This window comes from Enterovibrio norvegicus (assembly GCF_002876705.1).
Classification (GTDB): domain Bacteria; phylum Pseudomonadota; class Gammaproteobacteria; order Enterobacterales; family Vibrionaceae; genus Enterovibrio; species Enterovibrio norvegicus_B.
The window spans coordinates 866-58,536 of the sequence record NZ_MDAG01000021.1 but is presented as its reverse complement, the minus strand read 5'-3'; the positions used below and the strand labels follow the sequence as shown (position 1 = coordinate 58,536).

43 protein-coding genes, 1 other RNA gene and 1 pseudogene (1 of these 45 cut by a window edge) are annotated in these 57,671 nt (G+C 48.1%); 17 read left to right on the top strand and 28 right to left on the bottom strand.

Annotation, left to right across the window (positions count from 1 at the left end; genetic code table 11):
• From BCT27_RS12910 to deoD, 5 genes are all read left to right on the top strand, one after another.
• Positions 1 to 1,208, top strand: partial view of a NupC/NupG family nucleoside CNT transporter gene (locus BCT27_RS12910; RefSeq protein ID WP_102317476.1) — the 3' portion only. It extends 34 nt beyond the left edge of the window; the window shows 1,208 of its 1,242 coding nt (coding positions 35–1,242); its start codon lies off the left edge, out of view; it ends in the stop codon at positions 1,206 to 1,208.
• Positions 1,209 to 1,773: 565 nt separating this feature from the next.
• A complete protein-coding gene (gene deoC / locus BCT27_RS12905) occupies positions 1,774 to 2,547 on the top strand; it encodes a deoxyribose-phosphate aldolase (RefSeq protein WP_102395981.1) in 774 nt (257 codons plus the stop codon).
• 86 nt (positions 2,548 to 2,633) lie between these two features.
• Positions 2,634 to 3,965, top strand: a complete 1,332-nt coding sequence (gene deoA, locus BCT27_RS12900) for a thymidine phosphorylase (RefSeq protein WP_102395980.1) — start codon at positions 2,634 to 2,636, stop codon at positions 3,963 to 3,965.
• An 11-nt stretch (positions 3,966 to 3,976) separates the two neighbouring features.
• Complete coding sequence (locus tag BCT27_RS12895) at positions 3,977 to 5,197, top strand: phosphopentomutase (RefSeq protein ID WP_102395979.1); 1,221 nt, start codon at positions 3,977 to 3,979, stop codon at positions 5,195 to 5,197.
• Between the two features lie 32 nt (positions 5,198 to 5,229).
• Complete coding sequence (gene deoD, locus BCT27_RS12890; RefSeq protein ID WP_017012557.1) at positions 5,230 to 5,955, top strand: purine-nucleoside phosphorylase; 726 nt, start codon at positions 5,230 to 5,232, stop codon at positions 5,953 to 5,955.
• A gap of 136 nt (positions 5,956 to 6,091) precedes the next feature.
• On the opposite strand, the gene BCT27_RS12885 is transcribed toward deoD, so the two are convergent.
• A complete protein-coding gene (locus BCT27_RS12885) occupies positions 6,092 to 6,700 on the bottom strand; it encodes a YtjB family periplasmic protein (RefSeq protein WP_102317481.1) in 609 nt (202 codons plus the stop codon).
• 178 nt (positions 6,701 to 6,878) lie between these two features.
• Between BCT27_RS12885 and serB the strand changes: the two genes are divergently transcribed.
• Positions 6,879 to 7,850: a phosphoserine phosphatase gene (serB, locus tag BCT27_RS12880; RefSeq protein WP_102395978.1), complete on the top strand. Its 972-nt coding sequence runs from the start codon at positions 6,879 to 6,881 to the stop codon at positions 7,848 to 7,850.
• Positions 7,851 to 7,947: 97 nt separating this feature from the next.
• Here serB and BCT27_RS12875 read toward each other — a convergent pair whose 3' ends face one another.
• On the bottom strand, positions 7,948 to 10,281 hold the full coding sequence (locus BCT27_RS12875; RefSeq protein ID WP_102395977.1) for a PilZ domain-containing protein: 2,334 nt from the start codon (positions 10,279 to 10,281) through the stop codon (positions 7,948 to 7,950).
• Between the two features lie 196 nt (positions 10,282 to 10,477).
• Between BCT27_RS12875 and radA the strand changes: the two genes are divergently transcribed.
• Entirely contained in the window at positions 10,478 to 11,857 is a 1,380-nt protein-coding gene (gene radA, locus BCT27_RS12870) for a DNA repair protein RadA (RefSeq protein ID WP_017012558.1), read from the top strand.
• Between the two features lie 80 nt (positions 11,858 to 11,937).
• On the opposite strand, the gene BCT27_RS12865 is transcribed toward radA, so the two are convergent.
• The 3 genes from BCT27_RS12865 to ettA form a co-directional block, all read right to left on the bottom strand.
• Positions 11,938 to 12,969, bottom strand: a complete 1,032-nt coding sequence (locus BCT27_RS12865) for a M23 family metallopeptidase (protein WP_102317484.1) — start codon at positions 12,967 to 12,969, stop codon at positions 11,938 to 11,940.
• Positions 12,970 to 13,014: 45 nt separating this feature from the next.
• Positions 13,015 to 13,386, bottom strand: coding sequence for a PilZ domain-containing protein (locus BCT27_RS12860; RefSeq protein WP_102317485.1), 372 nt, complete (start codon positions 13,384 to 13,386; stop codon positions 13,015 to 13,017).
• 240 nt (positions 13,387 to 13,626) lie between these two features.
• Positions 13,627 to 15,294, bottom strand: coding sequence for an energy-dependent translational throttle protein EttA (ettA, locus tag BCT27_RS12855; RefSeq protein ID WP_017012559.1), 1,668 nt, complete (start codon positions 15,292 to 15,294; stop codon positions 13,627 to 13,629).
• Between the two features lie 480 nt (positions 15,295 to 15,774).
• On the opposite strand from ettA, the gene sltY reads away from it, so the two are divergent.
• Positions 15,775 to 17,760 (top strand): murein transglycosylase, encoded by a 1,986-nt coding sequence (sltY, locus tag BCT27_RS12850; protein ID WP_102395976.1) that lies wholly within the window; start codon positions 15,775 to 15,777, stop codon positions 17,758 to 17,760.
• Between the two features lie 280 nt (positions 17,761 to 18,040).
• Entirely contained in the window at positions 18,041 to 18,334 is a 294-nt protein-coding gene (gene trpR / locus BCT27_RS12845; RefSeq protein ID WP_017007852.1) for a trp operon repressor, read from the top strand.
• 146 nt (positions 18,335 to 18,480) lie between these two features.
• Here the strand turns inward: trpR and yjjX are convergent, their stop codons facing one another.
• From yjjX to BCT27_RS12805, 8 genes are all read right to left on the bottom strand, one after another.
• Entirely contained in the window at positions 18,481 to 19,017 is a 537-nt protein-coding gene (yjjX, locus tag BCT27_RS12840; protein ID WP_102395975.1) for an inosine/xanthosine triphosphatase, read from the bottom strand.
• A gap of 32 nt (positions 19,018 to 19,049) precedes the next feature.
• Complete coding sequence (locus tag BCT27_RS12835) at positions 19,050 to 19,904, bottom strand: sterol desaturase family protein (protein ID WP_102396000.1); 855 nt, start codon at positions 19,902 to 19,904, stop codon at positions 19,050 to 19,052.
• A gap of 372 nt (positions 19,905 to 20,276) precedes the next feature.
• The gene (locus BCT27_RS12830; RefSeq protein WP_102395974.1) at positions 20,277 to 20,939 is read right to left on the bottom strand and encodes a spondin domain-containing protein; all 663 of its coding nucleotides are present in this window, start codon (positions 20,937 to 20,939) and stop codon (positions 20,277 to 20,279) included.
• Between the two features lie 13 nt (positions 20,940 to 20,952).
• Positions 20,953 to 21,621 carry a spondin domain-containing protein gene (locus BCT27_RS12825; protein ID WP_102317489.1) on the bottom strand — a complete coding sequence of 223 codons (669 nt, stop codon included), beginning with the start codon at positions 21,619 to 21,621 and terminating at the stop codon, positions 20,953 to 20,955.
• Positions 21,622 to 21,726: 105 nt separating this feature from the next.
• Positions 21,727 to 23,382, bottom strand: coding sequence for a GGDEF domain-containing protein (locus BCT27_RS12820; RefSeq protein ID WP_102395973.1), 1,656 nt, complete (start codon positions 23,380 to 23,382; stop codon positions 21,727 to 21,729).
• Positions 23,383 to 23,385: 3 nt separating this feature from the next.
• Complete coding sequence (locus BCT27_RS12815; RefSeq protein ID WP_102389607.1) at positions 23,386 to 23,763, bottom strand: response regulator; 378 nt, start codon at positions 23,761 to 23,763, stop codon at positions 23,386 to 23,388.
• On the bottom strand, positions 23,756 to 26,200 hold the full coding sequence (locus BCT27_RS12810; protein WP_102395972.1) for an ATP-binding protein: 2,445 nt from the start codon (positions 26,198 to 26,200) through the stop codon (positions 23,756 to 23,758). Before BCT27_RS12810 ends, BCT27_RS12815 begins: the two co-directional genes overlap by 8 nt.
• Complete coding sequence (locus tag BCT27_RS12805) at positions 26,200 to 28,368, bottom strand: DctP family TRAP transporter solute-binding subunit (protein ID WP_102395971.1); 2,169 nt, start codon at positions 28,366 to 28,368, stop codon at positions 26,200 to 26,202. Before BCT27_RS12805 ends, BCT27_RS12810 begins: the two co-directional genes overlap by 1 nt.
• A gap of 715 nt (positions 28,369 to 29,083) precedes the next feature.
• Between BCT27_RS12805 and BCT27_RS12800 the strand changes: the two genes are divergently transcribed.
• A complete protein-coding gene (locus tag BCT27_RS12800) occupies positions 29,084 to 29,617 on the top strand; it encodes an SRPBCC family protein (protein WP_102317494.1) in 534 nt (177 codons plus the stop codon).
• Positions 29,618 to 29,707: 90 nt separating this feature from the next.
• On the opposite strand, the gene hdhA is transcribed toward BCT27_RS12800, so the two are convergent.
• The 7 genes from hdhA to BCT27_RS12765 all read right to left on the bottom strand — a co-directional run bounded on the left by hdhA (position 29,708) and on the right by BCT27_RS12765 (position 38,417).
• Positions 29,708 to 30,475, bottom strand: coding sequence for a 7-alpha-hydroxysteroid dehydrogenase (gene hdhA / locus BCT27_RS12795; RefSeq protein ID WP_102317495.1), 768 nt, complete (start codon positions 30,473 to 30,475; stop codon positions 29,708 to 29,710).
• A 211-nt stretch (positions 30,476 to 30,686) separates the two neighbouring features.
• A complete protein-coding gene (locus tag BCT27_RS12790; protein WP_102317496.1) occupies positions 30,687 to 31,304 on the bottom strand; it encodes a bifunctional 4-hydroxy-2-oxoglutarate aldolase/2-dehydro-3-deoxy-phosphogluconate aldolase in 618 nt (205 codons plus the stop codon).
• Between the two features lie 215 nt (positions 31,305 to 31,519).
• Positions 31,520 to 31,828 (bottom strand): hypothetical protein, encoded by a 309-nt coding sequence (locus BCT27_RS12785; RefSeq protein WP_241908569.1) that lies wholly within the window; start codon positions 31,826 to 31,828, stop codon positions 31,520 to 31,522.
• Between the two features lie 47 nt (positions 31,829 to 31,875).
• Positions 31,876 to 32,943, bottom strand: coding sequence for a hypothetical protein (locus BCT27_RS25665; RefSeq protein WP_198597558.1), 1,068 nt, complete (start codon positions 32,941 to 32,943; stop codon positions 31,876 to 31,878).
• Positions 32,936 to 35,623 (bottom strand): DUF2235 domain-containing protein, encoded by a 2,688-nt coding sequence (locus BCT27_RS25850; protein WP_241908568.1) that lies wholly within the window; start codon positions 35,621 to 35,623, stop codon positions 32,936 to 32,938. Before BCT27_RS25850 ends, BCT27_RS25665 begins: the two co-directional genes overlap by 8 nt.
• A 182-nt stretch (positions 35,624 to 35,805) precedes the next feature.
• Positions 35,806 to 36,567: a DUF2927 domain-containing protein gene (locus BCT27_RS12770; protein ID WP_102395969.1), complete on the bottom strand. Its 762-nt coding sequence runs from the start codon at positions 36,565 to 36,567 to the stop codon at positions 35,806 to 35,808.
• A 131-nt stretch (positions 36,568 to 36,698) separates the two neighbouring features.
• Positions 36,699 to 38,417, bottom strand: coding sequence for a WG repeat-containing protein (locus BCT27_RS12765; RefSeq protein WP_102395968.1), 1,719 nt, complete (start codon positions 38,415 to 38,417; stop codon positions 36,699 to 36,701).
• A gap of 343 nt (positions 38,418 to 38,760) precedes the next feature.
• Between BCT27_RS12765 and BCT27_RS12760 the strand changes: the two genes are divergently transcribed.
• The gene (locus BCT27_RS12760) at positions 38,761 to 41,892 is read left to right on the top strand and encodes a DUF3427 domain-containing protein (RefSeq protein ID WP_102395967.1); all 3,132 of its coding nucleotides are present in this window, start codon (positions 38,761 to 38,763) and stop codon (positions 41,890 to 41,892) included.
• Positions 41,893 to 42,148: 256 nt separating this feature from the next.
• Here BCT27_RS12760 and BCT27_RS12755 read toward each other — a convergent pair whose 3' ends face one another.
• From BCT27_RS12755 to smpB, 6 genes and pseudogenes are all read right to left on the bottom strand, one after another.
• A complete protein-coding gene (locus BCT27_RS12755; RefSeq protein WP_102395966.1) occupies positions 42,149 to 43,003 on the bottom strand; it encodes a hypothetical protein in 855 nt (284 codons plus the stop codon).
• A 90-nt stretch (positions 43,004 to 43,093) separates the two neighbouring features.
• A pseudogene (locus tag BCT27_RS26045) lies at positions 43,094 to 43,356 on the bottom strand (integrase); the annotation flags it as partial.
• Positions 43,357 to 43,743: 387 nt separating this feature from the next.
• Complete coding sequence (locus tag BCT27_RS12740; RefSeq protein WP_102395999.1) at positions 43,744 to 45,057, bottom strand: type II toxin-antitoxin system HipA family toxin; 1,314 nt, start codon at positions 45,055 to 45,057, stop codon at positions 43,744 to 43,746.
• The gene (gene hipB / locus BCT27_RS12735) at positions 45,057 to 45,302 is read right to left on the bottom strand and encodes a type II toxin-antitoxin system antitoxin HipB (protein WP_028023751.1); all 246 of its coding nucleotides are present in this window, start codon (positions 45,300 to 45,302) and stop codon (positions 45,057 to 45,059) included. Before hipB ends, BCT27_RS12740 begins: the two co-directional genes overlap by 1 nt.
• Positions 45,303 to 45,532: 230 nt before the next feature.
• Positions 45,533 to 45,900, bottom strand: a transfer-messenger RNA (tmRNA) gene (gene ssrA / locus BCT27_RS12730).
• Between the two features lie 46 nt (positions 45,901 to 45,946).
• On the bottom strand, positions 45,947 to 46,432 hold the full coding sequence (gene smpB, locus BCT27_RS12725) for an SsrA-binding protein SmpB (protein ID WP_017007693.1): 486 nt from the start codon (positions 46,430 to 46,432) through the stop codon (positions 45,947 to 45,949).
• A gap of 193 nt (positions 46,433 to 46,625) precedes the next feature.
• Between smpB and BCT27_RS12720 the strand changes: the two genes are divergently transcribed.
• Entirely contained in the window at positions 46,626 to 47,057 is a 432-nt protein-coding gene (locus tag BCT27_RS12720; RefSeq protein ID WP_017007694.1) for an SRPBCC family protein, read from the top strand.
• Entirely contained in the window at positions 47,050 to 47,397 is a 348-nt protein-coding gene (locus BCT27_RS12715) for an RnfH family protein (protein WP_102395964.1), read from the top strand. Before BCT27_RS12720 ends, BCT27_RS12715 begins: the two co-directional genes overlap by 8 nt.
• 135 nt (positions 47,398 to 47,532) lie before the next feature.
• Here the strand turns inward: BCT27_RS12715 and BCT27_RS12710 are convergent, their stop codons facing one another.
• Positions 47,533 to 50,619, bottom strand: coding sequence for a M66 family metalloprotease (locus tag BCT27_RS12710; RefSeq protein ID WP_102395963.1), 3,087 nt, complete (start codon positions 50,617 to 50,619; stop codon positions 47,533 to 47,535).
• A 250-nt stretch (positions 50,620 to 50,869) separates the two neighbouring features.
• Between BCT27_RS12710 and BCT27_RS12705 the strand changes: the two genes are divergently transcribed.
• Positions 50,870 to 51,607, top strand: a complete 738-nt coding sequence (locus BCT27_RS12705; protein WP_102395962.1) for a copper homeostasis protein CutC — start codon at positions 50,870 to 50,872, stop codon at positions 51,605 to 51,607.
• A 423-nt stretch (positions 51,608 to 52,030) separates the two neighbouring features.
• On the opposite strand, the gene BCT27_RS12700 is transcribed toward BCT27_RS12705, so the two are convergent.
• Positions 52,031 to 52,633, bottom strand: coding sequence for a peroxiredoxin C (locus BCT27_RS12700; RefSeq protein ID WP_017007698.1), 603 nt, complete (start codon positions 52,631 to 52,633; stop codon positions 52,031 to 52,033).
• Between the two features lie 130 nt (positions 52,634 to 52,763).
• On the opposite strand from BCT27_RS12700, the gene BCT27_RS12695 reads away from it, so the two are divergent.
• The 3 genes from BCT27_RS12695 to aceA all read left to right on the top strand — a co-directional run bounded on the left by BCT27_RS12695 (position 52,764) and on the right by aceA (position 57,387).
• The gene (locus BCT27_RS12695; protein ID WP_102395961.1) at positions 52,764 to 53,660 is read left to right on the top strand and encodes a hydrogen peroxide-inducible genes activator; all 897 of its coding nucleotides are present in this window, start codon (positions 52,764 to 52,766) and stop codon (positions 53,658 to 53,660) included.
• 737 nt (positions 53,661 to 54,397) lie between these two features.
• On the top strand, positions 54,398 to 55,996 hold the full coding sequence (gene aceB, locus BCT27_RS12690) for a malate synthase A (protein ID WP_102395960.1): 1,599 nt from the start codon (positions 54,398 to 54,400) through the stop codon (positions 55,994 to 55,996).
• Between the two features lie 86 nt (positions 55,997 to 56,082).
• The gene (aceA, locus tag BCT27_RS12685) at positions 56,083 to 57,387 is read left to right on the top strand and encodes an isocitrate lyase (protein ID WP_102317522.1); all 1,305 of its coding nucleotides are present in this window, start codon (positions 56,083 to 56,085) and stop codon (positions 57,385 to 57,387) included.
• Positions 57,388 to 57,671: the final 284 nt, after the last annotated feature.

Below are 57,671 nucleotides of genomic sequence, written 5' to 3'. Positions count from 1 at the left end.
TACTGCTAGCTATCGCAGTGCTTCTATCTGATAACCGCAAAGCAATTAACATTCGTACCGTTGGTGGTGCGTTTGCTATCCAGTTTATCCTGGGTGGTTTTATCCTGTTCGTTCCGTGGGGCCAAACCCTGCTGAATGGTATGGCTAACGCAGTACAGAACGTGATTAACTACGGTAAAGATGGTATTGGCTTCCTGTTTGGTAGCCTGGTTAACTTCTCTGTAGATGGCATTGGTTTTATCTTTGCTTTCCAAGTGTTGCCAACCGTTGTTTTCTTCTCTGCGCTGATCAGCGTACTTTACTACCTAGGTATCATGCAGTTTGTTATCCGCATTCTGGGTGGCGCGCTACGTAAAGTACTGGGTACTTCACATGCAGAATCCATGTCTGCAACTGCGAACATTTTCGTAGGTCAAACTGAAGCACCTTTGGTTGTTCGTCCTTACGTACCAAAAATGACCCAATCAGAGCTGTTCGCAGTAATGTGTGGTGGTATGGCATCTGTTGCAGGTGGTGTACTAGCAGGTTACGCAGCGATGGGTGTTCCTCTTTCTTACCTGATTGCCGCTTCATTCATGGCAGCACCGGGTGGTCTTCTGTTCGCGAAAATCATCAAGCCTGAAACTGATCAGCCTATTGATCAGTTCGGTAAAGATTCTGACGATGAAGAAGAAGACAAGCCTGCAAACCTTATCGATGCAGCTGCTGGCGGCGCGTCTTCTGGTATGCAACTTGCGCTGAACATCGGTGCAATGCTGTTGGCATTCATCGGTCTTATCGCATTGGTTAACGGCATGTTGAGCGGCGTTGGCGGTTGGTTTGGTATCGAAGGTCTAACCCTTGAGTGGTTGCTAGGTAAGGTGTTCGCACCGCTTGCATTCCTTATCGGTGTGCCTTGGTCTGAAGCTGACCTAGCAGGTTCTTTCATCGGTCAGAAGATCGTTGTGAACGAATTCGTTGCTTACCTGAACTTCACGCCAATGATTGCAGAACTGTCTGACAAGACCGTAGCGATTATCTCGTTTGCGTTGTGTGGTTTCGCTAACCTGTCTTCTGTTGCTATCCTTCTGGGTGGCCTAGGCAGCATCGCACCAACACGTCGTCACGACATTGCACGCTTTGGTATGAAAGCTGTTGCAGCAGGTACACTGTCTAACTTGATGAGTGCAACCATTGCTGGCTTCTTCTTGACGCTAGCGGCACTGTAATTTAGCCGTAAACAAGACATTGAAACCGCCTCCTAGTGAGGCGGTTTTTTTATGCCTGTTACGGCAAAAATGTCAGCGTTTAAGCCCGTTTTAAGGAGTCGTAATTATTCCCCATGAATAAGACACAGACATCCTAGATGGCGGCGTATATTTTTAAGTGCTGTTGATAAGAGAAAACACTGTGTTGATGAAGCAAATAATCAACACAGTGTTTTTCAACAGAAACAGGTAACACCTAGTGCTTGCTGAAGAACATTGGTAAAATTGGTGAGCGCTGTCAAAGATTCAGAGGTGGTATTTCACTAAATTTCATCTCAGTTTCACACGGTCAGCGGAGCAGTGAAACATAAACGCCAGAGTGAACCGGAATCTGCATCGGCACTTGGGTAGGCATCCCGGCAACGGGGTGCGCGGCAACAAGGATTGTTGGTTGGTTTGATGTTTATTTGTATATGTACAATAAGCACACCAAACTTCATGGAGCCAAGTCCGCTCATCAAATTGAACGTCATTTTTTGATGTTGAGTTTGTCACTTGGTTTTGAACATTTAGACTGGAGAAAGTCATGAGCGAATTAAAAGCAGCAGCACTACGTGCCCTTAAACTGATGGATCTTACTACCCTGAACGATGACGACACCGACGCGAAAGTTATCGAACTGTGTAAGAGTGCGAAAAGCCCTGTAGGCAACACTGCTGCTATCTGCATCTACCCACGCTTCATCCCTGTGGCGAAAAAACAACTTCGCGAGCAAGGCACGCCTGAGATTAAAATCGCGACCGTGACTAACTTCCCACATGGCAACGACGACATTGAGATCGCGGTTGCTGAAACCAAAGCGGCTGTGGCTTACGGTGCTGATGAAGTCGACGTTGTATTCCCTTACCGCACCTTGATTGCTGGCGACGAGACCACAGGTTTTGAGTTGGTTAAGCAATGTAAAGCAGCGTGTGGTGATATCACGTTGAAAGTGATCATTGAAACCGGTGAGCTAAAAGAAGCGGCTCTGATCAAACGTGCATCTGAAATCTCTATCGAAGCGGGCGCTGATTTTATCAAAACCTCTACGGGCAAAGTGCCTGTTAACGCGACACCAGAATCTGCTGAAATCATGCTGACCGTGATCAAAGACATGGGTGTTGCGGCGAAAGTAGGTTTCAAACCTGCTGGCGGCGTTCGCACAGCGGAAGACGCAGCAGAATACCTTGCAATGGCAGATCGCATTCTTGGTGGTGAGTGGGCGGACAACACGCACTACCGTTTTGGTGCATCAAGCCTACTGGCTAGCCTACTTCACACATTGGGTGAAGGCGAGAAAGCGGCGGAAGGCGGCTACTAATCCCTTCGATTACGTAGTGTTTGGGGAGTGCGATGTATTCCCCATCTCAAAGACCTTCGTCTGTTTCCTTGTTTGTGAGGTGTTTTATGTACCTTCCCCAAGAAATCATCAGAAAGAAGCGCGACAACATCGCGTTAACCTCTGAAGAAATTAACTTTTTTATCAAAGGCGTGGCGAACGATACTGTCTCTGAAGGACAAATAGCCGCGTTTGCAATGGCTGTGTATTTCAATGACATGACCATGGATGAGCGCGTCGCACTGACCTGTGCAATGCGTGATTCAGGCATGGTGATTGATTGGTCACACATGCATTTTGATGGCCCTATCGTCGATAAACACAGCACCGGCGGTGTGGGTGATGTCACCTCGTTAATGCTAGGCCCAATGGTGGCAGCCTGTGGTGGCTATGTACCGATGATCTCAGGCCGTGGTTTGGGTCATACTGGCGGTACGCTGGATAAATTAGAGTCTATTCCAGGCTACAACATTACGCCGACCAATGACGTGTTTGGTCAGGTAACGCGTGACGCGGGCGTCGCCATCATCGGCCAAACGGGCGATTTAGCCCCCGCTGATAAGCGTGTATACGCAACGCGTGATGTGACCGCAACTGTCGACAATATTTCGCTTATCACCGCGTCGATTTTGTCGAAGAAGCTCGCTGCAGGTCTGGAATCACTCGTGATGGACGTGAAAGTAGGGTCAGGCGCCTTCATGCCGACGTACGCACAGTCCGAAGAGTTAGCGAAATCGATTGTCGCTGTCGCTAATGGTGCGGGAACACGCACTAGTGCGTTGCTGACTGACATGAACCAAGTACTGGCGTCGAGTGCAGGTAATGCACTCGAAGTGAAAGAAGCCGTACAGTTCCTCACTGGCGAATACCGTAACCCGCGTTTGTATTCGGTCACGATGGCGCTATGTGCAGAAATGTTGGTGATCAGTGGCTTGGCAGCAAACGATGCTGAAGCAAAACAGAAACTGCAAGCTGTGCTGGATAACGGCAAAGCGGCAGAATGTTTCGGTAAAATGGTGGCTGGTCTAGGCGGACCGCTCGATTTCGTAGAAAATTACGGTAAATACTTGGCGACCGCCAATGTGATTAAACCTGTTTTTGCACCCAATGCAGGGTTCATCTCTGCGATGGATACACGAGCGATTGGTATGGCTGTGGTTGGGCTCGGCGGCGGACGCCGTGTTGCCAGTGACACCATTGACTACTCAGTGGGCTTTAGCGATGTGATCCGTTTAGGAACGCAGGCTGATAGCTCAACACCGCTGGCGGTTGTGCATGCGAAGGACGAAGCGCAATGGCAACAAGCTGCGGAACAACTTCAGGCCGCGATGGTTATCGCTGACGACGCACCTCAGGCAACGCCAGATGTGTATCGTCAAATTGGCCCACAAGACGTCTAACGGAGGCGACCATGAAACGCGCTATTATTTTGGTTCTTGATTCATTCGGGATCGGGGCATCTGAAGACGCCGTCAAATTTGGCGACGTAGGTGCAGATACGCTAGGTTCAATCGCGAAAGCGTGTGCAGCAGGCGAAGCAAATAATGATGACCGCCAAGGTCCTCTTAACTTGCCGAATCTGACACGTCTAGGTCTGGGTAAAGCTGGCGAAGAATCGTCAGGCACTTTCCCTGCAGGTCTTGATCCAAACGCTGACATTATCGGTGCTTATGGCCATGCGAAAGAATTGTCGTCGGGCAAAGATACGCCGTCTGGTCACTGGGAAATTGCAGGTGTGCCTGTGCTGTTTGATTGGGGGTATTTCACCGACAAAGAAAACAGCTTCCCGAAAGAACTGACAGACCGTATTCTAGCGCGCGCTGGTCTCTCCGACTTTTTGGGTAACTGCCATGCATCAGGCACAGAAGTGTTAGATGCATTGGGTGAAGAGCACATGAAGACAGGTCTTCCTATCTTCTATACCTCTGCAGACTCGGTATTCCAAATTGCGTGTCACGAAGAAACCTTTGGACTGGATCGCCTGCTCGATCTTTGCCAAATTGCACGTGAAGAGTTGGAAAACTACAACATTGGCCGCGTTATCGCGCGTCCATTCGTTGGTCCGGGTAAAGGCCACTTTGAGCGTACTGGCAACCGTCGTGACTTGTCAGTCGAGCCGCCAGCAACAACCGTGCTTCAAAAGCTGGTTGAAGAAAAGTCTGGCGAGGTTATCTCAATCGGTAAAATTGCAGATATCTATGCCCACGTTGGCATTACCCAGAAAGTGAAAGCAACGGGTTTAGCAGCCTTGTTTGATGCCACCAAAGACGCAATTACTGCGGCGGGCGACAACAGCTTGGTCTTCACTAACTTCGTTGATTTTGATTCACACTACGGCCACCGCCGTAATGTAGCGGGTTATGCCGCTGCACTTGAGTATTTTGATAAGCGTCTGCCTGAAATTATCGAGATGCTTGATGAAAACGATCTTCTGATCCTGACCGCTGACCACGGTTGCGATCCAACCTGGCCGGGCTCTGATCACACGCGTGAACACATCCCTGTTTTGGTTTATGGCAAGAAAGTGCCAGCGGGCTCATTGGGCCGTCGCGAAACCTTTGCTGATATTGGCCAAACTTTGGCTCAGTACTTTGGTACTTCAGATATGGAATACGGTAAATCATTCCTGTAATCCGACCTACTTTGATCAAAAGGAACTAACACATGGCAACTCCACATATCAATGCCGAAATGGGTGATTTTGCAGACGTCGTACTGATGCCGGGCGACCCGCTTCGTGCTAAGTACATTGCAGAAACTTTCCTTGCTGACGTTAAGCAAGTTTGTGATGTTCGCAACATGTACGGTTACACCGGTACGTACAAAGGTCGTAAGATCTCTGTCATGGGCCACGGTATGGGTATCCCATCATGCTCAATCTACGCGACTGAGCTGATCAAAGACTTCGGCGTGAAGAAAATCATTCGTGTAGGTAGCTGTGGTGCCGTGCGTGAAGACGTGAAATTGCGTGATGTTGTTATCGGTGTTGGCGCGTCAACAGATGCGAAAATCAACCGTACGCGTTTCAACGGCCATGACTTCGCAGCGATTGCAGATTTCGACATGACCCGCAATGCGGTAGATGCAGCGAAAGCAAAAGGCATCAACGTACGTGTTGGTAACATCTTCTCTGCAGACCTGTTCTACTCACCAGAGCCAGCATTCTTCGACACCATGGCGAAGTACGGCATCTTAGGTGTAGAAATGGAAGCAGCAGGCATCTACGGTGTGGCAGCAGAATTTGGCGCGAAAGCACTGACCATCTGTACCGTATCTGACCACATCAAGACCGGCGAGCAAACAACATCAGAAGAGCGTCAAACCACGTTCAATGAAATGATTGAAATCGCACTGGAATCTGTACTGTTAGGCGACGCTGAAGAAGCGTAATCGACACAGTTCAGAAAGACAAAAGGATGGCCTAGGCCATCCTTTTTTATGTGTAAGGGAAGGAGAATCGTTTCCTAGGACCTAAGACCTAAGACCTAAGACCTAAGACCTAAGACCTAGAACCGCTCTCGCTCTTTCAATCATTACTCTTCAACAAAAACGTCGAGCGCCATAAGTCCTTCCGACTTGCGAAAGTGAAAATCAGCAATGCGCCTGTCACGATGGCGACGAGGATCATGGCACGCACTAAGTTGATGCTCTGCTCTAAACGGTTTGATGCCGCTTTGATCACTTCTGCGTGTTCAAGCGTGATACGCACAAAACCTGCCATATGGCCGTCATGTGAAATAGGTTCAACCAATTGCTGACGACCAATGCTCGCGACTGACAATGGGGTATTGATGCCAGTAAGTTGCTCAAGGGGCATCGCGCCTACAGAGCTTGCCAGCAAATTACCGCGCTGGTCATAGACAGCCGCATCAAGGATCAGTTTCTCTTCTTGCAGGCGTGCAACCAACCCATCAAGGACGTCAATTTGATCGTTAGTCACAGCTGGGTATGCCGTGGCCGCCGCTTGACGTAGGATCACACGGGAAAGAGATTCTGTTTGCTCATACAACATTTTGTAGTTGCGATTGTTCAGCTGGTTGCTGTACATAAAGAGCATCATGATGGTCGAGAAACCCGCGACAACCACGAAAAATTGCCAAAGTCGGCGTAGTCGTTTTTTATTTATTTGTAGCATAAGCTGTCCAAAGCCAAGAGCGGGCAGAGGCTCCGCAAAAATTCAGCGCGACCTCAGTTTGCTGCCCAAGTTGAAAAAATGCAAGTAACCCCTTGGCTTAACACGTCGCTATGGCTAATGTGATCACTCGCACTCTTTGATATAGTAAAGCGAGTTTTCGATAAGGATATTTTTTGCAATGGATGCAACGTCAGTTTTCGCAATTAAGAAGCACACTAAACTCTTAACACGCTTTCCCTCTATCCGCCATTTTCGTCCATCAGATTGCCGACAAGCAGGCTGGATGCTTTATGGTTTTCATATTAGCCCTTCCTACCTTGATGATTTTGCCTTTTTAACCGGCGAAGCTGTTAAACCGCTGGCAGGCTGGACGGTTGGCCCTTATGAAGTGCTATTAATGCGTGGTGAGTTGACCCCTGAAATTATGGCTCTCGCTGACGCACTGTCACTTGATTGTGCGCTGCTCGACAATATTCCTAACTTGTTCGAACCCGGCCTTGCGCTGTTCGACATGGACTCCACAGCCATTCAAATCGAATGCATCGATGAAATCGCCAAGCTGGCGGGCGTGGGCGAGCAAGTTGCCGCGGTAACCGAACGTGCCATGCAAGGCGAGCTCGATTTTGAGCAAAGCCTCCGTGAGCGAGTGGGTACATTGAAGGGCACGGATGTGTCTGTGCTTGAGCAAGTGCGAGACAGTCTGCCCTTGATGCCTGGCATGCGCCAATTAACGGCATCACTGCAAGCGCGTGGCTGGAAAGTGGCGATCGCATCGGGCGGCTTTACGTGGTTTTCTGATTCACTGCGTGACCAGCTTTCTCTGGCTCATGCTGAGTCTAACCAACTTGTCATTGAAAACGGCAAGCTCACCGGCGAAGTGGCAGGGCAGGTGGTCGATGCACAGCGCAAAGCAGACATTCTCGATGATTTGACCTATCGCTATGAATTAACGCCGACCAATACGATTGCTGTCGGTGATGGCGCAAATGACCTGAAAATGATGTCAGCCGCGGGCTTGGGCATTGCGTACCACGCGAAGCCGAAAGTGCAGAAAGAAGCGCAAGTGGCGATCCGCCATGCCGATCTTGGTGGCGTACTGTGCGTGTTGTCGGCATCGTTACTGCCACAACGTTTGAGCTGGAAAGGTTAACGCTCCTCAGCGTTATCTTGCTGTAACCCGAATATGAGAAAGGCCACGTGTTTCCATGTGGCCTTTTTAGTGTCTGAAATATATGAGGTGACGGTTGTTATAACCTGAGTAGGACTTCATCGGTCACGTCAGTCATCTCTCCATAGACACATAGGTCAATGAACTCGCCTTCAAGTTGCCTGGCTTTCAGGGATGATTGCATCATGATTTCTTCAACCACCGCCGAGTTGAGATATTGACCGCCTTCATTAATGGGCTGCAGCCAGTTTCTCACCGCGAAGAACTTCCCTTTCTTACGGGCTTGCGACACGAAAAAGCGGCGCTCTTCCGGCGAAGCAAAGCTTTCTAGGATGCGGGCTTTGATGTCAATGACAGCATTGTTCTCGAACTGCACCGCCACATAGAACTCATGCTTGATTTGGGTGAGTCGATTGCGCTGACGAAGAATGCTCGCGCTCAGTTTGGCGATATGCTCCCCCAACACAGGCGATAGCGAAACGAGCCCTTGCTGAGAGGGGCTTTCTAACAAGCGACTTAGCTCGTTACCTGGGTAGTTAATGCCAACGGTTGCCAACTGTAAGTTATCCCCTTTTCGACAAAGAAAATACGGCGTGGCCGACAGACGCGTAAGCAGCATTTGATGCATGGCTTCAACCAAAGGTGGATCGGGCATTTTCTCGCTATCGAGCGTCAAACGGTGCTGATTGTGGTCAATCAGCCGTTGAAGGTATTCGCTACGGTGTCTGCTGTGTCTGTCTTTGATCAACACCAAGGTGACATTGGTGCGGTCTTCGCTAATACGCACGACTTTATAGGGCACATTGCCAAGTGGGGCTTTGGGGTCGATGCGCCTAAAGTCATTGAAGGTGATCGCCACTTCTTGTGCTTTGGTACCACTGAATGGACGCGTGAGTTTTAAGTTCAATCCACTCGATGAAAAGTCGACAGTTTGTGCTTGGATCTCACCGCTGACATGATGGATCAACGTGGCGCCCGTTCTATGTTTGTAGCGCGGTTCTTTGCGCTGAGGAGCGAGAAGTGATGGCACCGCTTCAATGGGAGAAATGCCAGTGCGCGGGTGCAAGTATTGATTCAAGCTCTTTGCTGGAATCTTGGGTTTTACTGGGTATCTGAAATCGGCGTTTGAATGCTCCAAGGTGAGATCTTGGATGGTGGCGATGTGCGTCAACTCGTCAATCTGGTGGATGTAAGCGGGCGAGACTTCTTGCAGACGGATAGCGTCTTCTTCGCTTATTTTTGTCATCGTCACGCGCAACACGCGCCAAGACGGGCGGGCACTGCCAATGTGCCAAAACAAATGGCGAAGCTCCGTGCTCATCTCCGTCGGAAAGGCCGAGAAGAAATAGGTTTTATCGGTATGTTCGTGGCTGAAGCAATACACCAAGGTTTCGCTGCAGTTTAACCCTTCCAGTGCCAGGTTTTGTAGCCGTCCTGGGGAGAACAATCTGTCGATGACAGGTTGATTTCTTTCATCATGCCAGTAATCCCAAAGTTCGCGATTTTGCTCGGTGAGCAGGCAATAGCGAAGCGCACTGCCACAGAAAAACAGGGGAAGTGATGGCGTTTTTTCTAGGTAGATCTTTTCGTAGCTGCGCGTGCGTGTCGAAATCAGCTTGTCTTTGTTTTCCGTGATGGTATTGATATCAACGGACTTGGACTTCACATCAATGGCTTCTTTAATGGCCTCGGTGCTGGTGATCAAACGAAGACGCAATCGGCGGAAGTTATCTTTAACAAGGTTAATTTCAATACCGACGAGACGGTAATCTAACCCTGTGAACAGTTCGGGGATTTGGCACTCATCGCCAAGTTGCGGGAAATAGACAGTAAGCACCGTGCCCACGTCGTATTGAAATGCCGCAGGCAGCTTTATGCGCATCCCTGAATTTGAAATGTCTAGCGTGGTGCCATTGACTTCCGTGCCATCGGGTAGAAAAACCTGCACCTGACTGTTAAGTTGAATACGGTGTTCGCTGCGCAAAAGGTAGTGACCAAAGCGAAGGGCGTCAGCGTCTAATGAAACAAAATTTTCTTGCGGTGAGGCTTGCGCGTTTCCAGTGCGTTGGAGAACACGGTGGCTGTTTGGGGTGTTATGAAGCTCATCCCACAGGCCTTGCGTCAACTGACCTTGGTAGGTGTCGAGACGACGGTGGTAGAGATTAAGGGCGACATCGTCCATCCAGTGTGTCAGTCCGGATAGGGTATAAGATCGACATTCTCCCTGCACTTTGCCGCGCAAATCGATGGGCCTAAGAAATGGGCTCATTAGGCGACGAATTTCCATCTTAATCAGCAAACGTTCCGAATTGGAAAGGTTGGGGGTTAGAAGGGTTAATTGCGCATCAAAGTCCGCTTTTTCATAAAGCGGAAGAAGCTGGTCGTATAGGGTCCTGTCTTGGTCCTGCATCATTCTAAATTCTGGTAGAATCCTTGTATTCATAGCGGCCACATGACAGAAAAGTTTACCTTTTTTTCGTACGGCGCGCGGTAAGGAACGCAGAAGTTAGTCTTCCGTCGCACTTGTTTCTTGTGCTTGGCGGTTTTACATACATTGTGTGAATTGAATCTACTAACGCATTGATAAAAAATATCAATCGGGAGAAACCATGGCGAAAACAAAGCGAGCCTATGTCTGTAACGACTGCGGCGCAGATTATCCGCGTTGGCAAGGTCAATGCACCGCTTGTGGCGCGTGGAATACCATCACAGAGGTGAGGCTTGCTGCATCGCCGCAAGTCGCACGTACAGAGAAATACGCAGGCTATGCGGGCGCGGCTGAAGCCAAAGTGCAAACGCTAGAAAGCATTGATCTGCAAGAAGTGCCCCGTTTTTCCAGCGGCTTTAAAGAACTCGACCGCGTCTTGGGTGGCGGAATTGTGCCAGGCGCTGCCATTTTGATTGGCGGTAGCCCCGGTGCCGGTAAAAGTACCTTGTTGCTGCAAACCATGTGTCGATTAGCGAGCCAAATGCCGACGCTTTATGTCACGGGTGAAGAATCACTTCAACAAGTCGCGATGCGTGCAGAACGTTTAGGTTTGCCGAAAGATAATTTGAAAATGCTTTCGGAAACCAATGTCGAAAACATCTGTAATATTGCGCACCAAGAACGCCCGAAACTGATGGTGATTGACTCCATCCAGGTGATGCATTGCGCGGATATTGCGTCTGCGCCGGGCAGTGTGGCGCAAGTGCGTGAATCCGCCGCGGCGCTCACGCGTTACGCAAAGCAAAACAACGTCGCCATCTTCATGGTGGGTCATGTCACGAAAGACGGCACACTGGCGGGCCCCAAGGTGCTTGAGCACTGTATCGACTGTTCAGTGATGCTGGATGGTTCAAGTGATAGCCGTTTCCGCACATTGCGTAGCCACAAAAACCGTTTTGGTGCGGTCAACGAATTGGGCGTGTTCGCCATGACAGGGCAGGGGCTTCGCGAAGTCAGCAACCCTTCTGCGATTTTCTTGAGTCGAGGTGAAGATCCAACATCAGGCAGTTCCGTCATGGTGCTTTGGGAAGGCACGCGTCCATTGCTTGTCGAACTTCAAGCGCTGGTGGATTACAGCCAAATGGCTAACCCTCGTCGTGTGGCTGTTGGTTTGGAGCAAAACCGGGTCGCGCTCTTGTTGGCTGTGCTACACAAACATGGCGGCCTACAAATGTCTGACCAAGATGTGTTTGTGAACGTTGTGGGTGGCGTGAAAGTGACAGAAACCAGCGCGGATCTGGCCTTGCTGCTGGCGTTGATCTCTAGCTTTCGCGATCGTCCATTGCCAAAAGATTTGGTGGTGTTTGGCGAAGTGGGTTTGGCGGGCGAAATTCGCCCCGTACCGAGCGGACAAGAACGCCTGATGGAAGCGGCAAAACACGGATTTAAACGCGCGGTTGTTCCTGCCGCCAATGCACCAAAAAACGATATTCCGGGCATGAAGGTGTATGGCGTGACCAAACTTTCTGATGCACTGTCAGTGCTGGAAGAGTTCGAGTAATTCCGCTTCGTTGCCTGTTATCCGTTAACGTAAAAAGGCATCCCGTGGGATGCCTTTTCTGATCTTATCGCCGATAACCGTTATTTAGATGCCGTCACTAAGTTTTCTTTCTCATCAAGTTGGTCTTTTTGCGGCTCGAATTGTGGTGACACCTCAGAGGCGAGTTGAACCTGTGTTGCCACCATGTTTTCCATGATCTTCACCAAGCTTGCCCAGTTCACCTTCTTCTCTTCCTCGAACAGTGATTCAAAGTTATCAGGTGTCCATGCAATAAAACGCTTAGGGTTCAACGCGCGGCCAAGGAAGCGCACTTCATAGTGAAGGTGAGGGCCCGTTGATAAACCTGTGTTGCCAGACCAACCAATCAAGTCGCCTTTTTTCACAAAATTCCCGGTGTTCACATTGAATTTATCAAGGTGAGCGTACAGCGTCATAAAGCCAAAAGCATGGTCAATTTTCAGCATGTTACCGTAACCTTTCTTACGGCTTGGGCGTTTATATTCCACCACGCCGTCTGCAGGTGCGTAAACCGGGGTGCCGATGTCCGCAGTGAGATCGAGCCCAAGGTGGAATTTCTTATTGCCCGTCACGGGGTGAGTCCGAGAACCATAGCCGGAAGAGCGACGATAACTTTCAATCGGCTGACCGCTTGGTATGAGCTGCAACATGGTGGAGCGAACCGCCGAGTTTATCGCTGCGACATCCAAACGCTGTGCCAGCGGTGCATCGTTGTCGGTTTCTTTTTCAAGGCCAAGCACTTCTTCAACCGTTGATACGCGCTTGGTCAGGTAATCCAGTTGGTTATCTTTGTCTTCGATGGTTTGCGCGTACTCTTCTTCTTTATTGCTGATCAATTGCTCAAGTTGTTGGCGCTTTTGTTTTAGCGTTTCAAGTTGGCCTACCAGTTCCGAGCTTTGTTCCGTCATGTTCTGAAGGGTCAGCTCGGCGGTTTCTGAACGATGGCTCAGGTAATAGATCGCCGCAATGCTGGCGGCAATGCCTGTCACCAGAATGACCAAAAAGATGAGAAGGGCTTTTTTAAGCCAAGGGGACATCACATAGTGACGCGACCCATTGGCATGAGAGACAGCAATTCGAATGTTGTGTGGCATGTGACTACTACTTTATGTACGTATGCGCAGCGAGCAAAAAAAGGATTATACGATATCTTTCATATCGGTGAGTTGTGCTAATTCTCGATGAAGCAAATCATCATTGCCAACGTTTAATTCAACGAGGCGTTTTAGGTGGCTGGCACTGTCGATATCGATGTGCACGATTTTACAGCAAAGCAAGCCATCGACCTCTTGAACCACATCAACATCCATATCAATGCTGATCTCAGATTCATGAAGTTGGAAGTGAACATTGTATTCCTGTGCGCTTTCCATTTGCCAGTGTGTGGGAGCTTCTAGCAGTGCGCCTTTTAGTGATAAATCTAAAATCTTTGTCTGCCACACGCTATCGCCTTGCGTCATGGTGGCGGGCGCTCGGTATACAACGCGAGAAAATTGTCGACGTTCTGCCATAACTTATGTCCTCGGAGGCGTTGTTTTGCCTCAGATTTGTTACACCGTACTATTAAACTCTTTACACCAGTGTAGGTGAGACGCACCTATAACTCTACTCTTGCTTGTCTCGAGCGTGATGCACGGCGCGTGTTAGTGATAATACGCTCAATGATGTTGTGCAGATCTGTTATATCCGACTGTGAAACAAAAAGAAAAAGGGCCACCGAAGTGACCCTTTTACGTACATCATGCCCAATATTACTTGGTTACACGCTTGTACTTCATGCGGTGCGGTTGGGCTGCTTGTGCGCCCAACGTTTGCTTCAACCACTCGCTGTATTCGTTGTAGTTACCTTCGAAGAAGTTCACTTTACCTTCGTCGCGGTAATCAAGAATGTGGGTAGCGATACGGTCAAGGAACCAACGGTCGTGCGAGATAACCATGGCACAGCCTGGGAATTCCAGCAGTGCTTCTTCCAATGCACGTAGGGTTTCTACGTCCAAGTCATTGGTTGGTTCATCCAGCAGCAATACGTTACCGCCTGACTTAAGCAGTTTCGCCAAGTGAACACGGTTACGCTCACCACCTGACAAATCACCGATGCGTTTTTGTTGATCGCTGCCTTTGAAGTTGAAGCGCGAGCAGTACGCACGTGCTGGAAGCTCAAAGTTGTGGATACGGATAATTTCCGCACCTTCAGAGATCTCTTGGTACACGGTGTTTGAATCCGTCATGCTGTCACGGAACTGTTCAACCGATGCCAGTTGCACGGTTTCACCCAGCTCGATGGTGCCGCTGTCGGGTTGCTCAGTGCCACTCAACATCTTGAACAGGGTTGATTTACCCGCACCGTTCGCACCGATGATGCCGACGATTGCACCTTTTGGCACGCTGAATGACAAGTCATCAATCAACACGCGATCACCAAATGATTTGGTCAGATTGTTGATTTCGATAACTTTATCACCAAGACGTAGGCCAGGCGGAATGAACAGCTCATTGGTTTCGTTACGGCGTTGGTGTTCGCTGTTGTTCAGCTCTTCAAAGCGCGCCATACGTGCTTTAGATTTTGACTGACGACCTTTAGGATTCTGACGAACCCACTCAAGTTCTTTCTCGATGGTCTTCTGGCGAGCACTTTCTTGCGACGATTCTTGTTGTAGACGCGCATCTTTTTGCTCAAGCCATGAGGTGTAGTTACCTTCCCATGGAATACCTTCACCACGGTCAAGTTCTAGGATCCAGCCAGCAGCGTTGTCCAAGAAGTAACGGTCGTGCGTGATAGCCACAACGGTGCCGTTGTAATCCACCAAGAAACGCTCCAACCAACCCACAGATTCTGCATCCAAGTGGTTCGTTGGTTCGTCAAGAAGCAACATATCAGGTTTTTCTAGCAGCAGACGACAGATAGCAACACGACGACGCTCACCACCAGATAGATGCTTAATTTTCGCATCCCACTCTGGCAAACGCAGTGCGTCAGCAGCACGCTCAAGGGCGTTATCTAGGTTGTGGCCGTCTTTTGCTTGGATCAGCGCTTCGAGTTCGCCTTGCTCTTTTGCGAGGGCATCGAAATCTGCATCAGGTTCTGCGTACGCCGCGTAAACTGCGTCTAGACGAGAAAGTGCACCTGCAACATCCGCCACCGCTTCTTCTACGGTTTCACGAACGGTTTTTTCTTCATCCAGTTTTGGTTCCTGAGGCAGGTAACCCACTTTGATGCCAGGTTGTGCACGTGCTTCACCTTCGATATCGGTATCGATACCCGCCATGATGCGAAGAAGGGTGGATTTACCTGCACCGTTTAGACCCAATACGCCGATTTTGGCGCCAGGGAAAAAGCACAGGGAGATGTCTTTCAGGATCTGACGCTTCGGTGGCACAATTTTGCCAACGCGCGACATGGTATAAACGTACTCAGCCATTTCTGCTCGCGTTCTCTTGTCACATAAAAGGCTTATTCTATCCCAATCCACCTGAAGTTGCAGGTATCAAAGACGTAAATCGAACTTGAAACCGCCTGAGGAATGTCGATGAAAAGGGAACCATTTTTGCATTGAGATTACCAACTAGCAGGGTGCGGCAAAAAATGCGGGACATTTGAGGCACGAAGCCTGCGCGCTTCTTTCTGTTAACCGCTTCACTTTGACGCATTCAGCAACAGTTAAATAGAGGCATTTGTGCCGACAGTTTGGTATATACCCAAGTAACCTGACATCGAGCATCTTCAGGCTTCTTGGGTATATCCCCTCAAACGACCGCGGAATGAAGGTGTCTGACTTTGTGGCATGACACTGCCAGAAAGGGCATGGATCACAGATACAATTAAACTCAGTGAAACCTGAATCTTTGCGCGGTTTAGGTATAAGCTAAATGAACAGGTGCGCCTTGGAGAAGCATACGGAATGCTATCAACAAAAAAATCAATAATTACAAACGCCTATTTTAAATCGCTTAGCGCGATGTCTCGTTCAATTTCAACCAAAATGCTGCCTGCCAGTTTGATGGCGTTGACGATGGTTTCGACGTCGTCTTATGCCTTAACGCTAGATGAAAAACGTGCTCGCTATGAGTCAGCGATATCTGCCATAGAAGGCAATAACCTGGCGGAGTTTACACGCCTCAAAAACAGTATTTCAGATTATCCGCTTTATCCGTATTTGGACTATCGCAGCTTTTCACGGTCGTTGAACTCGGCGTCGATGAATGACGTTCAGCAGTTTGAAAAAACCTATGCTGACTTGCCTTTTACACGCTCAATTCGCGCGAGGTATTTGAGTACATTGGCAGCGAAAGGACAGTGGAAAACCTTGCTGACGTATCAAAAGACGTTGCCGCGTGGCGAGAGCTACCAATGCCAATACTATTTTGCCCATAGCCAAGCGGGTGACAAAGCCCTTGCGCTGTCTGGCGCTAAATCGCTTTACCTCTCAGGATCGTCGGTTGATAACGCCTGTGACCCGCTATTCAGCTTCCTTGAAGACAATGGGAAATTGAACAACGACCTGATCTTAGAACGCATGTTGTTGGTGTTTGATAAGCGCAATGTTGCCTTAATGCGCTACCTCAATAAGCAATTGACCGGATCAGCAAAAGCACGCGGCGAACAAATTCAAGATTTGTACGATAAGCCTCAAGGCGTGTCAGACTTTTCGAAGAAAAACAAAGTAACACCGTTCAATCAGCGTCTTACGCGTTTGGCGTTTGAGCGCCTTGCTCGCATTGATTCCAAAGAAGCCGTAGCGCAGTTTACGCGCACCGTGGAAGGGCAACATTACACGCGTCATGTTCGCCAAGAAATGGCTGATTTTGTGGCAAGTCGCTTGATGAGTACCGATGACGAAACACTGGCGACGTGGCGTGATAGCAAGCTTAAGACCACGCAAAACCCGTCGCTGCTCGATCGCCGTATTCGTGTGTCATTGCTGAGCGCGGATTGGAAAGACGTTAACCTTTGGTTAGGTAAGCTTTCAGCGGAAGAAGCGAAAAACCTCAAATGGCAATACTGGAAAGCCCGTGTTGCGTTAGAGCTTGGCAATAAAGCGGCAGCAGAAAAAGGGTTTGCTGCCATGCTGGGTGAGCGCAATTTCTACAGCGTGGCTGCCGCTTCACACCTGAATGCGGCAATCACTATTCCTCAGCAACACACACCGCTTGATAGCGCAAAGATAGTGCCGTTCCAATCGACATTGGATCGCGTTGATGAGCTTCTCGCGTTAGACAAGCTCACCGCGGCGCGTCGTGAATGGCGTCATCTGTTGAATGGCGCGACCCAAGAGCAAAAAGCCATGCTGGCAGCCTATGCGTCTCAGCATAAGTGGTATCACCTGTCTGTGCAGGCCACGATTGCGGGCAAGCTCTGGGGACATTTGGAATACCGTTTCCCGTTGGCCCATCGTTGGTGGTTTGAGTTTTTCAGCAAAGAGCGCCAAGTCCCCCTAACGACATTGCTGGCGCTATCTCGTCAGGAAAGTGCGTTTTACACCAATGCGGTATCACCCGTGGGGGCGCGCGGCTTGATGCAACTTATGCCTGCGACAGCGCGAGAAACCTCGAAGAAACTGGGTTTCAATTATCGCGGTACGAAAAGCTTGAGTGATCCGGGGGTGAACATTCGACTAGGTAGTGGTTACCTAAGCATGATGCTCGATCGCTTTGACGAAAACCGTATCTTGGCGTTTGCAGCCTACAACGCTGGCCCGCACCGCGTGACGCGTTGGTTGGAACGATCTGATGGAAACCTGGATGCCATTTCGTTTATTGAAGCGATTCCTTTCAGAGAAACCCGTGGTTATGTTCAGAATGTGCTGATGTATGACATTTACTACAGCAAATTGCTTGGACAACCGATGCAATTTTTAACCACTGGTGAGCAAGGCTACCAGTATTAACATCAATGCCTGCCCCTTTGATTCGTGACCTGCTTAACCGATTAGTGGGTACTCAATGAGAGGGGCGGGCGTTTTATTTTTATCGCTCAACACTGTTGTTCACCTTCTTATCCCCGTGTGTTTTCAAGGAAATATCATTCCTTAAACATTTAGGGGGTGAATGCGTTTTAGCGATATTGAATGTTTGAGTGGCACACGCGCTGTGCGTACAATGTTTGTGTGAAAGCCATTATGCTCATGATTTGGGTATAAGTAACGGGCATCAATGCATGAGGTAGCAATGGAAAACACACCTGAGTATTCAGACTGGCAAGAAGTTCTCACTCTTATCCACCGTGCGATCGACGCGGGCCACGAAGAAAAACTGTTGAAAATGCTGCTTACCCAAGACGAGCGAGACACGCTTGTTACCCGCGTAAACATCGTTAACGAGTTATTGAAAGGCGAGATCAGCCAGCGCCAGCTTAGCCAAATGCTGGGTGTGGGCGTCGCAACCATCACTCGCGGATCGAACGAATTGAAGCAATTTGATGAGTCGGAAAAAGCATGGCTGGTGGAGTTGTTGAAGAAGTAGCCATCGCCAGATGAGAGAAAGAGCAGACTCGAGATAAGAGAAAAAGCGTAAGGGCAGAGCAAACAGTTTGACGCTGAAGCGACTTACCCCACTATCTTCGAATCTCGAATCTCGAATCTCGAATCTCGAATCTCGAATCTCGAATCTTATTCTTCCGGAAATAACGCCGGATGGATAAACGGGATCAGCGCCAACACCAAGGCTTGATGGTAGACCGAGCTTCGAGTGAGCAGGTGTTCGGTAAGCATGCCAATAGCCCCGCCTTTTTGCTTTACGTTTTCCTCGTTAAACATCTCATCCATCACATCGCCCAGTTCTTTGCCTGCTTCAATGCCTTTAATGGCGGCAGGTGGCAAGGGGAGAGAGGCTGAGCGGGCTTCGCCGGTTCGGTGTTTTCCGTCGATGTTTGCGCTTTCAATCACCATCCATGCAAACGTGAAAGGGTCGTCTAGACCTGCTTCCACGCCCACATAAAAATCCCCTTCAACGATTGCTTTTGCGTTTCTTACGCGATTACGGGCGCCCGCCAAGGTTTCTTCGCTGGTCATGGGTTGATCGGGCACATCGCTGGACACGGATACACCTTGAAAGGTCATGTCTTGTTCTGGAAAAACGGCGCGAAACGCGGTGTCTACCGCTGCAATTTTGGCAGGGTTAAGCGAGGTAACAATAACGGTGCTCATGGGCGGTGCTTTCCTAACGGTTGTGAAGGTGGCTAAAGTGACGAGTTGTTTTGCTCGTTTGATGGCTCAGAAGATGATGCTTTATTGCGAGTAAAAGGCATGCGTAATAGACCAAACAACCAGACCACATGTTTTTCCTCTCGCACGTAGGACAAGCCAATGGTCATGCCATAGTGCCCCTCGTCAGGTTGAGCGCGATACGTGTTAAACAGACGATCCCAAATAGCCAGATTAAATCCAAAGTTTGAGTCCGACTCATGGCGATGAATGGAGTGATGAACGCGGTGCATGTCGGGCGTCACAACAAACCATCGCACCACTTTGTCGATCGAATGTGGCAAGGCAACGTTGCTGTGATTAAACAACGCCATGCCGCTAAGAATGATTTCAAACAGGATCACGGCAACCACTGGCGCGCCGAGTAACGCAATGGCTACTAACTTGATCAACATGGAAAGCAAAATTTCAATGGTATGGAATCGTGCGCCAGAGGTGACGTCTAAATCTCGGTCAGCATGATGCACGGCATGCAGTCGCCATAAAAGAGGGACGGTGTGGAAAAGGCGGTGTTGGAACCAAATGATGCCATCTAACGCGACAATGCTAAGTAGCACGGCAATGCCATGAGAGATCTCAAAAAAGTGAAATAAGCCGATGCCGTTGGCTTGGCACCAAGCGGCAAAACCCGCCGCTGCAACGGGGAAGATGATGCGTAATGCGACCGTGTTAAACACCATCAACGCAATGTTGTTCAGCCAGCGTTTTGCTTTACTGACGGAAAGAAGACGTTTAGGAAAGAGCCACTCGAATGCCGCCATCACGATGAAGATGGAGAAAAAAGAAAACAAACGAAATACCGTTTCATGAGATTCGATATAGCTCAGCACACTCTCTCCTTGGTATGGCTTCGGGCCGTATTTGTGGCGATTTTCTTCTGCGTTATCGGCTTCTGATGTAAGCGACGACACTTCGGAGCCCTTGCTTTGAATAAAGCCCCCACAGACCATTGTAAAAATCATCATCAAAGGTCTGTAGACCCAACAGCAGATTATCACATTTCAATGCGTAACATTACGGGATGGTTTCGCATTCAGTTTACTGGGTACAGATCGGTAACATCAGGATAAGAAAAAACGCTCTCACCCGGTCAAGGGGGAGAGCGTTTGGAACATCAAGTTCGGCTAGATGAAAACCTGATGTTACCGCTCAGATACGTCGATTGGAGGCTAGGACGTATCTGGCGTTCACTGTTACCCGAACTACCACACTCGAGTAATCGTGACTTTCGCGCCTGGGTTGAGGAAGCGATGACGGTATGACAGTGCTGAATCACTCAAACCATCATCCACAGACAACACGCCGGGATGAATACGAATGCGATCGACATCATCACGTTCCGTATTAAAGCCTTCTCCGCCGCCTGCTGGTCCTGGAATGGCAGATGCAGCTTCGTCATTGGCTTCTGTTCCTGCATCCCAAACAGGGATGTTGAATGACATGCTCTGCCCTGGCTTGATTTTCCTCAGGTTGATGCCTGTTTCAGCCACGATGGCGTCATTGGTGTTCACAAACATGGAAGCCACAGACAAGTATTGGGTGTTCTTACGCGTGACGTACACCGTGAACTCTTCTGATGCGCCTGGTGGCAATGCGCCTTCTCCAGAGAAGGTTTCTCCGACTTTTCGATTGTTTTCGTAAGCCAGTACGCCGCTGTTATCACCGCCTTCGGCCAATTTCTCCAACGCGACGGAAACAGGTTGGCCTGTTTCGAACAAGGTGAATTGCTTCTTGTGTGTAATCAGGGTAACGGGAGACATAGGCTGCGCGTCAGTGAGGTTTTCTACCGTCACTTTGTACTCTTTTTGCAGCGGACAGCCCGCAAGGATCAGTGCCGTTAGGCCAACAAGGGATAAGCGAAACATAGTCAGCCCTCCCTTAATACACAGTGACAGTGATCAGCGCGACAGGGTTTAACCAACGATGTGCTGTGCTGTCAAAGTCACTGATGCCACCTTGTGGATCGGTATCGCCAAGATTACCTGGGTGGATGTGAACTTTGTCATTAGCAACGCTAGTGTCGACGCCCGTGCCGTTCGCACCGAAGGTGATAAACGGTGGCGTTGGCACGCTGCCAGCCAGCTCGTCATTGGCTTCTGTTCCTGCATCATAGCCGTTCGCTTTGATGACATAGGTGCCTTTTTTCTTAGGAATCTTCCAGCTATCAACGCCGATGAATGCATCGTTAGAAGGGAGTAACATGGCAGTAATAGACAACACATCGCCGTGCTCAGCATACAATGTGGTGCTGGTGGAATCCCCCGGATTCAAAATGCCTTCAGCAGGGTTTGCACTGACTGATGCCCCCGCATTGGCAGCAACGCTTTCAAGGCCTGAAATGTCACCACCTTCCGCCATGGCTTCAAGCTCTGACGATGCAGATTCGCCTGAGCGGAACAGGTAAGCGTCTTTACTGTGCGTGGCGACGAGGAGAGGCGTGAAGTAGATGCCATCAGTGGCATTCGTGATATTGACTTCAATATTGGCGGCGTGGGCGGAGGCAGAGAGAGACGCGCCAATCGCTAAGCCAAGGAGTAATTTGTTCATGTTGAGCTCCATGCAGATGAGGTACACCCTCAGCATGGCGCGTAAAAATGGCGAGAGGGTTGCGAAATTCTTGCAAAACCCTCACAGCTTTCTCTTAGTGATCTCTCAGGCGCTTTTCTCGTCGTCCTTCCCTGTATCAAGCTCTACGTGGGTAACAACGCGGTTTCGGCCTTTTTCTTTTGCGAGATATAACGCGGAATCGGCCGCTTCAATGATGGTTTCAATTGATTGAAACTCAGGAAAAGTCGCGAGTCCTGCACTAAGGGTAGAATAAAACGTCTCCGGGCCATTGGAAAACGGCGTTTTAGAAAACGTCAGTCGAAACTCATCTATCAATCGAAGCGCAATGTCTGCAGGGGTGTCGGGCAAGATGAGTGCAAACTCTTCGCCGCCATACCGTGCGCAGGTATCGGTTTTACGGAAACGGTAATTCAGTAGCCTCGCCACGCCTTTGATGACTTTGTCGCCTACAGGGTGGCCATATTTGTCGTTCACCGATTTAAAGTGGTCAATATCAATCATGACAAAGCTGACTTGCGAATGATGACGTCGAGCGCGAGACAGCTCCCTGTCGAGTGCCACTTTCAGGTTGGAGTGATTGAGCAAGCCTGTCAGGCTGTCTCTGTCCATCAAGGCGCTGAGTTGACGGAAACGCTTCGCACGAATCGAGACGGCTTGAGTGAGGTGTAAATCATTAATCGGCTTCGTTAGGAAGTCATCCGCCCCGACTTGAAGTGCTTGCATCTGGGTTTTTAAGTCCGTCTCACCGGAAAGGTACACGATAGGCAAATTGGTGTGAGACTTATGTTGGCGAATCACGCTGGCCGCTTCCACGCCCGAGCAGTTTGGCATGTACAAATCCATCAGCACCAAATCAGGGCTGAACTCGCCGATTTCGTCTAACAGGTGTTCAGTATTTTCCAAAATGAGCGTTTTCATGCCTGCACCTTGCAGGATGATGGAGTAATGTTCGGCAAGCATGCGTTCATCTTCCACGATCAACACGCGATATTGCGCGTTGCTGCTTTCCCAAAGGTTATCCAACACTTCGAGAATATCATCGTATTCAATGGGCTTTTGGAAGAAGGCAAATGCACCGGCTTGTGCGGCGTTCAAACGGCTGTCCCAACTTTCAGAGGAACTCAGAACCACCAAAGGGATCCCACTGGCTTTTCGCCACACTTTGGTGACTTCATCAAGCAGATCAAATTCACGCAAATCGACGATAAGTACCGAAGGGGCCTCTTTATCAAGGGCTAGCTTCAGCGTGTCTGCAGAATCAAACGACACAACTTCATAATCAATAAACTGAAGCTGTTCGACCATGTCTTTAGTGTCTTCGGCGTGTTCTGCTACGACGTAAACCAATTGCTTGGTGCGTCCTTGCTCATGCAGCAGTGTCACTTCCCCGTAGGTCATGTCTTCAGGGCGTTTAGGTTCTATCGTACTTACATAACTTAGCGATTGGATGATGGATTCTAGATCCGCATCGCCTTTGGGTAGCGCCTGCTTTTCTAAATACGGTCGCGTTAGGATCTCAATGTCTCGCCCTCGCTCCCCCAAGTCGACGAAGCCTAAGGTTGTCGCTGTTCCTGCGAGTTTATGCGCTTCTAAGATCAAGTCTTCCAGTTCTGTGAAATGGTTGTCGGCCGCAGATTGAATGGCAACCCAAAGCGCGGTGATCCTATCAATACGTGTGGCAACACCTTTAGAGAACTTGTTTTGTTGTTCTTGGAATTTTTTTATCTGCGACGGCTTCATAAACTACGCCTGTGTCATGAGTTGTTTGATTTCATCGGCAAGACCCATAGGGTCAAAGGGCTTGCTGATGACGCCAATGGCGCCATAACTGCGATACGCATTGATTTCCGCGGGCTGCACTTTTGCAGTCATAAAGATCACGGGCGTGGATGCAAGGTGAGGAAGCTTTCGCAAGTTAGCGAGGGTGGTCGGCCCATCCATGTCCGGCATCATCACATCAAGTAGCAAAAGATCGGGTTCTGACAACGCGGCCTTTTCCAATGCATCGGCCCCTGACTCACAGGGTAAGATCGTAAAGCCATCGTCTTCGAGTGCCATCTCCGCAACATCTCGAATGTCCTCGTCGTCTTCAACATAAAGCACGGTAACATTGTTATGCATTTAGTTGCCTTTCCTTGTGACTTCTATTGAGTATAAGACGGACTTCATTTTTCAGCCTCTTGATACTCGATGGAGACTTATGAAATGTCGCTTTTACCTGATCAGGAAGCACTTTTTCATTATCTTCCTGCATGACAACGATAATCGCTGTGCCGTTTAATAATGGGGACTGGAGCAATTTTTCGCCGCAGCCGTCAGCGATATCAACATTCAAAATGACAAGATCAAAAAATTGCTGATTGAGAGCGAGTTTGGCGCTGTCGAATGAAAATGCATGGGAAATATCAGCGTAAGTTGTGAGCATATCCCGCAGGGTTTCGATGCAGTGATCATCGTCGTCGATACACAAAACCTGTTGGCGCATGTCGCTGGTGTTGAGTGCCGAGTGGCGAATAAGCCGCGTTTGGTCACAAGGCTCTGCCGGCAGGGTGAAATAAAAGGTTGCACCTTCCCCTGGCACGGAATAGAAATTCAGTTCGCCGTGATGGCGTTCAACGATGGCCTGAGAAATACTCAAACCAAGCCCTGTTCCACCGACCCTTCGTGTGTCTGTGCTGTCTGCTTGTGAAAAGCGTTCAAAGATATGAGCATGAAATTCTGTGGGAATGCCGGGGCCGTGATCCGTCACGTCGATGCGGTAATCATCGGAATGTTCATGCAGGCTTATAGACACGGTTCCTGCTGAGGGAGAGTATTTAATTGCGTTGGACAAGAGGTTTGCCATGACTTGTTGAAGTCGCATGGCGTCAGCATTGACGAAGGCATTGTCGCAATGAGATTCAAAATGCATATTCACCAGATGCTGTTTTGCAAAGCCTTCGTTGTCTTCAATGGCGCGACGTATTAAGGCATTCAGATTGATGCGTGAATAGTTGAATGTCATTTGCCCGGATTCGAACTTCTCGATGTCGAGGATATCGTTGATGAGCAAGGTGAGACGTTCGCAGTTTCTCAAAGCCATCGTCAGCATGCGATGGCTTTTTTCAGGGATTTGATCGGCAAATTTACCCAGCACCAAGCCAATCGCACCCCGAATAGAAGTGAGTGGTGTACGCAATTCATGGCTAACGGTGGCGATAAACTCACTTTTTATCTGGTCGTGACGTTTACGTTCTGTGATGTCACGAATTACCCCAGTAAATCGCTTCTCTCCTGATACAAACATTTCGCTAATTGAAAGGTCGGCGTTGAACTCAGAGCCATCTTTGCGCTTCGCGATGACTTCGCGTCCCATTCCAATGATTTTAGCGGGGTTTCCTTGGAGGTAGTTCTCGAGGTATTGATCGTGCTCTGATGCTTCTTTTTGTGGCATCAAAATGTTCACGTTCTGGCCAATGACATCGCTGGCACGATAACCAAAGAGACTTTCTGCCGCAGGGTTAAAACTGGCTATTTTTCCTTTAATGTCGATGGTGATGATGCAATCGACCACGGTATCGACAATCGCTAATAACTGGCTTTGCCCTGAGATGCGTTCCGCTTGAAGATCGAGCTTATTTGATGTGTCGAGTTTTTCCGTGGCATCATTGAACGCGTCTGCCAGCATGGCGATTTCATCGCCTTCTTGTGAGGCAGAAATAGGGTATTTCCCTGATTTCACCTCTGTGACGAGGTGAGAAATGGGATCGGCCATACGGCGTCCAAGGTTTCGCGCGATAACGATGGAAGGTACCAGTGCCAACAATCCTAAAAGACTTAGGCTGGTGAGCCAGGGGGTGATTTCATTGAGTAGAAAGAGGTAGGACTCTGAGTAAGTGAGCGATACGTTAAAGTCAGCCAGAACCTGTTCTTTTTTGGCCTCCTTGGTGATGGTGAACTTAAAACCTTGTCGTTCACTGTTGATGTATTTCCAGGTATCGCCAATGTTGATGATAAAGGCATGTCGCGTATCTTGCAGTACACGCTGAATCAGGAGGTTTGCAGGAATACGCGTGATGATTCCGCCTTGAACCGTATCGAAATACACAATGGGTTCAACGATATAAAAAAAGCCGTTACTGAACTTAACACCCCCCTCTGATGTGGTTAGGGTGTCATTCACTAATGACGGTGTCAGCCAATCGGCATCATGATGATGATGTCGAAATAGTGTGTTCCCCGCATAATCGAACACCAAGGCATCTTGAACGGTATTAAAGAGTGTGAGGTCATCAAGTGCGTGGTGAAAGTAGGCTCTACCCCCATCAATGTCTATCAAGCTATTGATCGATAGCTTACTGGATGCGGTACGTGCAACGGCCCTTTGCTGAACGTTTAATTCTGCATTGAGGGCATTCAAACCACTTTGAGCAAGGTCTTCAAGGTGCGACTTGAACTGGCGTTCGATACGCATAACTTCGATAACTGTGGTCGCGCTTACTACGAAGACAAAGAACGCGACCAACAGTTTTAAAATGGAACGGGAAAAGCGTTGTGCAATGCTGTTTTTCGCCAACATTAAGGCGTGTTCTCCATAGGCCGCATTTTCTCACTGTTCGCTGTGTTTTTTGGGGCATTTTTACTGCCTACTGGATGCAGGGCCCCATCTTGATAGCGTGCGAATATGTAGTCAGAGCGCTCTAGGGCATCCTGATTGCCGTTTGCAAACGGTTCGATGTAGTGTTTCATGAGTCCAGAATGTTTATCGATTTTTTGCATCTCGTTTCGAATGCGTGTCATGTCCACCTTGCCTGCACGCGTTGTCGCTGTGGCAAGCATGTTCATGAGATCGTAAGCATGGGCTGTGCCGGATGGCGCAACGATTTCAGTAGGTTCTGATGTGCTATAGCGAAGGTGATAACGCTTCGCAAGGTCAGAAACCTCAGCATTGTTGTTGTCGATAAAGCTGAAGGTTTGAAGCACACGAAGATCAACGCGTTCTAACGCGACAGAGGCCTTTTGTGCAAAGTCTGATCCTGTGATCCCCCAGTGCGAAATGACGCTCGGCGGAGACACTCGTTGCGCTAGCTCAGACACAAATTTCTCGCCTTCTACAGGATTCCCCACGTAGATCACTACGTCCGCTCCCTTCTTGATGAGGCGGTCGACTTTGGAGGAGAAATCACGTTCACCCCAATTAAACCATTCAATATGAGACGCCGATAAATTGCGCTTATCCAGCGCTTCGGTGAGCCCTTTATAGTTGCTGCGCCCCCACCCATTGTTGACCAACAACAACCCCACATTGTCTGAAATTTCTAACGCACCATTGAGCAAGAATTCGGCGGCATATTCATCGCGTACCGACACTCGGAACACGTAGTTAGGTGATTTCGTGTTGTCGATGATTGGCGTCGCAGCAGCCCAAGGGGCGAGCATCAACACTTTTTTGTGGTGAATGTAATCAATCTGGGCGAGTACAACGGGGCTGCTGATGCCACTGAAGACACCAATAAGATTGGGCAGCTCGGCAAAGGTCTCAAGGTTATCGAGGCCACGAGAAGGGATCATGGAATTATCACGTGCCACCAGCGCCACTTCTTTTCCTAACAAGCCCCCTTGTGCGTTGATCTCATCAATGGCGAGCTCAATACCGCGACGAATGGAGAGGCCAGAATTGGCCGAGTTGCCGCTAAGATCTGCATCTAATGCGACCAAGATTTTTTCAGGATGTGGCTCAGCCCAGTTTTCGCGAGCTTGTAAGATCTGTTCAACCATCGCCGTACCGAGGCGTTGACGATAGCGCTCCAATAGGGGGGCGGATTCATCGTTAAGCCAGCGGGTGAGTGTTGGTGAAACGTTTGTCACCGTCGCTTTGCTTTTCAATGTTTCGAGGGCCTGTGCATTTTGCTGATTCGCCAGTTCGTATTGGTAGGCTGTTGCTTCTTTGGCGGCGGCCCTCACGGCTTTTCTGTTGGTCGGAGAGAGCGCGTTGTGTGATTTTAGCGACATCGCCACAACGAAAGACACATAGCCGTGGTTCGTTATGAGCACGTTGGCATTTTCGACATTAATACCCGCCATGTTTGCGATGGTGTCTTCTTGCCCATCAATGGCTTCTTTTTGGAACGCGTTCTCTGTGTGCCTTGCTGCGATGGGGACGGTTGCGCCACCCCAGAGTTTGAATTGTTCGCGAAGCAATGGGCTTTCCATGATTTTAAAGCGTCGTTGCTGGAAGTCTTCTGGGGCCTCGATCGGTGATGTCGTCATGAGTTGTTTGAAGCCACCACGCCATAATGAAAGGCCGACTAGCCCCTGAATATCCAATTTGGAGAGCAAAAGCTTTGCAGCGCTGCTGTCAAAAACGCGGTCAACAGCCGCTTCATCTTCAAACAGGAAAGGCAAGTCGAACAACTGCATGTCTGGTGCGATGTAAGAAAGACGAGAGGTAGGCGTGATGGTGAAATCGAGTAACCCTTTCTGCACAGCAGCGACCATTTCTCTGTCAGAAATTCGGGAGTTAGATTCGATAAATCTGATTTTCACCTCACCCAGTGTTTTTTCATCAACGAGTTTGGCGAAGCGTTTGGCTGCTAAATATTCCGCACTTTCTGGAGGGCTAGAAAGCGCGAGTGTCATCGCGTCATCTTCGGCGGTGTTGTTTAAGATGGTCTTGGTTGAAGGGGCATTTGAGTCACAACCTAACTGACTCAACAGTAATCCAATTGCCAAGAGATAACGCTTCATATAGTTCCCCAAAAGTGCGTCGCATCTTCTCGTGAACGACCACGATGCAGGCAAACGCTTTTTAATGATTTATATAGAGATTAGGAATGAGACGTAAGATTCGCCAGTGAGAAAACGCATTAATGAGAGGGGTTAATAGAGCAATATTGACTACGGACATTAATCGTTGGGGAAAAACGGGTGAACAGAAAACATCAATGTACGTCTTGATATGCCCAGGTTACTCATCACCTTTTCATTTTCGAGCTAGGGGCTGAGAACCCGTTTTGAGGATTTTATGTGTGTATTCAGATCGCTACTGATAGCGCTGTTTCTGGTTTCTCAGATTGAAAAAGCCTTTGGGCTGCTGCCCATCGTGTGGTTTTGGCCGATAAAGTAAACGTCGTCAAAGCGAACAATTTTTACATTCAAAACACCATCGGTTTCCCCCTGTCATTCTGAAACACTGACTGACGAAAAAATGGGCACCATTTAGCGCGGATGTAACGGGAAACGAGTGACTCTCGGCGAGCGTTTGCGCGATGAAGATGTATTGATGCGTTTTTTTATACGAACTGCACGGCATACCACGTTGAAAGCCGCCCGCCGAGGCGGCGTTATCATTGTTAGCCCGCCATTGTCCTTGCTATGAAAAAGACTTTTGCCAATTGAACGTTTCTGTTCGCTTCAATCCCCCGATATAACTGAGTCATCGTGAATGAATTGGGGAACGATTATGCATCGACGACGCCTTCTTACTTTTGTTGTACTGCTTTGCACCATGAGCTTTTCTCTCGCGCATGCGCACGGCCCATCTCGCCTCAAAGTGAAAGAGTCCATGACGATTAACGCCCCTGCTGACAAGGTGTGGAAAACCGTTGGCGCGTTTAACTCTCTTTCATGGTTGCCACCAGTGACGAACGTGGTGATGGTAGAAGGAAAGCCCGATCAAAAAGGAGCGGTTCGCCAAGTGTTTGTGGGCGAGGCGTCTGTGATGGAGACGATAAAGGCGTTTGATAGCAGTAAAATGATGCTGAAATACAAAATCAGCAAAGACAACACTGCACTTCTCCCTGTCACCAATTATCAATCGACCATCACCGTCAAAGCGGATGGGGATAAAAGCATCGTGACATGGAAGGCCGGTTTTTACCGAGGCGACCCAAACAACAACCCGCCTGAGAACCTGAACGACGAAACAGCGATTGGTGCCATCGTTGGGTTGTACAAAGCGGGCCTTGAAAACTTGAAGGTCATCATGGAGCAGTAATCCCTGTCCAGCCAAACTCCAAAAGGGGCTGCTTGATTCAACCTTGTGCCCCTTGTTATCCGCTTCAATGCATTCCGCTTTAAACAGGCATTAACTTAATTCCTGACTGCCACCACCGCTGACGGTGAGCACTTGTCCGCTCACCCAAGCCGCCGCAGGCGAACACAAAAACAGCGCGGCGGAAGCGATATCATCAGTTTTCCCTAATCGCCCTAAGGGCGTGTGTTTCAACATCGCTTTTTCAATGTCAGGCGTGAGCACTTTTTCCAGCGCTGCGGTGCGGATTGCCCCTGGTGCAATGGCGTTAACCCGAATGCCCATCGGCCCTAAATCAAAGGCGGTATTGCGGGTGAGGTGGTTGACCGCGGCTTTGGATGAACCGTACGATGCCATGTGCGAATTTTTGTTTTCACCCGCCATCGAACTGATGTTCAACATGGCGCCGCCGCCTGCTTTCTCCATTTCAGGTGCGCATAACTGCATTAGTCGAAACGGCGCAAACACATTGAGTTGATAGGCCCATTCGAAATCGGTCATCGACATATCAAACGCTTTCGGCCCGCCGCCGCCCGCGTTATTCACCAAAATGGTCACTTTGCCAAAGGTTGTCATCGCACGCTCGATAAGCGCCGCACGCTCAACCTCAAGGGTGACATTGCAACTGGCTGCGATAGCAAACCTGCCCGTGGCATTGATTGAGGAAGCAACTTCATTCGCTGCATCTACATTCAAATCGCTCACCACCACTGACGCGCCTGCTTCAGCGAACATTTCAGCAATACGCCGACCAATACCTGCTGCTGCGCCAGTGACAATAGCAACGTGCCCATCAAGGCTGAATTGTTGAATCGCAGACATAACAAACCCCTCTTCACAATCATGCACAGAGGGTAGTTGTGGCTGAGCCAGCACAGCGGTTTATTGTTGATACAGTGAGGTGATCAACGTGGGGCTTGAGGCTGACATGACGAAGGCATAAAGAGAAGGCATAAAGAAAGGGAGCAGAGCGAGCGAAAAAAAGCCGAGCAATGTGCTCGGCTTAGCATTTCATGGGGTTAGCCGTCAGCGATTAACGATCTGAAACCGCTTTTACCAGTGCGGCAATGCCGTCCCAGTCGCCGTTGTCCATCATGTCAGTCGGCACCATCCACGTACCGCCACAAGCAACAACGCTTTTTAGCGCAAGGTACTGATCAACGTTGCTCGGGCTAACACCGCCTGTTGGCATAAAGCTCACAGGGTAAACCGCGCTCAGTGCTTTCAACATGTTCACGCCACCAGACGGCTCAGCAGGGAAGAACTTCAATGTCTTTAGGCCCATTTCCATCGCTTGCTCAACCAAACTTGGGTTGTTCACACCCGGTACGATTGGCATGTTGCGCTGCTGACAGTATTTCACTGTGGTTGGGTTGAAACCCGGGCTCACGATGAAATCCACGCCAGCATCAATCGCGATGTCGACTTGTTCCGTCGTCAATACCGTGCCTGCACCAATCAGTAGCTCAGGGTAAGCGTCACGCATAATGCGAATGGATTCTGCAGCCGCTTCTGTACGAAAAGTCACTTCAGCACATGGCAGGTTATTTTCTACCAACACTTTTGCCAGAGGCAGAGCGTGAGCGACATCGTTAATCGCAATGACAGGTACGATTTGGATTTCTTTTAGTCGCTGTTCAATCGTTTTCATTATTTACCTCTACAAAATGAAGCTAAGTGTTGCGACGATAGTAAATGCGATAGTGACGAGTAATCTATCACGGCCCATGTTTTTAGTGTGGTTTTCTGATCAACATCGAGTCGACGAGCAACCAGCAAGAAAGTGAACCGTTGAAGTGTGAAAGTGCCTCAGCAATGACGAGGCTGGTTTTGGGAAGTCAATGAAAGGATTGGCGAGATAGACACTTAAACAACGACGAAAAGAAAAACAGAGATAAAAACCAAGGCAACGCGAAGCGCAAAGTCCCACGCATCTGATTCCAATAGGCGTTCCACGAACAAGGAGACAAATAACAGGGTGAGGGTAACGAGAGAAAACCCAACATAGTGCCACGCACTTTCATGCCGTAAGCCATTCACTTCGGAGCCGAAGTGGTAAGCATCAGCGTTTAGTGTGAATTCAAGCAACGTAAGCAATTCAAGAGAGAGGGCAAACAATGTTATTGCTAATACCATTGCCCTTGAAATACGGCTTCTATTTGTATCAATGGTCACTAGTGAATACGGTATTCATACATTTGGTGTTTAACGCAAAATCGGTATTATTGAGGTGCTGGTATGCCATCAAATGGTTTATCTGACGTATCGGCTTTTCCGCTGAACAAAACGACACCATACCTATCTATCTCAGGGATGTATTCCCAGCGTTTTTGGGGATCTTCGGTGACGGTACATGTCGTATTTGGTAGAAAACATGAGGCAGAGTACGTGATTTTTACGCTATCTCCCTTTAACAGGAACTCCATATAGGTGTGCTTGAGGTACCCATCAAACGCACCTTGTCGATAGGCCTGTATTTTCGCTTCCTGAGCGTCAGGGTCATCCATCGAATGTTCAAATTTATAGTAGCGATATTTCCATGCTTTCAAATCATCCTCAGGGTTGATAGCTTCACTCCACGCCACTTTTGAATACACTGGCATTTCGACTGCGTCTTCTACGATTTGACCATCGACATCCCTGACCTCTGAAAAGTCGATGCCACTGTATTCGGCTAATTCATAGTAAATTCTACGAGAATCTAAACGAGACTTTGGATAGGGAGAGGGGGATGTTTCACCAATGCCATCAAACAGCAAAACGACGTCGCCACGTCCATTGGGGCTTCTTACTACCCAGCCATTGGGGTCGGCATTTTGGCGTGGTGTGCAATCGTCATTCCGGAAACAACCTAAAGAAAAATAGAGCATAGCCCTTGGTCCCTCTACGGCAAACTGCATTTTCCCCCAGCGGGTCGAATAGTTTTCGTAGTAGTTTTCTAGCGTTTCGATCTTTTTCTTGGCTAATTCACTATCGATAGGAGACGCAATGCGAAAGTAAACGCTATCTCTTCTCGTTGTTGGGTCCTCTTTAACCCAATGGCCCGCAATAAAATTGGGCACCCCAAGGCCGCCCACATCGGCGCTTGCTCCTGGGAAGCCATTTACCGCACCAAACCCAAACCCCATACGACCGCCAAAAGTATCTGTAGCATACACATCAATGATCCCATAGGGCCCGTCAAGGCTGCCTGCATTGGCAAGTCGAGCATGTGTTTTATACACCTCTTGTTCGTCTGAACATCCGACAAGCATTAAGCAGATTAATAGGAAACTCACGGATTTAGACATTGTCGAATATTTCCCTAAATAGCTCACCAGATTCATTGATGTTGGGCGAGTTGGCGAACTGAATTTTTATGTCATGGTAGCCAGGGCTAACGGGAATGTCGTAAGGGCGATGAATGGTTTCGTTCGCATGCGGTGCAACGGTCGTTAACCAGTCAGAGGATGTAATTGAACCTTTGGGTAAAGTATTCAGTGTGTTGGCAAGCTGAATAAGCTCGGTGCTTTTGTCAAAATCAATAGGTTTCTCATATCGGTTCGTATTCCAGTGTATACCAGATTGCTCACCTTGAACTCTCATTCTCTCTAAAGAAAGGCCCTGTAAGCCAGTGCTGATCGGCTGAAGGCGATAAAAATACAATGTATTAGCTTCATGCTTCACTTGACCAAACTGCTTTGGCTCTCGATATGTTTGTTGAATTTCAGTCTCCCATGACTTGTCATAGTACTCAAGATATCCAACCGTATCGCGAGGTAACAGCCCAGGTAGATTGAGCTGCTTATCTAGCTCTAGATTGTAGCTATCAGTGATGGGAAATCCATATATGTCGGGCAGGCCTTCTTTTCCATATTGCTCAACAGATGGATAGCCTCCTCCAACATCAGCGTGCGCGCCCGGAAATACCTCTTCAAAAAAGTTGGGCGGCAATACTCCGCTGCGTTTGAGTGATGTGAGTGGGAAGTTCTTACGATATTCATGGTATGCAGTAATGTGGTAGATAGTTTCTGCACTATCGGGTTCAAGGGCAAGCTTGAAGTTTCCTTCATCATTGTTTCCTGCCCGATAAAATGAAGCAACGGTATCGAATAGTCCAACAAACCTGCAGCTCACTCTTTTAGTTTTATCAATATGATAGCCATCTGAGGATGTGTACTTTGGGCTTTTTTCTGTGCCGAGTAGGTTTGGAGTGATATCTAATCCATCTGACGTTTGCTTAGGGAGTGGACGGCCAATACCTTGAAGTTGCTCATTAGATAGCCCAGGGTTACTTGTCCCGCCTCTTGGGGTTGTGTAATCCGGCATGCCTTTTAGAGCAGCATTAATAAAATGTCGAGCCAGGGCAGCGCCGCGACTAAAACCAAAAACGTCAAATTCTATATTGTTGATTAAGCGGTATTCATCGCTAGAGAAATTTTCATCTATCAAGTCTTTAAGCTGTGTGATTAAGCTTTGCCATTTGTAATAAGCGCCAGTTCCAGCGTTTAAATCAATAACGCCAGTTGCCATGGCGAGGGTTGTTAAATCATCGCCACTATCAATCGACTTTTCCATCACGGCTCTTGGCACACCGTCATAGTCGACCGTACCAACACCGGACACATAAATCTTGTGGGACACGCCAACTTCCTCTGGATACGCCTCAAACAACCTAGCAACATTTGTTCGCGAAGTATTGCCTCTCACTTCTTTGTATTTATCGTTCTCAAGGTTATTACCTGTGCCATCAAAAAAGACGCCGATGCGAAGTGTTTTTTCTTCCTGCTTTCTCACCTTCACCACCGGCAACCCGCTTTCCACCAACCTTTCGCTGTTAATGGCTTTAAGCGATGAGCCCATGAGTAAGCGCTCTTTATGGTCATATACCACATTGGCAGGGGCATTGAAGGTTTGTGGTTTGTAAGGCTTTTCTGCGGCTTGCTGAGGCTGCATAGCAGCGAGCAGTGCTGGTACATCAATAGGAGCGCCATGTTCAGCCAACCAATCATCATTCAGGTTATCTAACTGTTCTCGTGTGATCGCCTGATCGAGGTAGATGAGGTGCTGATCTTTAACAACTTTGCTGTCGATTTTCCAATAAAGAAGGATGGCCCCTTGGTACTTGTTCGTGCCTTGTTCGGTATTCAATCTTTCATGGGTTGAGCGAGTCGCGTAAAACGCCCAGCGATCTTCCCCCAAAATCTTGTATTCCTGAACCAGCTTGTTGTTATGGAAGTGGTAATAAAACCCTTCAGTAGGGAACCCGAGACGTGAGCCAAGCTGAACAGAAGGAACGACAGGGATAAATGCCTCTCTGATTGCGCCCGTATCTTTCGGTTTCAGTTTAACGGGCTCTTTATTGCTGACGCCTTTCTCTGTGTTGGCCACTTTCGCAATCAGCTTTCTTGGTGCGCCGTCCGTCGCTTTTGCCGAGAAGACAGTGCCGTGTTCTGAAGGCTTGGTTTCCCAACTGACAATGCTTGCCTCTTTCGGCGTTTTCCCTAGTGCAAATTGGCAGCCGACTTCGCTCGCCAATACTTCTTCAGAGCAAGCCACCTCAAACAAATACTCGTAATTGACCCCCGGCTTTTCGGGTTTCTCTTCAACGGGAGGCTGCGGTGTGTAAGCCGGTTCCGAGACAGCTTGAGCGCCAGAGCTGCCGCCGGAACGAGACGAAGAGCCTTGCGCCTTGGTGCGAGACACAAACGCGGTCTGTGCTTGCGGTGAAAAGCGGGATTGCGCTGCGGTATTAAACTGCCACGTTTTTTCGCCAGAGGGGGAGGAAGACAATGAGAGTGCCGGCGTGTTTGGTGCGTCGCTCAGTAAGACCAATTGGCCTTCTTGAAGTTGAGTTTTAAACGTATTCAACGCCATGCCTTGCGGCAATACACGTTCAAGTTCTCGCTCACCTAGCTCGGCAAATGCCCCTTCAATGTTCCCAAACTCATAGCTCGCAAGTTCGGACAGTTTTACAACACGGTACCCCACGCACTCATCCTTAAGTGTTTTCCTTTTGGGCTTAATTACCGAACAACATCGGTTTGCACAAGCGCCGCAAACCAAAAGCAAAAGGTGGATCAGTCAGGGGCAATTTCTTGCTCGAAAAGGGGAGGGTGTTGTTTATATTTTGCGTCGTATTTCTAGCTTTCGACCGTTGTAAAAACACACACTTAAAACAGCCCCAACTCCGTAACAAATTCCGATTGGCGAGCAAGGGCTTTGGATTCTTTTGCCCAAAAAGGATTGGCTTTTAACCAAGCAGATACCAAAGGCAAAGCGGCGTCGCCCGGCATGCCCGCGCGGATTTTTGAGGAATACAGTAGGCGCAGCAAGGTGACGTCTAATGGCGTCAGCACGCTGTTTTTTGTGTTGTCATTGAAGATGGATGGGAAAACCTCATTGGAATCGTTCGGCAGCCCCATGGCTTGCGTTAATTCTTCCACCACACAGGCAAACAACTTTCCACGCTCACGCGCCAGATCAACAGGGATGACAATCAAACCACGCCGGATTTCATTGCTCTTGGTGACTGAAAAATGCGCCATGCAGATAGCACCACGAAATGGATAAGACTTATCCGCCCCCCAAAGCTCACGGGTTTCATTCTGCCAACGGCTTTTGCGTGTAAACACCATGCGCAGGTTTGCTTGCTCAAGCGTATTCACCAGTTGGACTTTATGGCCCGTCACTTTCGAAAGGTGAGCAAGGTGCATACGCACCAACATGGTATGAAGCTCTTTGTCGCCGACTCGATGGTCTATCCACACATTCACGGGCTGATGCCACTTACGAACGGGATGATCTTTATCGTCATACTCGTTATTGAGGGCAATCAGCTCGAAGGCTTTTTCCACATACGCATTGTTATCCCAAGCCGCCTGGGCTGGCATCACAAGCAAAGAAAAAAGCAGCCCCAAAACAAGATGTCGCATTCCACACTCCGTTGTTCATTATCGCTCCAATCCTAGAGCGACTGTTGTTACAAGGTAGCGCAGATCGGGGCGGGAGGGGAAATGAGGAAAGAGGTGCTTGGCGTATCAAGCCAAGCACTTAGTGCGCCGATCTACTGCACGGAGTATTGGTACCAAAGCTCATCTTTACGCAAATTGATGATAGCTTCCCGTACATTGAGAACACGATCATACTGGAAGGGCACCAATTGCTCTCCTTTCATGTCGAATATACCGAAGCGAGAAGTTGCTCGTGAGCCTGAAACCGTCCGTTGCTGGGCTACAATGACATTCAAGTGAGTGTTCAACCAAAAATGGTCATACTCGTTTTTTAGTAGCACGGCCCCCTCACGGTTCATTAAACCGACTTTGCCATAGCTAACACTCATTGACGTTGATTTACTCACCTTACGGAAGGTAAACAAGTCGCTATCGTCTAGTTTCTCTATGTAATGTTCAGCTAGAGGAATAATCCATGCATTGTTTTTTAGATCAAAGACCCCTTGTTGATTATCTTCCTCCCAGACAAAGTAGAGGTTGTTGTCAATATGTCGAAAGTTCTCAGCTATCATTAAGGACTCTCCAGACTTGCTAAGGAGTTCCTTTCCAAGTTTAGATTGGCCAACAAAATAGCCGTCAGTCCATTCTATTTCTTCGAAGCGATTTGGGATAACAAGGTTGCCTTCAGCATCCAATACTCCCACTGCCCCAAAGAAATAATCATCAGGGTTGTCATTGTCATCAAAGACAGTAAACCATCCTTCGGGTTCATCGACAGGCTTAACTCTCTTGTAATAAAACAATTTTGAGTGCCACTGTGGAGTCATCCAAGGCAGGCTTTGAGCTGCAGTGAGGTGATTGCATTGGTGGACAAATTCCAACTGGTTCGTTACTGAAACTGTTGATGGAATTGAGACAAGTAAATTCAAATCAGAATCTTGGAAAAGGCAGTAAGTGATAAAGCTCATTGGGTTCACTTGGCTTTGCATCACCATGCTACCGGCTTGTTTTCCCGGCAAATAAGCTTGGTGAAAACGAATATCCCAACCGTATTGATCTGCTTCGTCAGCGAACTTGTCTAGGGTGTCAGTTTCAAGCTCAGGGAAGATCTCTATAGTTTCATTAAATGCGCTGATTTTGCCCCAAAAACCATCAAGTGTGTCGGCGTCTAGCAAACGTTTTTTCGTTAAGTTTTTTTGAATCAGAGCGCTAAGTTCATCTGCGAGCGGATTGTCTTGGGGTATTTCCTTAGTCTGTAATTCGTTCACTATGTTGAAGGGGGCTGTAAACTTTCTCTGCTTCGTATTGGGAGTGAAGGATTGCAGTACTTCAAACATCGTTCGTGCTTTTACCAAATCTTCAGTATCAAAGAGTGTCGCTTTCCCAAGAACATGCTCTTGACCGGTATGGTAATACGTTAAAATATGCAGCACATTTGCTGATGAGTAGAGAACACCTTCAGGAACCTCATCAATGATCTCAACACCATCTTCCGCTAGGCTTTTCCGCCACTTAGCATAATCAAAATCAGATTGTGGTGCCTCGCTTATAACGACATCCAAATTATACGGGGCCACTTTAAAGACTTTATCTTTTTCGGGTGTCAGTTGGAGCTTTTGAATATACCAAAAGTAAATACCAGACTCCCAAGGCCTCAACTCGGCATCAATGGGAAGATCGATCGTCAGATCTTTATAAAAGGGAACCTCTATGATTTTTAGCGTATCGGGATCCTTTGCTGACGCGTTTGCAATGAAGAGCGCAGAGTAAGAAAGTATTAAGCACTTCAATAGTATCCATATGAATTTGGGGTTTGTTTTCCTTTTGCTCACAAATGCTTTCCTTGCAGATTTAGTGACTTGAGACTGACGAACGAGAGTGAATGGTCGAAAAGTGGGCTTATCATGTCAGAAATTCAACCATTGCAAATGTGACTATTTCGCGAATATCGTCCAATGCTTGCTCTGAGTAACGTATTGCTTAAGTCCGATCTTCAGCACAAACGAAAGAGACTTTGACGTCGTGTTTGATGCCATGCAGTTACAGGTTGCGGGGGTGAAGAGCCGTTTGTTGGTGGGAGATTGGTGAGTAAGTGTTTTACTCGTTGATTTATAGTATTTTCTAAGAAGTTTCGTTCAGCCTTAGTCTCGCTAAGGCGGGCATTAAAGGTAAACCATGAAGCAAAGCGGTATCTATGAACAACTTATTACACAATTGGTGAAAAGCCGTTTAGATAGAGAGCAGTTCTATGTCGGAGAGCGGCAGCTAAACAGTGGTGAAGCTTCGGTTTGGCTATCTCGCTTCCTGTCCGATATCTTGGACTATGCGATTGGCTCTGTCCCTTCGGGTGATGACCAATTGCAGAAACAGATTGAGCTATCTAATTCGCTACTGATGTGGCTTAAAGATCAGGTTCAAGACAACGGTTTTATCGAGGAAAACCTGCTCGATTGCCAAGGTAAAATTCTTACCGCGTTGTATGAGTTAGAAAACCCTGTTTCTGCAAACCTCAAGCAGTATGTTGAAGATATTTTTCCTCTTACTGGCCTCACTCAAAGTGAGCTGTTTTGTGGTAGCAATGCAGGGCTGTCTTTGGAGTCAGAACTTAAGCGAGAGATCTTATCTGCGGATAGAATCTATTGGCTGGTGTCATTTATCAAATGGACAGGCATTCGAATCTTTCGTAAAGAACTAGAAGCTTTCACCGCAAGTGGACGAGAGCTTAGAGTTATCACGACGTCTTATATGGGAGCGACGGATGCCAAAGCAGTTGAGTATCTTGCAAGCCTTCCCAATACCCAAGTGAAATTGAGCTACAACACTGACCGAGAGAGACTCCATGCGAAAAGCTATTTATTCTTGCGTGATACCGAATACCATACAGGTTATATCGGCTCATCTAACTTATCTCATTCCGCGCTCACTAATGGTCTCGAATGGAATTTAAAAATTACCTCGAAAGAAATTCCGCACATTATCAGTAAGTCTTTAAGTACCTTTGAAACTTATTGGGCATCGAATGAGTTTGAGTTGTTTGATGGGCAAGCGGAAAGCACTGAAAAGCTAAAACGGGCATTGAAACAGCAAAAATTTGGAGTTACCCAAAGCGTTCAACATTTTTTCGACATTACCCCTTTCCCCCATCAAAAAGACATTCTTGAACAACTGTCAGTTGAACGCGAGGTGCATAAGCGCTACCGAAACCTTGTGGTGGCAGCGACAGGGACGGGCAAAACGCTGATATCAGCTTTTGACTTCGCGCGCTTTTTGAAAGGCAAACCGAATGCGACGTTTATGTTTGTGGCGCACAGAGAAGAGATTTTGCGTCAAGCGAGAGAAGCGTACCGAGGAGTGTTGAAAAATGGTGGGTTTGGCGAGTTGTGGGTCGGTGGTCATACACCTGAACATTATCGTCAATTGTTTGTTTCGATCCAGACGCTAAACAATCAACTCGATCATCTAAAACTGACGCCAGATTACTATGACTACATTGTTATAGATGAAGTGCACCATATAGCGGCTGCAAGCTATCGTGCGGTACTTAGTTACTTTGCGCCATCGATTTTATTGGGACTAACAGCAACACCTGAACGACATGACGGTGGTGATATTCTAAGTGATTTTGGTGGTGTCATTGCGGCTGAAATCCGGTTGCCTGAAGCCATTAATCGACTACACCTTTGCCCATTCCAATACTTTGGTATTGATGATGATACCGATCTTCGCAGTATCACGTGGAATCGTGGTCGTTACGATGTTTCACAGTTAACCAATCTCTATACACATAACCAAAACCGAGTAGATAAAATTCTACGTAGTTTGCAGGAAATCGTGACCGATATTAGCAATATCAAGGCATTGGCGTTTTGCGTGAGCCGAGATCATGCGAATTACATGGTTCAGCAGTTTCTCATAAAAGGGATTAAAGCTGATGTGTTGACCAGTGATAACAGCCATGAACGACAGCAGAAACAACAGGCGATTCGTTCTGGCCAAATAAACATTTTGTGTGTGGTCGATATCTTTAATGAAGGCGTCGATATCCCAGAAGTTGATACGTTATTGTTTCTAAGGCCAACAGAAAGTCTCACTATTTTCCTTCAGCAGTTAGGGCGAGGATTACGCCTAGCCGATGGAAAAGAGTGCTGTACGGTGTTGGACTTTGTCGGTAACTCACGCCCTGAATACGATTTCGCGAATAAATTTAGAGCGTTAGTTGGGAAAACAGAGAAGGCACTTTCGGATGAAGTGAAGCAAGGTTTCCCACATGCACCTCTTGGCTGTCGTATAGAGCTCACAAAACGTACACAGGAAATGGTGTTGGATAATATTCGTCTGGCTACGCTAACCCAAAGCCGACTTCTGACATTAATTCGCCAGTTCCCTCAACATTCTTCACTCGCATTAACATTGAAGAATTTCTTGGCTCATCATCCGCACATAGATCTCAATGATGTTTATAAAAAAGGTAGCTGGACGGAGTTAGTGAACAAAGCCAGTGGCAATAATGTTGTTGATGAACCCTCAGTGAAAATGGTTAAAAAAGCGATACTAAATCGTATCTTAGCCTGTGATGACCATTATTACTTGTTGTTCTTAAAACAGCTATGTGTGAGATATTTTACTTTCGATCAAAATGATACCCGGCGAGCGCTAATGTGCCATTATGATTTCTGGCAGAAGACTGGGATGTCGCTGGGCATCCATTCTTTATCTGACAGTTTGGCACAGTTAAAGGAGCTGGATATAACTCAAGAATTGTCAGATGTACTTGATTGGAAGTTAGCTCAAACTAAGCACGATCAACCTGCTATGCCGAATCTACCTGATGTCCCACTTAGGCTTCATGCTCGCTATTCACGAGAGCAAATATTAGTAGGGTTCGGTGCAACGACATTTGAGCATCAACCTCCGTCACGAGAGGGGCTGTTTAATATCAAAGATCAAAACATAGAGCTGTTATTTGTCACCCTAGATAAAAATGAAAAGCAGTTTTCTCCAACGACGATGTATCACGATTACGCGATTAACGAGAACCTGTTTCATTGGCAATCGCAAAACAGCGCAAGACCTGATCGTGGTAGAGGCAAAGAATATATTGAGCACCGTGAAATCGGTAAACGACTGTTTCTTTTTGTTCGAGAGCAAACCAAAGATCAATACGGACGAACGATGGGGTTCGTAAACTACGGGGAAGTGGAATACGTGAAGCATTCGGGTTCACAACCTTTGAGCATTACTTGGGAGCTCAAGATGCCAATGCCTAGTTTCATGTGGCAACAAGCTGCGAAGCTAGCAACAGCTTGATTTAAAATAGCCAAATATCAAAGGTAAGAGCTTCCTTTTTGACGGGAAGTTCCTTGCCTTTATCACTGTTTATGTAACTGATTCACTGCATGTAATGACTGCTCAAAATGGTAAAAATCCACTTCTCATTTCTACAAAAGACATGGGGTAGCTATCAGAAGTATACCCCGCCTACATAGGTGGTAGCGCTTCAGTCATCCCCTTATTCGCAGATGCGATGCAACCTAAGAAAAGCTGATACGGCGCTCTCTGGGAGTTATCTTTGCTTTGGCTCGTCATTAAAGAAACCAACAGTTGGCTCTGCTAGAAGCGCCATAGTTATCCCTAGCACTGTTTTAGATTGTGATCGTGTAAAGCTTTCGCTTCCATGAGCACCGAGTTGGCAGATGTTCTTGATTTGCTCTCTTAGGCTTAACATGCGTTCATTAGCAGACATCTCTTGTCTTGTCGTTCTATCTTGAGCTTTCCGGTTTGCTTCTTTGGAATGCTTGGAGTCATTACGGGCTTTTTCAGCATGTTCGATGATATGACGACACTGCATGACGGCATCCTTGTAGTGCCCAATTTCAATGAATTCTTGAGCTTTGGCATAAAGGGTATTTAGGTCAAGTCTGTCTACTTCAAAAGGAACTGGGACTTCGAATAGGAGCGTTTGCCGAAAACCTGATTGATTAAGAGCACTGAGCCACTTTTCCCTCGGAATAGTTGCTGTTTCAATATCATAGGTTTCAAATGCTTCTTCTTTGGAGGAGACTATCGCAGATAAGTCAAACTTTAGCACAAGGTCTCCAAATTTTCGATGTTCTTCTAACGCGTTAATTTGCTCTTTTGTTAAGCAAAACTCGAATGCTAGTTGTTGATTATCGTTATGATAATTTTGGCATTTTACTAATGGAGATGAAGCAGGGAGCGACTTTAGTAATGGTAAACTTGGGTCTGCCAATGTTAAGTTTATTCTGATACTAGAGATAAGCACAGGGACAGGACATGCGCTGGAAGTTCCCTTTAAAACGATAGTAAAACCATATAAACCAGCAGCGCGCCAGCCATTGATAGTGACTTGATTGTAGTTAATTCGCTCATCACCATTTTGTCTAATTGAAAGTCGCATAAAACAAATACTTCCCTTCCTTTTCGGGTTAGAAGAGCGAACTCTCCTATTAAATCATTGCGCTATATCATACTTTTTTTAGCAAGTGAGTTACAAACTTACCACTTTTAGCAGCTTCGTGTCTGTAACAGAGAAGGTGCCTTTGGCTACCTCTTCTGTATGCCCGATCCACCAGCATATCATCGGCTTTATTCGTTCAAGGTAATTCTTACGGTTGTGTGTACTGCGGACTTTATTATCAATGTAGGCCAATGGAGGTTCTACCAACTCAGGACTAATATCTTGTTCATTGAGTGTTGTACTTGCTAGCGAGCGTAAACCATGATTCCCGCAAACCCCATACGTTGCAGTGCTCCTTTGGGGCTCGAACTAATGGAAGAATAAAATTATCGGCGGCGAGTGTCCTAGATCGTCAAAGTGAGCTTGGTAAAGCAAGTAGTGGGTAAGAAGATGATACTGATGATCTTGGGTTTTGGTTTGAACCAAAGAATAACTCATGAGCAAAAATATCGAAAACGTTGAGGGGTTAAACATTCAACTGAATGGTATTGATTTCGCTGTGATTGTGCAGTGTATTAAATTTGTCATCCGGCCTAGATATTTATACCTAGATCTCTTTGCTTCCAAGAGTTTTAGTGTAAGAAAAAGAAACTTTGCTGTGTATTGGGATAGGTAATTATTGAGATAGTTGTCTAATGAAGGTGTGTTTTTTTTACATTCACTCTGACTTTACCTAGCTATTAGCTTAAAGAAACTCGCCCCACCATCTTCAACGAATTCTCAAAAATTGGCGTCGAAACATGCTCCTGAAACGCTTCTGGAAGTTGTTGTTTTACCTGCTCAATGGCGGAAGGAAGTTGATTGGCAAACTCATCCAAGATCGCCTGCATTCTCTGCGTACTAAATCCCACCTCTTTGGCGGTCGCCAAAAAATGGCGAGCATATATCTTGTCGAGTTTGTACTTTCTTCCCTTGTTGGCTTTTAGCCCCATGGCCAATTTGAGCGAACGTAGGTGCAGCCCTTTGCCACCTAAGATGGGGTAAGCAGAAAGAATGTCGTAGAAAGGAGTGAGTTGATAACTGCCGCCTGCACCAAGGAAAATCGAGAAGTTTTTCGCATGACCATCTGTTGCACCGATAATCCATTGGAATACCTGAAAGCGCATGAAGGAATCGCGATCTTCCAGTGCATTGCTTGAGCCTAGAAGTAGCTTCATGATGTCTTTAATTCCCACACCACCGTCGCTTTCATATTTGATGGCCGAAGGTTTACCAAAGGCTTGGCATATGTCTTCTTGTGGCAGGCGTAATAGCCAAGCTTCGTCTTTTGACCAACGTCTGTCGAAGCGCTCGACGGCAAGGGCTTTGATGCCGTTACAGTGAATGATCTCTGCGTTGGGCACGTTAAGACCGAGCGCTTTGGCGAGAAGCAGGCAGAGATATTCATTTTCGACGCTGTCACTCATATCAAGTGTGGCGTCGGGCTGCTTTATCTCGCCAATAGGTAGCTTGATGATATGCGTCGTTGGTGTTGCGTTTTTAGGGATACACCAATCATTCCCTAGTTTTAAAAGTGCGGTCTTTTCTTGTGCGCCAGCGACGGAAATACGGAAATCGTCTTCATCACTAAGCATCCCTAGAGGGATGTTGGCCTTGTAGGCACTGAGGACTTTTTCCAAACGTTCATTGGTGAGAACGTCATACTCCAGTTGCTTAAACGTGGGGGTGTCTTCATTGGGGTTATAGAGCGCGATGGCCCCAACACTGTCCTTGCCGACCTGTTTCAACAAATCGAAGGCTTGCCGTGAATCGGCTTGATAGCGCGCAACAATACGATCTCGAATTTCGTTGAGGTCGGGCAGCAGGTTATCGAAGTAGTTGATGACGTGGCTGGAAGCGTGCTTTTGATATTGAAGTGGTAAGGAAAGTGACAGCGGCCTACCTTTAGGGTTTTCAATCCATTGTGCATCGTACTGAAATTCATGTGCGCCGTTCGACAGCTTCATGAATTCACCAACACGCTCTCCGTTCATGTAGGCCACTAACGTTTCCATCACCATACCTCTTCATCGGATTTTGCGATGGGGGTTTTCTCTTCCGAGAGTATGTCGATTTTCACACCGAGTGCTTGGATGATCTTAAACACGGTTTTGAGTTGTGTGGTGTCGGGGTTATTTTCAAAGTTGGATAACGTAGCCTGTTTCAAACCAACACGTTGGGCCAGCTCTGCTTGAGTGAGCTTGTGCTTAGTGCGAAGTAGCTTTAAATGGTTTGCTAACTGTTGCGGGCTATAAATCATCACAACCGCTCCTATAAGGAAATATCCCTTTAAAGGGATATTATATTAATTATCCCTTACACGTTATATTCAAAGCTATATCCCTTACAGGGTATATGCAATGTAATATCCCTTACTGCGGATAATTTAATATGGTAAGTGTGAGGGATTAATCAAAAACGGCTTGATTCAGGGCGGGACACGGACAATAAAAAAGGCCAACCCTTTCAGGTTGGCCTTTTCCAATCGATTGGTGGAGCTGGCGGGAGTTGAACCCGCGTCCAAAATCAGTCTAACTTATGGCGCTACATGCTTAGTCTATCTTTATTCTCGTCAGTGTGCTGCGAATAGACACGCTACAAAAAGACATACCAGAATTCTATTTCGCGGTTCAGCTCTCTAGTCAAAGCATCCCTCGCTATCTCGTTTGGGTTTGAACTTCTATGATTCCCCGTCTTACAAGCGGAAGCTAGGGTAGAAGTGCGCTAGCAGGTTATTAAGCTGCTAGTGCGTAGTTTTCGTCGTTTGCGACTATTTTTTTGCGGCTTTTTACGAGGCAAACCGCCCCTCGGCATGCTCCACGAGCCTTCTTGATCCTGTCGAATCCTGAATCAGCCCCGGAATTATGTCGCAGATACTAGCATAAAGCTCTGCTGCGTCAACGATTATCTGGCTGAAGCCTTCATGATACGCGCTTTGTCGCGCTGCCAATCGCGATCTTTCGATGCATCGCGTTTGTCATGAAGCTTTTTACCTTTCGCCAGACCAATCTTCAGTTTAGCCCATGACTGTTTCCAGTACATAGACAGTGCGATAACGGTGTAACCTTCACGGTTCACTTTGCCGATCAAGGTGTCGAGTTCACGACGCTTAAGCAGCAGTTTTCGCACACGCGTTGGGTCAGCCACTACGTGAGTAGAAGCAACGTTAAGAGGGGTAATGGTGGCACCGGACATGAAGGCTTCGCCATCACGGAAGAACACGTAGCTCTCTGTGATGTTGACCTTGCCTGCACGGAGGGCTTTCACTTCCCAGCCTTGTAGCTCAAGCCCGACTTCAACATCGTCTTCGATGAAGTATTCGTGGCGAGCTTGGCGGTTCTGCGCAATTGTATTGCTGCCCGCTTTATTCTTTGAATTTTTCTTTACCATAATGGCCGCATTATACGTAGTGGTAGGGAAGGGCGATATAGTTTTTGTAGGATTTTTAGAATCTCGCGCGTTGCGCTCACATTCCGCGCCATTTATGGGCGTCTATCACGGGCGATTTCCTGCAATTTGAAGACGTTTGGGGAAAATTAGGGTCCAATGATATGATGCTGGTATTGAGCGATGAGGAGATCGTATGCCGCGAATTACACGTTCTGCACTTGTGCCGTTCAGTGCTGAACAAATGTTTAAGCTTGTGAATGATGTAGAAGCTTACCCGTCTTTTGTGCCGGGCTGCGCGGGTTCGCGTGTGCTTGAAGCCAGTCATGATGCCATGACGGCCTCGGTCGATGTCGCGAAAGCCGGTATTCGTAAAACCTTCACCACGCGCAATGAGCTGGTGATGGGCGAGGCGATCAAGATGGAGCTGGTCGATGGCCCGTTCCGTAAGTTGGTCGGCGGCTGGAACTTCACGTCGTTAGATGCGGATGCGTGCAAAATCGAGTTGAACTTGGATTTTGAGTTCACCAATGGCTTGGTGGAAATGGCGTTTGGTAAGGTCTTTAACGAGCTGGCAGTGAACATGGTGAAAGCCTTCACTGATCGCGCGAGAGTCGTTTATGAGTGAAAAGTTGCTTCATATTGAGGTGATGTATGCGCTGCCGAATGAGCAGCGGGTGTTTAAGGCGATTGTGACGCCGGATATGCATGTGGAAGACATTATTCGTCACTCTGGCATTTTGGATGCGTACCCTGAGATTGACCTGTCTAAGAATAAAGTGGGCGTGTTTAGCCGCTTGGTGAAGCTGGATGCGTTAGTGCACGATGGTGATCGCATTGAGATTTATCGCCCGCTGGTTGCTGATCCGAAAGAAATCCGTCGCCGCCGTGCTGAGCGTATGAAGGCAGATGGCACCTCTGATCCTGTCACTGGTGGTAAAGTGAATCCGCAACGTAAAGTTGACTGATTTTTCCGCAGTGTAAAAGCAGAACCAGAGCACCCCTCCCTAACCCTCCCCTTGAAAAGTGGAGGGGATCTAAAGCAAAAAGGCGCTAGGTGCCTCCCACTTTTTCAAGGGGGAGGCGAGGAGGGGGTTATTGTCTTAACGCTTTGTCCACGCATCTTGCCAGTAAGCCGAAATGGCAGGGGCATAGGCGGCATTCGCGCACCAGCCTGAGTTTGGCCACGGTTTGCATTGGTACAATGCGTTATCTGCGCCGATAACAATGTCACCTTCTTTGTAAGCGGTACCGGCTTGATAGGCTGGGTATTCACCCGGCGGCGGTGGCGTCACTTCTGGCTCTGGGTCCGGCGTTGTACAGACCTCGTCCGAGGCTTTCTTCCACACGCCCCATTCGCCTGTTGTTCCCGGCTCTTCTCCTTGTGTCCACCATCCTGCTTGCCACACAACGCCTTGGTGCGCGACGCGGTCGCCACTTAGGTAAATCGCCTGTTTGCGCCAATCCGCGGTGCAGACTTCATTCGCTTCTACGGTAACAAAGCGCTCAACGTTCGTTTGCTGTGCGTTACTGTCGATGACGTTATAGTTCAGCACATACACACCTGCTTGTTCGGTATTCACTGCGCCTGATACTGTGATGTTCGCGGTGATGTCACCATCTTCTGCGTCATGTGCGCTGACGCCTGCGAGCGGATCGAAGCGATCATTGATGTTAAGTGTGATGTTCTCTATGCCATGTAGGGTCGGGGCTTCACCAAGCTCTGTCGTGATTGTGCTGGCCGTTGGCGCGTCGATTGGCGCGGTGATTTCCATGCTGTCGAGCAAGGTGTTACTGCAGTAAAGCTCGGCGCGATAGGGTTGGCTGTCGGTCGCCACGTTGACGTGGAATCGGTTCATCAAGCCATCGTTTAAGCGACGGTTGTGCAAGTTAAAGGTGAGTGTGCCACTGTTTCGCGTCTGCACTTCTATTTGACAAGATGATGGTGTGAAGTTGTCTTCATACACGGAGCCGAACGCGCCGTTCAGCGCGGGGTAGAAGTAACTCGGCAAGGTGTTCTGTGGGTCGTAATAGCCAACCAATGTAGTGACAGCGATGCCTTGTTCTTGCGGAATGCGATCAAGGGTACGGTCAATGATGTTGCTGTCGACCTGATCCCATTGGCCAGCCTCAAAACGAAAAGCATGTTGCTGACCATTGATGAGCAGCAGAGACATGTCGCCAAAGTGGATGTGTGAGTTGTAGCCTGCGGTAGATCGGAACACGGCCACTTTGCCTTCGAAGCTTTCATCTTCTGGTAAGTAGAAATCTCTCGCCCAATGGCCATTGCCCGTGTTGAGTCGTACCGCGTCTGCGGTGGTAAACAGTTGATGGAATTGACGGCTGTTTTCATCGAAGTTATTTAGTGCGTTGTTGTCGCTGACGACAGCAATGTTAAAGGCCAAATCGTCGGTGAGGGTATTTGCCCACGGTGTCATGGTCAGGCTTTCTGTATCCCATTTGCTGAAACCGGTTGGGGATGTAGCGTCGAAATTGGCTTTGCTTTCCAATAGGGTTTGAAACACATTCAGCTCATACGGTGTATGCAGCGTATAGGCGTTCGCATCAGGGTGCAGCGGCCAACCGCCAGCCATGGTTCCCCAGCCAAAGCTGTGACCTTCGAACGGTTCGGCGCATTGTCCTTCATAGCATGAGGCGCCGTTGGTTCTCGCTTTACTGAGATTCGGCAGGAAGGTGTTTTCAAACAGATCCCAGCCCCAGGTAGAGTTGATTTGGGTTGAGCTGTTGTGCACTGAGCCTTTGAATCCGCCCAAATAATGCGCTTCAGGGTGAACCGAGCCAATGCCCGCGCCTAATTCATGGCCAACTTCGTGGCTGAACTCATTGCCTGTTGAGCTGATAACAGATGCAACACCCGCATACGATCCCAGTAGGCCGTGTGCAATCAGTCCATCGCTGTATTTGCCAATCGCGTTGTTTACTGTGATTTGCGCAGCGTGATACGGCGCGCTGATGTTCCATGCGGCGTGGTCGCGCACGTAGGAACTGTTCACACCATAGTTGGCGCTGTTGATGCCCGCAGAAATAAGCTCGCGAGCAATGCGATAGTGAGAGTCACTGCCGTAGGCATCGGCTTTGCTTGGGTCGACATCCACCAGTAGGCGACCGTCTGGCAACATGATTTCTTCGAGGTGGATCGGCGCGTAGGGGTTAACAATCAGTTTGCTGATTTGCAGCGATTGGAAGTAGTCGCGGTGAAGGTTTTTGTCTGCCATGAAGCGGAATTCACCGCGCGGTGGTGTTAATAGGCCAACATCGACGGCGTTTAGAATCAAGGTGGTGTTTGCACCTACCTGAATGCCTTCAACCGTGCCTTCGCTGTCACCCGCGGTGAGCGTTAAGCTAAAACCTGGCTGAATGACGTCGGCTGGCAATACGGTGGTGTAGGCGGTTTCGCTGTAGGCGAGGTTGCCATAATCGACATCGGATTGTGCATACCACAGCCCATCCACATTGTTGTAGGTGATGTTGTTGCCGCGGCTTAAGGTGTCAACGCCATGGGAGTAGTGAAGCGTTGAGTTGTAGCCTGCCTGCGAAGAGAAGGTGACGATCTTACCGTGGAATGCTTTGCCTTCTGGCAGAATGAATTCGTAAGCAAAGTGTCCGTCGCTGGTGGCCACGAGCAGTGTGTCGTGCTCAGTGAGCAGGGCTTTAAACGTTGTTTGTCCTTGTTGGCCCGCAATGCTGCCGATGGTGTTGTTGGTGCGGAGCGTGTGCGCGTAGGCATCAGGCACGATAACCGTCACGTCTGTTTCAATTTGGCCAGTCGGCTTTGGTTGCTCTGCCGGTGCCTTCAAGGTGGTGTGGTGAACCGGTTTACCTTGGCTGTTTTTCACCACCACTGACAGATCATTGCCCTCAATGGCATGTGCGTCGTGCGGCTCAACGATCAGCAATGCTTTGCGCAATGCCACTAAATGAGGCTGGCGATCACCATCGATGTTATGAATGGTCGGCATGATGACACTTTGCGCCATGCTGACGCTGGCTTGCAGCGAGCCCTGCGTATCAGACGGGAGCTGCTTTTGATTGAAGTAGACTTTTTGGTTGTCTGAACGTAACGGCGAAGCATCGAAGGTCTGTGTGATGGCGTTTGTCGCGTTAAATGCGTGGCTGGTTGTGCTTAATAACAGTGTTGAGAGAAAGCTGGCTATGTACGTCTTATTCATATGCGCTTTATTTATTATGGTGTGTGATGGGGGCGGAAATATATTGAGTTATGAATAAGTGGGTTACTGAAAAATGAGGATCTTTGAAGCAGTCCCTCAAAAGCGAAGAAGGAAAAGGAAGCATCATCAAACTCTCTATTGAGTATGTGCATTTTTACAGCAATTTTTACCAAACTTTTACACCGTTGCTGCTTCTCTTTCGTCCATAACTCGTTGATGATGTGTTCAATTATTTAGCGAGGATTGCGTAATGTCTGTATTGGTCGAAGTGTGTATCGATAGCCTTGAATCACTTCCTATTGCTGAAAAAGCCGGTGCGGGACGCATCGAATTGTGCAGCTCACTCGCCACGGGCGGTTTAACGGCTAGCGCGGGGTATATGAAAGCGGCGGCTCGCGTGGCAAATATTCCGGTTTACGGCATTATTCGTCCGCGTGAAGGGGATTTCCTCTACAGCAGTGATGATGTGGAAATCATGCTGGAAGACATTCACACCGCCCACAAAATGGGTCTGAATGGGGTGGTGATCGGTGCCTTGAACGCGCAAGGGCACATTGATGCTGATGTCGTGAGTGCCATGATCAAGCAAGCGAATGGATTGGGCATTACTTTCCACCGTGCTATTGACCACTGCGCGTCGCCGTTTGATGCGTTGGAGTTTCTGATGTCTCATCAGGTTGAGCGTGTATTGACGTCAGGTTTGGCAAAGCGGGCAGATGAAGGCATGGACACGCTAAAAGCGATGGTGGAATTCTGCCAAGGCCGACTAGGTATTATGCCGGGTGCAGGCGTTTCTCCTGACAACGCGAAGCAGATTGTTGATTTCACTGGCGCACATGAAATCCATTTGTCTGGCAAAACGACGCGTACTTCGCACATGCAGTATCGCAATGAGAAAGCCACCATGGGGAATGGCGACAGTGATTTTGATATTACGGTGACCAACCCTGACACCATTGCACGCGCCATCGCGGCGGTTCGCGGCTAAATTCCTTTTCTTACTGACAATCTGCGGCGAATTCTTCGTCGCAGTCTCTTCTCTATTGTTTCATGTCACAGTCTTCCCTAGGTCACGTCTCTTTTGGTTGTCTCTATCATATTTAGAGCGGCAGCGTGTATGCCTTTGACGTGGAATTCAAAAACTCTCTAAACAGAAAGGAAAGCCAAGCGAGAAAAAGTGATGGACAGCGTAGACGTGGATACCACTGTGGGCGTGTTGTCTTTCGGCTGAGAAGAGAAAAAGAACAAGAAAGAGAAAAAGAAAGAAACCAAACGCCAGATACAAAAAGGGCCCGGTGGTCCGGGCCTCATTATATTTGTTTCAGCTGACTTTGGCTTTACGCTACACGTGCGTTGGGCACGTTATAGTGTTGGGGGAACAACCGCTGTTGAGATGCGGTCTAAAAGCCGATTACAGGTCGTCAGAGTGCTCAGATAGGAACGCTGCAACACCTTTAGGTGACGCGTCCATACCTGCTTTGCCTTCTTCCCACTGTGCTGGGCAAACTTCACCGTTTTTCTGGTGGAAGTTCAATGCATCAACCATGCGCAGCATTTCGTCGATGTTACGGCCTAGTGGAAGGTCGTTAACCACTTGGTGGCGAACCAGACCGTCTTCGTCGATCAGGAATGAACCACGGAACGCAACGCCTGCTTCTGGGTGCTCAACGTCGTATGCTTTACAGATTTCGTGCTTAACGTCAGCAACCAATGGGTAAGCAACTTGACCGATACCGCCGTCTTCAACAGCAGTGTTACGCCATGCGTTGTGAGAGAACTGAGAATCGATTGAAACACCGATTACTTCAACGCCTTTCGCTTGGAAATCAGCAAGACGCTTGTCAAAAGCGATTAGCTCAGAAGGACATACGAAGGTGAAATCTAGCGGGTAGAAAAAGACAACCGCTTTCTTGCCTTTGGTGAACTCTTTGAAGTTAAAGTTATCTACGATTTCACCATTGCCCAGTACTGCTGCTGCAGTAAAATCTGGGGCTTGACGGCCAACTAGTACCATTTCTCAGCTCCTAAATATTTTTAGCTTTAAGGTGTAAAAACCTTAATTCCTTATTGAACGAGACAAACTATAAAGGAACTGGTAGATTGAAAAAAGTGGATTTAACAGATTAAACCAATCGGAAAAATCGATGACAAAATTCCCTTCTCTCAAACAGCTCCATTATTTGGTCACGCTGCATGAAACCCGCCACTTCGGTGAAGCGGCTAAACAGTGTTTCGTCAGTCAGTCTACACTAAGTTCCGGCATTCAAAATCTCGAAGAGTTGATCGGATCTCAACTTATTGAGCGCGATAACAAAACCTTGGTATTTTCTGCAATCGGTGAAGATGTTGTGTCACGAAGTCGAGAGATTTTGGCGCGCAGCCAGGACCTCATGGAGTTGACGCAAGTGAGTGAAATGCCAATGCAGGGCAAACTGCGTGTCGGCTGTATTCCTACCATTGCGCCGTTCTTGCTGTGCGACCTTGTTCAAGCCGTGAATCAAAATTTCCCTGAACTCGACCTTCTGCTTCGTGAAGACACAACAGCGAACCTATTGAGTGCGCTGAAAAGCGGCGAGATGGATGTGCTGATTTTGGCGCTGCCTGTTGAAATTGGCACCATGGCAAGCCGCGTGGTAGGGCGAGACGTGTTCAAAATGGTACTCAGCCGTTCCCAAGCAGCCACAGTGCCTGTGCCGGTTCGTTATGCAGACTTGCCGGATGAATCTGTGTTCTTGCTCGAACGTGAGCATTGTTTAACTGATCATGCAGTTTCAGCTTGTAAGTTAACTTCAACCGCTAAGATTAACCCCTTCACTGCCACCAGTTTGCATACCTTGGTGCAAATGGTCGCGAATGGACTGGGTACAACCTTTATCCCACAAATGGCTATAAATCATGGGCTTGTTGATAATTTGGATTTGGTGGTCGTCGAGCCTCCCGGTACGGAAGCGTATCGAGAAATTGGTTTGGTATGGCGTCCAACGTCCAGCCGTCAGCCAACATTTGATGCGTTGGCTGATCTGGTAGAAACATTGTTGTAAGTGTTTTCCGGTCGTTTTTTGCCCATTTCTGATGCCTTAATGACAGAATGCTTACTTAAATAACGAGGAATTCTTCATTTGTCTCTATGTGCGATCATGCATAAAACGATGAAATTTCCTCGATTATTTCAAGAATCTTTAGCTCCCATTGCTTTCCAACTAAAGTTTGGTGTTTTTCTCTAGTATTTATTCTCCATGTAACACTTTCCTCTTTTTACATGCCAGTAAGCCTCCTGCAGTTTTGAAATTAAATTCTGTAGTCCGCCCCACATTTTTTTTAACGATAATTAATGCCTTATCGATAGGTTTTGTTAGAAATATATTTTTCATTTATCTGTTAAATAATTGTTATAAAAAGAATTTTGGCAAAATCTAACTTCGGATGCTACGTTTAATTGTGGGTGTCTCATTTTCAACACTCTCATAATGATATGAAATTTTATTACGTAATGAGTTACAAAAATTAGACTAAAGGAGGATTTCATCACGAACGGTGGAAGAATCTGAGATTTGTTTTAATTTAGTGTTTTGAGTTAAAGCTCTAAAATTCATAACTCATTGTAATTTATATAATTGAATGGTTTTGTTGGTTGCTTTGATTGATGGTGAGGTGTTGACCTTCAACCGTAAATACGACAGCTTAATAACAGAGCGAGCCAAATCAGAACATGCAATACGATAGCGGTAACAATCGATTTGTTGTGATTTAGTTACAAAAGGATTTTGGGGGAATATTTATGACAGTACAAACACAACAGGAACTGACGTTTGTTCCACCGCTAACAGAAAAAGAAGCGGATGTACTGACGCATGATGCAATGGCCTTCTTACAGGCACTCGCCGCACGCTTTGCTGATCGCATCCCTTCATTGCTAGCTGCACGTGAAGAGAGACAAGCGACGTTTGATGCGGGCGCACTGCCGAATTTCTTGCCAGAGACTGCGGATGTTCGTCGTGGTGACTGGTCTATTCGTGGTATTCCTGCCGATCTTCAAGATCGCCGCTTAGAAATTACAGGTCCACCAGAACGAAAAATGGTGATCAATGCGCTGAACGCCAATGTGAAAGTGTTCATGGCTGACTTTGAAGATTCTTTTTCACCAGCATGGGGGCCAGTACTTGATGGGCAACGTAACCTGACGGATGCCATCAACCGTACCATTTCATACGAAAATCCAGCAAACGGTAAGCAATATCACCTGAATGATGACCCTGCGACACTGATTTGTCGTGTACGTGGTCTGCACTTAAAAGAGAAGCATGTGCTGTTAAATGGCACGGCGATTCCTGGTGCGCTGTTCGACTTTGCCCTGTATTTCTACCGTAACCATAAAGCGCTGCTTGAAAATGGCTCGGGCCCTTACTTCTACTTGCCAAAACTACAGGCGCACCAAGAAGCGGCTTGGTGGAACGATGTGTTCTGTTTCACTGAAGACCATTTTGAGCTGCCGCGCGGCACCATCAAAGCCACGATCTTGATTGAGACGTTACCTGCGGTTTTCGAGATGGAGGAAATCCTCTATCACTTGAAAGACCATATTGTGGCGCTGAACTGTGGTCGCTGGGATTACATCTTTAGCTACATCAAAACATTCAGAAATCACCCGGACCGCGTACTGCCTGATCGCCAAGCGGTGACGATGGAGAAACCTTTCCTTAATGCATATTCACGTTTGTTGGTGAAAACGTGTCACCGTCGCGGTGCGATGGCCATGGGGGGTATGGCGGCGTTCATTCCATCGAAAGACCCTGAAAAGAATGCATGGGTACTCGATAAAATTCAGACCGATAAGTCGTTAGAAGCCAATAACGGACACGACGGTACGTGGGTTGCCCACCCTGGTTTGGCGGATACCGCAAAAGCGGTGTTTGATGCTGCACTCGGTGACCGTAAAAACCAACTGGATGTGCTGCGTGAGCAAGATGCTCCGATCACAGCAGACGAATTACTGGCACCGTGTGAAGGCGACCGCACCGAAGAAGGCATGCGCCACAACATTCGCGTGGCAGTGCAGTACATCGAAGCGTGGATTTCAGGTAACGGATGTGTGCCTATTTACGGACTGATGGAAGATGCTGCAACAGCAGAAATTTCTCGCGCATCGATTTGGCAATGGATACGCCACGAAAAGTCGCTGAGCAACGGCAAAACAGTGACGGCCGAGTTTTTCCGTCAATGTTTAGCTGAAGAGATGAACGTTCTACAAGAAGAATTAGGTTCTGACGTATTCAATAAAGGGAAGTACCAGCAGGCGGCCAGCATGATGGAGCAGCTGACCACCAGTGATGCGCTGGCAGATTTCTTAACCTTATCTGGATACGAATTGTTGGATTAAAAAGCCCCGGCTTTTTGACCGAGTTTTAGATTAAACCCAAGACGCGTTAACCCAAGTTTAGGAACACATTGAGAGAGGGAATCACAATGACGATGACAAGACAGCAGCAAATCGATGCACTGAACACAGACTGGGCAGAAAACCCACGCTGGAAACATGTAAAACGAACATATACGGCAGAGGAAGTTGTTGCGCTGCGTGGTTCTTTCATCCCTGAGCAGACAATCGCTCAGCGTGGTGCAGACAAATTGTGGGAACTGGTGAACGGTTCTGCGAAAAAAGGGTACGTGAACTGTTTGGGCGCGTTGACTGGCGGTCAAGCGGTGCAACAAGCGAAAGCAGGTATTGAAGCGATTTATCTGTCTGGTTGGCAGGTGGCAGCAGATAACAATACTGCATCAAGCATGTACCCTGACCAATCTCTTTACCCTGTAGATTCTGTCCCTGCAGTGGTTAAGCGTATCAATAACTCTTTCCGCCGTGCGGACCAAATTCAATGGTCAAAAGGTGGCACACCAGAAGACGGCACGGATTATTTCCTACCGATCGTTGCGGATGCTGAAGCCGGTTTTGGTGGCGTACTGAATGCTTACGAGCTAATGCGTTCGATGATTGAAGCGGGTGCGGCAGGTGTTCACTTCGAAGACCAGCTAGCATCAGTGAAAAAATGTGGTCACATGGGTGGTAAGGTGCTGGTTCCTACCCAAGAAGCCGTTCAAAAACTGGTAGCGGCGCGTCTCGCTGCTGATGTTGCAGGCACCACCACCCTTGTGATTGCACGTACCGATGCGAATGCCGCTGACCTGCTTACCTCTGATTGCGATGAGTACGATAAAGACTTCATCGTGGGTGAGCGCACGGCTGAAGGTTTCTACAAAGTACGCGCAGGTATCGAACAAGCGATTTCTCGTGGCCTTGCGTATGCACCGTATGCTGATTTGATTTGGTGTGAAACGGCGAAACCTGACTTGGAAGAAGCGCGTCAGTTTGCCGAAGCGATTCATGCAAAATACCCAGATCAACTGTTGGCCTACAACTGTTCGCCATCGTTCAACTGGGAGAAAAACCTGGACGCAGACACCATTGCGCGCTTCCAGCAAGAGCTGTCAGACATGGGCTACAAGTACCAGTTCATCACTCTCGCGGGTATTCATAACATGTGGTACAACATGTTCGAACTTGCCCACGCTTACGCACAGGGTGAAGGCATGCGCCACTACGTTGAGAAAGTTCAGCGTCCTGAGTTTGCTGCTGCAGAGCGCGGTTACACCTTCGTTGCTCACCAGCAAGAAGTGGGTACCGGCTACTTCGATACCATGACCAACACAATTCAAGGTGGTAACTCGTCAGTGACTGCACTGACAGGTTCGACCGAAGAAGACCAATTCTAATAATAAAAAGCAACACTGTTCCTAGCATCCACTGTTCAAGCGGCCTCCTTCGGGGCCGTTTTTTTTGGGTTTGGAGGGAGAGAAACGAGAAAGCGAGAAACGAGATTTGAGGAAGAGCAGATAAGAGCAGATCCTAGGAAGAGCAGGTCCTAGACCCTTGGAAAAGCGAGAGCCAGAGCGAGAGCATGAGCACGAGCGACTCCTTCGCTTGAAAAGTTGACGGGATAAGGGCGAGATCCGATATCTCCTCGCACTTAGGCTCTTGATTTTTCTCCTCCAACTTT

Coding starts and splice junctions, on each gene's coding strand:
- BCT27_RS12885 (WP_102317481.1), bottom strand. CDS start 6,700: ATGCTACAAATAAATAAAAAACGACTACGCCGACTTTGGCAATTTTTC.
- BCT27_RS12695 (WP_102395961.1), top strand. CDS start 52,764: ATGACAAAATTCCCTTCTCTCAAACAGCTCCATTATTTGGTCACGCTG.
- hdhA (WP_102317495.1), bottom strand. CDS start 30,475: ATGTCTGCGATTCAACAATTCAGCCTTGATGGGCACGTTGCTATTGTC.
- BCT27_RS12820 (WP_102395973.1), bottom strand. CDS start 23,382: ATGAAGCCGTCGCAGATAAAAAAATTCCAAGAACAACAAAACAAGTTC.
- BCT27_RS12760 (WP_102395967.1), top strand. CDS start 38,761: ATGAAGCAAAGCGGTATCTATGAACAACTTATTACACAATTGGTGAAA.
- hipB (WP_028023751.1), bottom strand. CDS start 45,302: ATGATTTATAGCCCGCAACAGTTAGCAAACCATTTAAAGCTACTTCGC.
- BCT27_RS12720 (WP_017007694.1), top strand. CDS start 46,626: ATGCCGCGAATTACACGTTCTGCACTTGTGCCGTTCAGTGCTGAACAA.
- BCT27_RS12815 (WP_102389607.1), bottom strand. CDS start 23,763: ATGCATAACAATGTTACCGTGCTTTATGTTGAAGACGACGAGGACATT.
- smpB (WP_017007693.1), bottom strand. CDS start 46,432: ATGGTAAAGAAAAATTCAAAGAATAAAGCGGGCAGCAATACAATTGCG.
- BCT27_RS12865 (WP_102317484.1), bottom strand. CDS start 12,969: ATGCCACACAACATTCGAATTGCTGTCTCTCATGCCAATGGGTCGCGT.
- BCT27_RS12715 (WP_102395964.1), top strand. CDS start 47,050: ATGAGTGAAAAGTTGCTTCATATTGAGGTGATGTATGCGCTGCCGAAT.
- yjjX (WP_102395975.1), bottom strand. CDS start 19,017: ATGAGCACCGTTATTGTTACCTCGCTTAACCCTGCCAAAATTGCAGCG.
- radA (WP_017012558.1), top strand. CDS start 10,478: ATGGCGAAAACAAAGCGAGCCTATGTCTGTAACGACTGCGGCGCAGAT.
- trpR (WP_017007852.1), top strand. CDS start 18,041: ATGGAAAACACACCTGAGTATTCAGACTGGCAAGAAGTTCTCACTCTT.
- BCT27_RS12740 (WP_102395999.1), bottom strand. CDS start 45,057: ATGGAAACGTTAGTGGCCTACATGAACGGAGAGCGTGTTGGTGAATTC.
- BCT27_RS12825 (WP_102317489.1), bottom strand. CDS start 21,621: ATGAACAAATTACTCCTTGGCTTAGCGATTGGCGCGTCTCTCTCTGCC.
- sltY (WP_102395976.1), top strand. CDS start 15,775: ATGCTATCAACAAAAAAATCAATAATTACAAACGCCTATTTTAAATCG.
- BCT27_RS12755 (WP_102395966.1), bottom strand. CDS start 43,003: ATGCGACTTTCAATTAGACAAAATGGTGATGAGCGAATTAACTACAAT.
- BCT27_RS12800 (WP_102317494.1), top strand. CDS start 29,084: ATGCATCGACGACGCCTTCTTACTTTTGTTGTACTGCTTTGCACCATG.
- BCT27_RS12895 (WP_102395979.1), top strand. CDS start 3,977: ATGAAACGCGCTATTATTTTGGTTCTTGATTCATTCGGGATCGGGGCA.
- serB (WP_102395978.1), top strand. CDS start 6,879: ATGGATGCAACGTCAGTTTTCGCAATTAAGAAGCACACTAAACTCTTA.
- BCT27_RS12790 (WP_102317496.1), bottom strand. CDS start 31,304: ATGAAAACGATTGAACAGCGACTAAAAGAAATCCAAATCGTACCTGTC.
- BCT27_RS12830 (WP_102395974.1), bottom strand. CDS start 20,939: ATGTTTCGCTTATCCCTTGTTGGCCTAACGGCACTGATCCTTGCGGGC.
- BCT27_RS12860 (WP_102317485.1), bottom strand. CDS start 13,386: ATGGCAGAACGTCGACAATTTTCTCGCGTTGTATACCGAGCGCCCGCC.
- BCT27_RS12700 (WP_017007698.1), bottom strand. CDS start 52,633: ATGGTACTAGTTGGCCGTCAAGCCCCAGATTTTACTGCAGCAGCAGTA.
- aceB (WP_102395960.1), top strand. CDS start 54,398: ATGACAGTACAAACACAACAGGAACTGACGTTTGTTCCACCGCTAACA.
- aceA (WP_102317522.1), top strand. CDS start 56,083: ATGACGATGACAAGACAGCAGCAAATCGATGCACTGAACACAGACTGG.
- BCT27_RS12705 (WP_102395962.1), top strand. CDS start 50,870: ATGTCTGTATTGGTCGAAGTGTGTATCGATAGCCTTGAATCACTTCCT.
- deoD (WP_017012557.1), top strand. CDS start 5,230: ATGGCAACTCCACATATCAATGCCGAAATGGGTGATTTTGCAGACGTC.
- BCT27_RS12810 (WP_102395972.1), bottom strand. CDS start 26,200: ATGTTGGCGAAAAACAGCATTGCACAACGCTTTTCCCGTTCCATTTTA.
- deoC (WP_102395981.1), top strand. CDS start 1,774: ATGAGCGAATTAAAAGCAGCAGCACTACGTGCCCTTAAACTGATGGAT.
- BCT27_RS12875 (WP_102395977.1), bottom strand. CDS start 10,281: ATGATGCAGGACCAAGACAGGACCCTATACGACCAGCTTCTTCCGCTT.
- BCT27_RS25665 (WP_198597558.1), bottom strand. CDS start 32,943: ATGTCTAAATCCGTGAGTTTCCTATTAATCTGCTTAATGCTTGTCGGA.
- BCT27_RS12770 (WP_102395969.1), bottom strand. CDS start 36,567: ATGCGACATCTTGTTTTGGGGCTGCTTTTTTCTTTGCTTGTGATGCCA.
- BCT27_RS12710 (WP_102395963.1), bottom strand. CDS start 50,619: ATGAATAAGACGTACATAGCCAGCTTTCTCTCAACACTGTTATTAAGC.
- BCT27_RS12805 (WP_102395971.1), bottom strand. CDS start 28,368: ATGAAGCGTTATCTCTTGGCAATTGGATTACTGTTGAGTCAGTTAGGT.
- ettA (WP_017012559.1), bottom strand. CDS start 15,294: ATGGCTGAGTACGTTTATACCATGTCGCGCGTTGGCAAAATTGTGCCA.
- deoA (WP_102395980.1), top strand. CDS start 2,634: ATGTACCTTCCCCAAGAAATCATCAGAAAGAAGCGCGACAACATCGCG.